Annotated in this window: 48 protein-coding genes (1 of these 48 cut by a window edge); 28 read left to right on the top strand and 20 right to left on the bottom strand. The window is 34.1% G+C overall.

What is annotated here, in order from left to right:
* Nucleotides 1–115 precede the first annotated feature (115 nt).
* Complete coding sequence (locus tag BT156_RS09285) at nucleotides 116–676, top strand: hypothetical protein (protein ID WP_139255445.1); 561 nt, start codon at nucleotides 116–118, stop codon at nucleotides 674–676.
* Nucleotides 677–785: 109 nt separating this feature from the next.
* On the opposite strand, the gene BT156_RS09280 is transcribed toward BT156_RS09285, so the two are convergent.
* On the bottom strand, nucleotides 786–1,313 hold the full coding sequence (locus BT156_RS09280; protein ID WP_072409412.1) for a hypothetical protein: 528 nt from the start codon (nucleotides 1,311–1,313) through the stop codon (nucleotides 786–788).
* A 115-nt stretch (nucleotides 1,314–1,428) separates the two neighbouring features.
* On the opposite strand from BT156_RS09280, the gene mnmA reads away from it, so the two are divergent.
* Nucleotides 1,429–2,616 (top strand): tRNA 2-thiouridine(34) synthase MnmA, encoded by a 1,188-nt coding sequence (gene mnmA, locus BT156_RS09275; RefSeq protein WP_072409410.1) that lies wholly within the window; start codon nucleotides 1,429–1,431, stop codon nucleotides 2,614–2,616.
* 80 nt (nucleotides 2,617–2,696) lie between these two features.
* Nucleotides 2,697–2,903: a hypothetical protein gene (locus BT156_RS09270; RefSeq protein WP_072409408.1), complete on the top strand. Its 207-nt coding sequence runs from the start codon at nucleotides 2,697–2,699 to the stop codon at nucleotides 2,901–2,903.
* Nucleotides 2,904–3,446: 543 nt separating this feature from the next.
* Here BT156_RS09270 and BT156_RS09260 read toward each other — a convergent pair.
* From BT156_RS09260 to BT156_RS09230, 7 genes are all read right to left on the bottom strand, one after another.
* Entirely contained in the window at nucleotides 3,447–4,190 is a 744-nt protein-coding gene (locus tag BT156_RS09260) for a LytR/AlgR family response regulator transcription factor (protein WP_083582325.1), read from the bottom strand.
* 40 nt (nucleotides 4,191–4,230) lie between these two features.
* Nucleotides 4,231–4,506, bottom strand: a complete 276-nt coding sequence (locus BT156_RS09255; RefSeq protein WP_072409406.1) for a 2TM domain-containing protein — start codon at nucleotides 4,504–4,506, stop codon at nucleotides 4,231–4,233.
* Between the two features lie 33 nt (nucleotides 4,507–4,539).
* Nucleotides 4,540–4,833: a 2TM domain-containing protein gene (locus BT156_RS09250; protein WP_072409405.1), complete on the bottom strand. Its 294-nt coding sequence runs from the start codon at nucleotides 4,831–4,833 to the stop codon at nucleotides 4,540–4,542.
* A gap of 121 nt (nucleotides 4,834–4,954) precedes the next feature.
* Nucleotides 4,955–5,257, bottom strand: coding sequence for a 2TM domain-containing protein (locus tag BT156_RS09245; RefSeq protein ID WP_083582324.1), 303 nt, complete (start codon nucleotides 5,255–5,257; stop codon nucleotides 4,955–4,957).
* 11 nt (nucleotides 5,258–5,268) lie between these two features.
* Nucleotides 5,269–6,585 (bottom strand): 2TM domain-containing protein, encoded by a 1,317-nt coding sequence (locus BT156_RS09240; protein ID WP_072409401.1) that lies wholly within the window; start codon nucleotides 6,583–6,585, stop codon nucleotides 5,269–5,271.
* A gap of 138 nt (nucleotides 6,586–6,723) precedes the next feature.
* Nucleotides 6,724–7,377, bottom strand: coding sequence for a hypothetical protein (locus tag BT156_RS09235; RefSeq protein WP_072409399.1), 654 nt, complete (start codon nucleotides 7,375–7,377; stop codon nucleotides 6,724–6,726).
* Nucleotides 7,378–7,471: 94 nt separating this feature from the next.
* Nucleotides 7,472–9,715, bottom strand: a complete 2,244-nt coding sequence (locus BT156_RS09230) for a TonB-dependent receptor (protein ID WP_072409397.1) — start codon at nucleotides 9,713–9,715, stop codon at nucleotides 7,472–7,474.
* Nucleotides 9,716–9,903: 188 nt separating this feature from the next.
* Here BT156_RS09230 and BT156_RS09225 point away from each other — a divergent pair, with 188 nt between their 5' ends.
* Complete coding sequence (locus BT156_RS09225; protein ID WP_072409395.1) at nucleotides 9,904–10,407, top strand: superoxide dismutase family protein; 504 nt, start codon at nucleotides 9,904–9,906, stop codon at nucleotides 10,405–10,407.
* 52 nt (nucleotides 10,408–10,459) lie between these two features.
* Here BT156_RS09225 and BT156_RS09220 read toward each other — a convergent pair whose 3' ends face one another.
* Nucleotides 10,460–12,589 carry a carboxy terminal-processing peptidase gene (locus BT156_RS09220; protein WP_072409393.1) on the bottom strand — a complete coding sequence of 710 codons (2,130 nt, stop codon included), beginning with the start codon at nucleotides 12,587–12,589 and terminating at the stop codon, nucleotides 10,460–10,462.
* Between the two features lie 146 nt (nucleotides 12,590–12,735).
* Between BT156_RS09220 and surE the strand changes: the two genes are divergently transcribed.
* The 3 genes from surE (at nucleotide 12,736) to BT156_RS09205 (ending at nucleotide 15,602) form a co-directional block, all read left to right on the top strand.
* Nucleotides 12,736–13,506 (top strand): 5'/3'-nucleotidase SurE, encoded by a 771-nt coding sequence (gene surE / locus BT156_RS09215; RefSeq protein WP_072409392.1) that lies wholly within the window; start codon nucleotides 12,736–12,738, stop codon nucleotides 13,504–13,506.
* A complete protein-coding gene (locus tag BT156_RS09210; protein WP_072409390.1) occupies nucleotides 13,506–14,171 on the top strand; it encodes a GNAT family N-acetyltransferase in 666 nt (221 codons plus the stop codon). Before surE ends, BT156_RS09210 begins: the two co-directional genes overlap by 1 nt.
* Before the next feature lie 390 nt (nucleotides 14,172–14,561).
* On the top strand, nucleotides 14,562–15,602 hold the full coding sequence (locus tag BT156_RS09205) for a GMP reductase (protein WP_072409388.1): 1,041 nt from the start codon (nucleotides 14,562–14,564) through the stop codon (nucleotides 15,600–15,602).
* A gap of 57 nt (nucleotides 15,603–15,659) precedes the next feature.
* Here BT156_RS09205 and fabG read toward each other — a convergent pair whose 3' ends face one another.
* From fabG to BT156_RS09185, 4 genes are all read right to left on the bottom strand, one after another.
* Nucleotides 15,660–16,403, bottom strand: a complete 744-nt coding sequence (fabG, locus tag BT156_RS09200; protein WP_072409386.1) for a 3-oxoacyl-[acyl-carrier-protein] reductase — start codon at nucleotides 16,401–16,403, stop codon at nucleotides 15,660–15,662.
* A gap of 179 nt (nucleotides 16,404–16,582) precedes the next feature.
* A complete protein-coding gene (locus BT156_RS09195; protein ID WP_072409384.1) occupies nucleotides 16,583–18,019 on the bottom strand; it encodes a WG repeat-containing protein in 1,437 nt (478 codons plus the stop codon).
* 39 nt (nucleotides 18,020–18,058) lie between these two features.
* Nucleotides 18,059–18,733: a 16S rRNA (cytidine(1402)-2'-O)-methyltransferase gene (gene rsmI / locus BT156_RS09190; protein WP_066753992.1), complete on the bottom strand. Its 675-nt coding sequence runs from the start codon at nucleotides 18,731–18,733 to the stop codon at nucleotides 18,059–18,061.
* Between the two features lie 8 nt (nucleotides 18,734–18,741).
* Nucleotides 18,742–20,295 carry a hypothetical protein gene (locus BT156_RS09185; RefSeq protein WP_072409382.1) on the bottom strand — a complete coding sequence of 518 codons (1,554 nt, stop codon included), beginning with the start codon at nucleotides 20,293–20,295 and terminating at the stop codon, nucleotides 18,742–18,744.
* Nucleotides 20,296–20,355: 60 nt separating this feature from the next.
* Between BT156_RS09185 and BT156_RS09180 the strand changes: the two genes are divergently transcribed.
* The 6 genes from BT156_RS09180 to BT156_RS09155 all read left to right on the top strand — a co-directional run bounded on the left by BT156_RS09180 (nucleotide 20,356) and on the right by BT156_RS09155 (nucleotide 29,152).
* Nucleotides 20,356–20,943 (top strand): thymidine kinase, encoded by a 588-nt coding sequence (locus BT156_RS09180; RefSeq protein WP_066753995.1) that lies wholly within the window; start codon nucleotides 20,356–20,358, stop codon nucleotides 20,941–20,943.
* Nucleotides 20,944–21,080: 137 nt separating this feature from the next.
* The gene (locus tag BT156_RS09175) at nucleotides 21,081–23,528 is read left to right on the top strand and encodes a bifunctional UDP-N-acetylmuramoyl-tripeptide:D-alanyl-D-alanine ligase/alanine racemase (RefSeq protein WP_072409380.1); all 2,448 of its coding nucleotides are present in this window, start codon (nucleotides 21,081–21,083) and stop codon (nucleotides 23,526–23,528) included.
* Between the two features lie 2 nt (nucleotides 23,529–23,530).
* Nucleotides 23,531–25,687, top strand: coding sequence for a patatin-like phospholipase family protein (locus BT156_RS09170; RefSeq protein WP_072409378.1), 2,157 nt, complete (start codon nucleotides 23,531–23,533; stop codon nucleotides 25,685–25,687).
* A gap of 4 nt (nucleotides 25,688–25,691) precedes the next feature.
* On the top strand, nucleotides 25,692–26,099 hold the full coding sequence (ybeY, locus tag BT156_RS09165) for an rRNA maturation RNase YbeY (RefSeq protein ID WP_072409376.1): 408 nt from the start codon (nucleotides 25,692–25,694) through the stop codon (nucleotides 26,097–26,099).
* Nucleotides 26,100–26,354: 255 nt separating this feature from the next.
* The gene (gene mnmG, locus BT156_RS09160) at nucleotides 26,355–28,217 is read left to right on the top strand and encodes a tRNA uridine-5-carboxymethylaminomethyl(34) synthesis enzyme MnmG (protein ID WP_072409373.1); all 1,863 of its coding nucleotides are present in this window, start codon (nucleotides 26,355–26,357) and stop codon (nucleotides 28,215–28,217) included.
* A gap of 113 nt (nucleotides 28,218–28,330) precedes the next feature.
* Nucleotides 28,331–29,152, top strand: coding sequence for a class I SAM-dependent methyltransferase (locus tag BT156_RS09155; RefSeq protein ID WP_072409371.1), 822 nt, complete (start codon nucleotides 28,331–28,333; stop codon nucleotides 29,150–29,152).
* Nucleotides 29,153–29,841: 689 nt separating this feature from the next.
* Here BT156_RS09155 and BT156_RS09150 read toward each other — a convergent pair.
* Nucleotides 29,842–31,032 (bottom strand): phosphoglycerate kinase, encoded by a 1,191-nt coding sequence (locus BT156_RS09150; RefSeq protein WP_072409369.1) that lies wholly within the window; start codon nucleotides 31,030–31,032, stop codon nucleotides 29,842–29,844.
* A 556-nt stretch (nucleotides 31,033–31,588) separates the two neighbouring features.
* Between BT156_RS09150 and rpiB the strand changes: the two genes are divergently transcribed.
* From rpiB to tsaB, 9 genes are all read left to right on the top strand, one after another.
* Nucleotides 31,589–32,023, top strand: a complete 435-nt coding sequence (gene rpiB, locus BT156_RS09145) for a ribose 5-phosphate isomerase B (protein WP_066754013.1) — start codon at nucleotides 31,589–31,591, stop codon at nucleotides 32,021–32,023.
* A gap of 344 nt (nucleotides 32,024–32,367) precedes the next feature.
* Entirely contained in the window at nucleotides 32,368–34,521 is a 2,154-nt protein-coding gene (rnr, locus tag BT156_RS09140) for a ribonuclease R (RefSeq protein ID WP_072409367.1), read from the top strand.
* 2 nt (nucleotides 34,522–34,523) lie between these two features.
* Nucleotides 34,524–35,042 (top strand): hypothetical protein, encoded by a 519-nt coding sequence (locus BT156_RS09135; protein WP_072409365.1) that lies wholly within the window; start codon nucleotides 34,524–34,526, stop codon nucleotides 35,040–35,042.
* A gap of 157 nt (nucleotides 35,043–35,199) precedes the next feature.
* The gene (locus BT156_RS09130) at nucleotides 35,200–35,886 is read left to right on the top strand and encodes a LysE family translocator (RefSeq protein ID WP_072409363.1); all 687 of its coding nucleotides are present in this window, start codon (nucleotides 35,200–35,202) and stop codon (nucleotides 35,884–35,886) included.
* Nucleotides 35,883–36,812 carry a S66 peptidase family protein gene (locus tag BT156_RS09125; RefSeq protein WP_072409361.1) on the top strand — a complete coding sequence of 310 codons (930 nt, stop codon included), beginning with the start codon at nucleotides 35,883–35,885 and terminating at the stop codon, nucleotides 36,810–36,812. Before BT156_RS09130 ends, BT156_RS09125 begins: the two co-directional genes overlap by 4 nt.
* Before the next feature lie 41 nt (nucleotides 36,813–36,853).
* The gene (locus BT156_RS09120) at nucleotides 36,854–37,225 is read left to right on the top strand and encodes a YraN family protein (protein ID WP_072409359.1); all 372 of its coding nucleotides are present in this window, start codon (nucleotides 36,854–36,856) and stop codon (nucleotides 37,223–37,225) included.
* Nucleotides 37,226–37,310: 85 nt separating this feature from the next.
* The gene (locus BT156_RS09115) at nucleotides 37,311–38,060 is read left to right on the top strand and encodes an SDR family NAD(P)-dependent oxidoreductase (RefSeq protein ID WP_072409357.1); all 750 of its coding nucleotides are present in this window, start codon (nucleotides 37,311–37,313) and stop codon (nucleotides 38,058–38,060) included.
* A 121-nt stretch (nucleotides 38,061–38,181) separates the two neighbouring features.
* Nucleotides 38,182–38,502: a nuclear transport factor 2 family protein gene (locus BT156_RS09110; protein WP_170857289.1), complete on the top strand. Its 321-nt coding sequence runs from the start codon at nucleotides 38,182–38,184 to the stop codon at nucleotides 38,500–38,502.
* A 100-nt stretch (nucleotides 38,503–38,602) separates the two neighbouring features.
* Complete coding sequence (gene tsaB, locus BT156_RS09105; RefSeq protein ID WP_072409353.1) at nucleotides 38,603–39,286, top strand: tRNA (adenosine(37)-N6)-threonylcarbamoyltransferase complex dimerization subunit type 1 TsaB; 684 nt, start codon at nucleotides 38,603–38,605, stop codon at nucleotides 39,284–39,286.
* Nucleotides 39,287–39,336: 50 nt separating this feature from the next.
* On the opposite strand, the gene porW is transcribed toward tsaB, so the two are convergent.
* The 4 genes from porW to BT156_RS09085 all read right to left on the bottom strand — a co-directional run bounded on the left by porW (nucleotide 39,337) and on the right by BT156_RS09085 (nucleotide 43,878).
* Complete coding sequence (gene porW, locus BT156_RS09100; protein ID WP_170857288.1) at nucleotides 39,337–41,970, bottom strand: type IX secretion system periplasmic lipoprotein PorW/SprE; 2,634 nt, start codon at nucleotides 41,968–41,970, stop codon at nucleotides 39,337–39,339.
* Nucleotides 41,971–42,055: 85 nt separating this feature from the next.
* Nucleotides 42,056–42,610: a Maf family protein gene (locus tag BT156_RS09095; protein ID WP_072409351.1), complete on the bottom strand. Its 555-nt coding sequence runs from the start codon at nucleotides 42,608–42,610 to the stop codon at nucleotides 42,056–42,058.
* A gap of 10 nt (nucleotides 42,611–42,620) precedes the next feature.
* The gene (locus BT156_RS09090; RefSeq protein ID WP_072409348.1) at nucleotides 42,621–43,139 is read right to left on the bottom strand and encodes a KdsC family phosphatase; all 519 of its coding nucleotides are present in this window, start codon (nucleotides 43,137–43,139) and stop codon (nucleotides 42,621–42,623) included.
* Entirely contained in the window at nucleotides 43,129–43,878 is a 750-nt protein-coding gene (locus tag BT156_RS09085) for a Rossmann-like and DUF2520 domain-containing protein (RefSeq protein WP_072409346.1), read from the bottom strand. Before BT156_RS09085 ends, BT156_RS09090 begins: the two co-directional genes overlap by 11 nt.
* A 302-nt stretch (nucleotides 43,879–44,180) precedes the next feature.
* Here BT156_RS09085 and BT156_RS09080 point away from each other — a divergent pair, with 302 nt between their 5' ends.
* From BT156_RS09080 to lepA, 6 genes are all read left to right on the top strand, one after another.
* Nucleotides 44,181–44,732, top strand: a complete 552-nt coding sequence (locus tag BT156_RS09080; protein ID WP_072409344.1) for an RNA polymerase sigma factor — start codon at nucleotides 44,181–44,183, stop codon at nucleotides 44,730–44,732.
* Nucleotides 44,733–44,751: 19 nt separating this feature from the next.
* Nucleotides 44,752–45,288 (top strand): hypothetical protein, encoded by a 537-nt coding sequence (locus tag BT156_RS09075; RefSeq protein ID WP_072409342.1) that lies wholly within the window; start codon nucleotides 44,752–44,754, stop codon nucleotides 45,286–45,288.
* 6 nt (nucleotides 45,289–45,294) lie between these two features.
* A complete protein-coding gene (locus BT156_RS09070; protein WP_072409340.1) occupies nucleotides 45,295–45,804 on the top strand; it encodes a hypothetical protein in 510 nt (169 codons plus the stop codon).
* 101 nt (nucleotides 45,805–45,905) lie between these two features.
* A complete protein-coding gene (locus tag BT156_RS09065; RefSeq protein ID WP_072409338.1) occupies nucleotides 45,906–46,952 on the top strand; it encodes a hypothetical protein in 1,047 nt (348 codons plus the stop codon).
* Nucleotides 46,953–47,021: 69 nt separating this feature from the next.
* On the top strand, nucleotides 47,022–48,038 hold the full coding sequence (locus BT156_RS09060) for a hypothetical protein (RefSeq protein ID WP_072409336.1): 1,017 nt from the start codon (nucleotides 47,022–47,024) through the stop codon (nucleotides 48,036–48,038).
* 82 nt (nucleotides 48,039–48,120) lie between these two features.
* Nucleotides 48,121–49,917 carry a translation elongation factor 4 gene (gene lepA / locus BT156_RS09055; RefSeq protein WP_072409334.1) on the top strand — a complete coding sequence of 599 codons (1,797 nt, stop codon included), beginning with the start codon at nucleotides 48,121–48,123 and terminating at the stop codon, nucleotides 49,915–49,917.
* A 38-nt stretch (nucleotides 49,918–49,955) separates the two neighbouring features.
* On the opposite strand, the gene BT156_RS09050 is transcribed toward lepA, so the two are convergent.
* Together BT156_RS09050 and BT156_RS09045 are read right to left on the bottom strand one after the other, a co-directional pair.
* Complete coding sequence (locus BT156_RS09050) at nucleotides 49,956–50,165, bottom strand: hypothetical protein (protein ID WP_072409332.1); 210 nt, start codon at nucleotides 50,163–50,165, stop codon at nucleotides 49,956–49,958.
* Nucleotides 50,166–50,324: 159 nt separating this feature from the next.
* Nucleotides 50,325–51,547: the 3' portion of a transthyretin-like family protein gene (locus tag BT156_RS09045; protein WP_072409330.1), read on the bottom strand. It continues 643 nt past the right edge of the window; only the last 1,223 of its 1,866 coding nucleotides appear in the window; its start codon lies beyond the right edge, outside the window; it ends in the stop codon at nucleotides 50,325–50,327.

Here is a 51,547-nt window from a genome sequence, read left to right as displayed (position 1 = left end):
GAAATAGAAAGACAAACACGCGGAGACAGGGAAAAAATTCTTACCTGGGCTGTACAGGTTTACGGAGAATACAACAAGCAAACCAATAAAAACTATAAATCTGAAAATTAACATTATGAAAAAGTTACTTTTACTAGCTGTTATGTTCATATCTTATGGTTTATCTGCACAAACCAGTCCTGGAGATTTATATATTCAAAATTATACCCCTCATTATATTGAATATTTTATATGGAGATCAAATTTATCCAATACAGCAGGCGGTTGTGCTCCCACATTAGAACCAAGAGCTGCCACAGGCGGATTGATGAAATTATCCTATTCTACCAATCCGGGATATTCATCTACAGATGCCTTACATCAATTTAATGTAAATACTACATTTTCTGCCAATCCGGCCTTTCCTACAACACCCATAATCGGAGCCTGGATTTTGAATGGTATCAATACTTATACTGCCCCAGCTCCTATCCTTACTACATTCAGTAATGCAACGACTTATCATGGGGTAAAATTCGGGGTGCAAGATATAAACGGAGTAAATATTGGGGGATATTATTCTTTAGGACAAGAATGTGGAGGCCCTATCATTCCTGATTTATCATACAACCCAAATGCCGTTATTGCAGGAAGTTTCTTCTCATTCGGAGGAGCTAATTGGATGATATTATATTAAATTTAAAATAATTAATCGTCTCAATTTAAGAAGCTTTAGTTTTAAAAACAATCCCGAAAAATTATATTTCGGGATTGTTTTTATTATAATATTTAAATGAATTTTTATCTTACAATCCAACTACAAATCCAATATTTGGCACTAAACCACTTGAAAATATACTTGAATTTTCTTTCCACAGAACATTATACATTAATCCAATCTGCATGAAAGAATTATTTCCGATTCTTTGCATATAACCTCCTCCCAGATACAAAGCATCTTCCTGTTCATTCATTTTATAATCGTAATATTTATCTTTATAATTGATAAAGTAATGCTGATAATTAGCACTTAAATAAAAAGTTCTGGCAATATAATAATTCAAAAATGGCCCAACTCCGAACATTGTAGAACTGTAAGCATTTGATTTCTGCCACGAAATACTTCCCAGAACTCCACCTTCAAGATCGTCCGTAAGTCTGTAACCAACTCTTGGAGCCGCTGAAAGATTAAAGTAATTGTTACTGCCAAAACCAAAGCCTATTCCGCCTCCGAAAGTCCACTTGTTATTATTTTGTTCCGTTGTACCTACCGAAACTTGAGAAAATACAGATCCTGAAAGCATCAAAACTAAAGGAATAATAAACTTTTTCATATAAATTGTTTTTATCAATGTTTAAAATTATGGTTTTTTTACGAATTTTTTTAGTTGTATTTTTGCGGCATCAAACTAAGAGCTCCCGTTAAGAGTTTCGTAAAATTGAAATAAAATGAAAATAGTAGTAGGATTATCTGGAGGCGTAGACTCCAGTGTTACAGCATATTTGCTGCAGCAGCAAGGTCATGAAGTGGTGGCTTTGTTTATGAGAAACTGGAACGACGCTTCGGTGACGTTAGAAGATGAATGCCCTTGGATAGAGGACAGTAATGATGCGCTGATGGTTGCCCAGAAGTTGGGGATTCCGTTTCAGGTGATTGATATGAGCGATCTTTACAAGGAAAGAATCGTTGATTATATGTTTGACGAATATCAGAAAGGAAGAACTCCAAACCCTGATGTTTTGTGTAACAGAGAGGTGAAATTTGATGTTTTTATGAAAACAGCGATGTCTTTAGGCGCTGATAAAGTAGCGACGGGGCATTATGCAAGAGTTGATTCTACGGTTGATGAGAACGGAAAAGAGATTTTTCATCTTTTAGCAGGAAAAGACAACAACAAAGACCAATCCTATTTTTTATGTCAATTGAATCAGGATCAATTGTCTAAAGCATTATTTCCTATCGGAGAATTAACAAAACCTGAAGTAAGAGAAATTGCAAAAGAAATCGGATTGGTTACGGCTGATAAAAAAGATTCGCAGGGATTATGTTTTATCGGAAAAGTAAGTCTTCCTCAATTTTTACAGCAACAGTTGGTTCCAAAAGAAGGAGAAATTATAGAAATTTTCAAAGATTCGCCTTTGTTTTCTCAGGAAATACCTGAATTTTCTTCAAAAGAAGAAGAATTAGAATTTTTAAGTCGAAAAATCAATTATAAAAAAGCTGACGGAAAAGTAATAGGAAAGCATCAAGGTGCCCAATTTTTCACGATCGGTCAAAGCAAAGGATTAGGAATTGGCGGACACAAAGAAAGCTGCTTTATCGTATCCAGAGATATGGAAAACAACATTATTTTCGTTGGAGAAGGTCACAGTTTCCCTGGTTTGCATAAAAAAGCCTTGAAAGTTGATAATTCTGAACTACACTGGGTTCGCGAAGATCTAAGACTGAAAAATGGAGTATCTATGGAAGTATTGGCAAGATTCCGTTACAGGCAGGCTTTGCAGAAAGCAACGATTTTCCAGTTTGAAGATGCTTTTTATATGGAATTTGAGGAACCACAATCTGCCATTGCAGAAGGACAATTTGCCTCATGGTATCTAGATGACGAACTTATCGGAAGCGGAGTGATTGCATAAAAAAGAAAATTTTAACTTTTTCTGTAACATATTTTGAGTTGTTATACTTACTTGATAAATAACAATTAAAAATATTAATCATGAAAACTTCATTAAAAAATCAGTATGCTCAGGCAAATCAAGCATTAATCGGAATTGTATCTGCCGTTCTTGGATATAATCTTTATCAGGCGATCGTGCATCCCGAAAAATCACATCTGATAATAAGCATTGTTCTACTAGGAATTACTTGCTATATGTGTAAATACTATGGCTATAAAACAGCCAAAGAGACGGAAGAAAAGTAAATTCCCGGATAAATTATAAGAAGCCCGAAGCCATTTGTTTCGGGTTTATTTTTTGAAATAATTCAAGAATAATTATCTAATCTTTTGCTTTAATTCAGGTAAATTAAAGCAAAAGATAACAATACCTTCTAAAATTAAAATCACAATTAAAAATCCGACTGCCTTTCCTAAAAAAATTCCTCTGATTAATTTTACAATTCCCAAAACGAAAATCGAAAATCGAAAACATAAAGTAAAATGTAGTTTTAGAAATCGTTTCATTAAGTGATTTTAAAAAGAAAACTGAAATATAATAAGCTCCATGAGTCGCATTTTATAAGTACGTGTATTAGTTTTAACCAAGAGCTGATTGCCCTCTTCGAAATTTTTCAGAAAGCAGACCGGAAAACGTTTTTCCCCGATTCAATCAGCTTTCCGATTGACAGCGATGAAATCCCAAAATCTATTGTACAACAGCTTGAAGATACAGAGGCTAACAGGATTGATTACAGGTGATTGGTATTTTGGTGTTTGGCTCCTAGTGTTTGGTGTTTGGCCAAAAAATTAACCAACCAGCCAGTCTTTAAAATCTTTCACGCGGTCGCGGCTTACCGTAATTTCTTCCTTTGGCTGAAAGTCTAATTCCACTTTGTAGTTTGGCGAAGTGTGAATATTTTTAATGTAATCTGAGCTAATAATAAACTGCCTGTTGGCACGGAAAAATTTCTTTTCATCCAAGACATCTTCCAACTCATCCAATGTGAAATCTGAAGGATAGGTACGGTCTTCTGTCTGCAGATAAACGATCTTATTTTCACTGAAAAAACAACTGATCTCACTTGTCTGAACGATCTTCAGATTATATCCAATCTTAACCAAAACCCTGGAAAGTGTTGTCTTATCTTTCTTAATTAACTGCTTAATTTCCTGAGAAGTAACGGAATTACCAGAAGGAAGAAATGATTTAAATTTTTCAATAGCTCCGGCAAGATCCTCTTCTAAAATTGGCTTTAAAAGATAATCGATGCTATTCAGTTTAAAAGCTTTCAATGTATACTGATCAAATGCTGTCGTGTAAATGATAAATCCTTTTGTCGGAACTTTTTCAAAAATATCAAATGATAAACCGTCACCCAAAACGATGTCTGAAAAGATAAGCTGCGGATGCTCATTTTCTGAGAACCATTTCACTCCGTCTTCCACAGATTCAAGACTCGCAACAACCTGTAATTCAGGAAACAGGCTCAACATTCTTTCTATCTTTCTTGCTGCAGGTTTTTCATCTTCAATAATGACAGTTTTGATCATTGATTTTTAGTTTTTAAAATTAAATAAAAGTTCTCAGGTATTAAAAGTTTATTGGTTCTTTTGATTTTCTCATCTCTTTTTCCATCACTTCATTTTCCCATTCAGAATCAAAAATAAATAGTTTTACCGCTTTTACCGTTAAAATAATTCCCCAGATTCCTAAAATAATTGAGCCGTCGAAAAGTGAGAAATCAAACGTTCCTTTTTCAAAAATATCGTCTAAAAAAACGAATCCCGTAATGATTGCGAACCAAAATATACCTTTATAGAATTTTTTTAGTTCTTTTACTCTTTGTTCTGCCTGATTATAATTCATGATATTGATTTTTAAAAAGTTATTATTGTTTAATTAAAGTGTTTTTACGTTTTTTCTGTCTTCATCCATCAATTCTTTGATCTTCTTTTCTTCCCAGTTTTTTCCGATTCCGAAGACGTTGATTCCGTGTGCCGCAAGCCCCATTCCCCAACCTAACATCGGCCAGTAGAACCATAAATGATCCGGAGAAGTTAAAAGATTAAGAACCAGTAAAAAAGGAATCACAAGGCAATAAGAAGTAAGATTTCCGTAGAATCCTTTTAATTCTTTTACTCTTCTTTCTGCTTTTCTGTAAGATAAGTTTTCTTTGTTTTCGAAGGTTTCCATATGATGTTATTTTTAAGTGTTTGTTTTTTTGTTGATTCAAATTTAGGTCAATAAAGAGCCTCGAATCAACTTTATCTTACTGAATGGTAGAAAATGAATACTGAAATGTAAAATTTTGAGCTTAATGTTTCTCTTTGTCCATGAGTTCTTTTATTTTTTTCTCTTCCCAATTACTTCCGAGTAAAAATCCGGGTATAAAGACTCTCATTCCGTAGCCGATAACTCCGATTCCCCAGAATATCGGGAGAGAAAAATATTTCAGACTCCAAATGGTTTGTCCGGGCTCCAATTCTCTGTAATTCAGGAATAAAATAAAAATATTCACAGCAAAATAAATGAAAGTGAAAACATAAAAATTCTTTATTTTTTTTACTCTTCTTTCAGCTTCTTTGTAACGAAGGTCGTTTTGATCCATATTTTCCATAATCTTAGTTTTTATCTTTTATCTTGTTTTTCTAAAATTTCTCTGATCTTTTTTTCTTCCCAGCCTTTCCCGATTGCAAACACGCTCATTCCGTGAGCTGCAAGGCCAATACCCCAGCCCAGCATCGGAAAATAAAACCAAATGTGTTTCGGGTTAGTTATAAGGTTTACAATGATCAAAAACGGAATGATAATGCAGTATGAAATCAAGTTTCCGTAAAAGCTTTTGATCTCTTTTACTCTTTTTTTAGCTCTTTCGTAAGCTTTGTCGCTATCGTCAACTTTTATGCTCGCTTCGTTTGGTTTAGCTAATAATATCGGAAGTTTTACTTTAAAATAATCTTCAGATTTTTCGATAAAAACATTCTTTTTTGTAAGCAGAGAATAACGCTGAACAATATTAGACAAACCGATTCCTGCGCTCTCTTTCATCTGCTCTCGCACCTGAAGATTGTTTTCAATACAAAGTGTATCATTTTCAGAAAAAACTTTGATAATTAGTGGTTTTGAAGAGGTCGCAAAATTATGCTTGATACAGTTTTCCAACAATAATTGCAGCGAAAGCGGAACCACATATCTTCTGTAATCTTCCTTATTTACATCGAAAACAAAATCTACGCTGTCTTCAAATCTGGTTTTTAAGAGATCACAATAGGTTTTTGCAAATTCTATTTCATCTTCTACCGTAACCAATTCTTTATCTTTCTGTTCTAAAACGTACCTGTAAATCTTTGACATTGAAGCAGTAAACTTCTGAGCCTGTCTCGGATTTTCATCAATTAATGAACTTAAAACATTCAGTGAATTGAAAAGAAAATGCGGATCTAACTGGTTTTTTAAACTCTCAAATTGTGCATTGGCAGATTTTGCGATTAGCTTCTGCTCTACAACTTCTTTTTTGGAAGTTTTCTTGAGTTCTTCCATGAAACCTCGCGCATGAAGAAAAGCAGAAATCAACAAGGCAACATTTATCGTAAACCAATTGATGAAATTATATCTTCCTGAAAAATATTCTGCCGTATTAACCGCTTTTTGAATCAGTACAAAATTCACATAATTACAAAAATAGACTAAAATAATATTCGCAATAAGAATCGAAACAATACTTATGACCGCTCTTTTTGTCGTAGCCTCAGACCAAGGGAATTTTTTATTAAGAAAGTCATTAATTAAGCCGTTTCCTGCACCTAAGACGAACGAATACATGAAGGATATCAATACGGTCAGTAAAAAGTTTTCAATCGTTTTTTCATCAGTAAAAGCAATGAAAAAAAATAACGATGTTGCCAGCGATATCCATATTAAGGTGATAAAATTTTTGCGTTTCATGAGTGGGTTTCTTGGCTCAAAATTAGTTTTAATTAAAGGTATTAAAAATTTTTTCTCACCGAACGGTCATTTTCAATAACTGAACTGCACAAAAAAACCTTCCAAGATCTGGAAGGTTTATAATATTTTTAAGTTTTTTTATTTCTTAGTACCCTGGCTTATGAAATACTGAGCCTCTCCTTTTCCCCAGTTTGGATCTAATGCAGATTTTGGTTTGAAAGCATTAAATTTTTCTAAAGCCTGTTTGAAAAGCTCAATACCTTTTGTTTTGCTTCCTCCGTATTGCTCAGGAGTGAAATACATATCCTCAGCCTTAATCAAAGCAATTCTTGGATTGGTTGGGTCTAACTGTTCAGCTATTTTAAGCTCTTCTGCAGCCTTCACACCGTCTGTCATATATCTTTGTTGAGGATTTTCCATCATTCTTAAAGAATATGCCATTTTTTTCAATAAATGGATCTCAGAGTTGTCTTTTCCACCAAGGCTTTCGGCTTGCATCAAATATTTTTCAGCAGCTCCTGAATACGTTAACAATTCATCCTTTTTGCCTGCATTCATCTGCGCTCTCCCTTTCTGGATATAAGAATAAGCAATGTAGTAAACCGGCAGCCATTGGTTTTGGTCTATTCTTGATATTCTTTCGAAATCATTGGCCAATGTCTGAAAATCTTCCGCCGATTTCACTGTTTCCAGCTTGGCAATTTTTTCAGTCATTGATTTTTCGTAAGCTGTCTGACCAAATGCCGTTAAGCCCATAAAAGCTAAAGCAAAACTTAATAGATATTTCTTCATTATTTCTAATTTTTGAGGTTAGTTTATATTTTATTCAAAGATATGTATTTAATCAATATAATTAAATCATTAAAAATACAGATTGTTTAGATTTTTACAAATTATTATTAATCGCATCCTGTGTTTTATCAACTCCAAAGCTAATAAACGCCCCGATAAAGATAAAAGTATTCACCGGAGGAACTACTGCCGAACTTCTTGATCCGTCTGATGAAAAATTATATCCGTAGACATTTTTCGATCCTAAAACATTTGAAACACTCAATACAAAAACGGTGAATGCTTTGGCGTCTTTTTTCCCAAGATTCGGAAGGTAATTAAAGCTTACATTAAGTGCATTATAATCCTTCAATCTTCCTTCGTTTCTTGTATAATTAATCGTTTCGCCGTTCACATCTTTCGTTGCAAAATCATAATAAGGTCGTCCTTTTGCGTAGGTATAAGAAAGATTAACTCCTAATTTCCATTTTGGAATAAATCTTTTCGCAACGGCAGAAAGTGTATGTTCAGACGCAAAATTCGGTTTTAAGCTTACCGGATAATTCATAAAATCTCTTTTTGAATCGAGGAACGAATAACTGATCCAGTAATCAATATTCTCAAATGTTTTTTTATCCCTCCAAAACAGTTCAAGACCTTTTGCATAACCGAATCCGTTGTTGTTATCTGCTTTTTGAACGGGTTGATTTTGATTATCATTAAAACCAAGGTTTGAAACTTTAATCAATTGATCGTATTTTTTATAAAAAGCCTCAAAACGTAAGCTTCTGCCATCTGTCGTTCTCTGAACCTGCAAAATGTAATGTTGAGATTTTTGAAAATCAAGATCTGCCGGGCCGTTAATATATTTACTTTCAGGGTTTTGATAGAAAAGTCCGTACGCGAAAGAGGTTGTCCAGTCTTTAGCCAAACGATACGCCAGTGCGATACGCGGTGCAAAATTCGTTTTGCCAAGGAAAGAAGAATTTTCTGCCCTCACTCCTATTTTTGCAGATAATTGATTGCTGAAACCCAAATCTGTTTCCACAAAAACGGATGAGATAAGATCTTTGTAATGTTTATTTATTTCTTCAAATGTTAGTTTTTCGTCGGTGCTGTTTAATTCAAACCCTCCTCGTAAGGCACTGATTTTGTTTATTTTTCTTTCTAAAACCGCTTTAAGGTTAATATAATTTCCGTCTGTGAGCAACCTCATTTTATCGGCTTCAACTTCATTTGATTCTGTTGAAAAATTAAGATCCGTTCTGTTGAATGAATAAGAAGTTCCTGCATTTAAAAGATATTTCCCGAATTTTTGTTTAAAAGATAAATTGTGATAGGTGTTTTTCCCTTTCAATTTAATTAAAGAAAACTGATTATCATTTTCTAAGCTTTGTGTTTTCACGCCCATACTATTCGTATCGTACATTCCGTAATACTTCAAAAATCCACCTGATTTTGTTTTAATTCTGAAATTAGCATCCGCATTTACTCCCTGAGGAGCATCGATAAAATCTGTATTAAAATTAAGAACTTCCTGCATCAGATTTAAATTTGAATATCCCAAAGTTGCTCCGTAGGAATGATTTTTATCTTCACCCAACTTTTGAAATCCTGCGCTTAAAAAGATCGGAGAGATCCCAAAGTCATAAGAACTCTGATCCGGAAGATCAACACTTTCCAACATTAAAGCACCGGAAAGAGCCTGCCCGTACAACGCAGAATATCCACCGCTCGAAAATACATTTCCTTTAAAAAGAGACGTGTTAAAACGATCTCTTCCTGCAATTCCCGGAACTGAGCTGGAGAAATAGTTATTAATTAAGCTTCCATCCATGAAAATTTTAGATTCTGTTCCTGTACCTCCTCGGATGAACAAACCTTCTGTTTCACCTACTTTCTGAACGCCCGGAAGATAATTTAAAGCTGAAGAAATCTGCCCGTCTGCTCCAGCTGTTGTGTAAATATCAATTGGTGATAATAAAGCGGTGGCTCTTTTCTTATCGCTAGCCTCAATTGAACCCGCAGAAACCACCACAGCATCGATCTCGTTGATCTGTTCCTTTAATTCTGCATTTACAGAAACATCCTGATTATCAATAACAATTGATTTTTCAATATCATTATATTTTGAATGGGTAAAGCTTAATATTTGGCTTCCTTTTTCGGAAGTTTCAAATGTAAAATTACCGTTTGTATCTGTGGTTGCTCCATCGTAAGTGTTTTTCAGCGTGACATTTACATCGCTTACTCCTTTATTTCTAAAGGTAACTTTTCCTGAAATCTTTATCTGAGAATAACCGAAGATAAAAGATAAAAGGGTGATGAGAAATAATAATTTTTGCCCCTGACTTTTCATTAGTCTTAATTTGATCCCAAAATTAATCTGAAAATTTAAATATGCTAATTTTTTTTCCCTGAATGGTAAAATTTACATACTGAATTGTAAAAACAGTCTACTTAACATAAAAAAGAACAAGATTATAAAGCGTTCTAAAAAATGTTCCTAAATTTATAAGATTATAAATCATTTAAAAATCACTTAAAATGAAGGTACAAACATTAGCATTATTGGCGGGCTGTGCATTATTTGCTGTTTCTTGCGGAACTACAAAGATGTACTCTGTAAACGCTAAAAGCGGAACACAAACAGGAGGAACTGCAAAGTTTACTCAAAAAGGAAATGAAGTTGTAATGAAACTTGATGTCACGAATCTTACTCCGGGAATTCACGCGGTACATATTCATGAAAAAGGAGATTGTTCTGCAGCGGACGGAACTTCTACAGGCGGTCACTGGAACCCAGGAAAAGACGATCATGGAAAATGGGGAGCAGAGCATTTCCACATGGGAGATATCGGGAATTTAGCAGCTAATAAAGAGGGAGTTGCTACGCTGACTTTCAAAACTGATAAATGGTGCCTTGGCTGCGCTGATGAATCTAAAAACATCATCGGAAAAGGGATGATCATTCATGCTGCAGCAGATGATTTCCATACTCAGCCTACAGGAAATGCAGGCGGAAGAGTTGGATGTGTAGAAATTAAATAATCACCCTATTGCATAAAAAAGCCCGCTAATTTTAGTTAGCGGGCTTTTTGTTTTATTGTTTTACATTCATATCACCAATGATATTCATTGCTTCCTGAAGGTAAGGATCTTTCTTAAGATTTTTGATCCACATATCAGATTTTTTCTTGAATGCTTCATCTTTTTTCTCTCTTTCAAGTTCGCTTGGGTAAAGTGTGAACTGAAGACCGTTTTCAAATTTCGTCAATGCTTTGAATTTTTCGATCTGAGCTTTTCTTTGCTTCATCAATTCATTAAACTTATTGATATTAAGCGTAATTGTTTCTTCTTTGTCTAATTTCTCTCTCCATTGAGCAGACTCTAACAATAACTGATAGTTGGTGTTTTTAGACATTCTATCGTTGCTAGCTTTTTCTAACGCTTTCACATCGAAATAGTTTAGCTTCTGGAAAGTAGTACTTGGAATTTTATCCCATGCCAATGCATAATCATCATATCTCTCTCCTATTTCAGCATAAGTGAAGAAGTCTTTCATCTGAATATCAGAAACAATACCTTTTCTCTGCGTAGACTCTCCTGTAATTCTGTAGAACTTCTGGATCGTTAATTTTAAAGAACCAAAATCATCTTCTGTATTTAAGAATCTGTTCAGATCAACAAAAGTCTGTACCGTTCCTTTTCCGAAAGACTGCGGAGAACCGATGATCATCGCTCTGCCATAATCCTGCATTGCACCAGCCAAAATCTCAGAAGCCGAAGCTGAAAGTTCGTTTTGCATGATAACAAGAGGGCCTGTCCATATCGGAGCTTCCTGTTTGTTTTTTAATGTCTGAATTTTCCCGTTTCCGTCTTTTACCTGAACATAAGGTCCTGCATTCATGAAAAGTCCCATAATATCACCCACTTCTGTTAAAGATCCACCGCCGTTGTTTCTTAGATCAAGAACAATTCCGTCAATGTTTTGAGCTTTTAGTTTAATGATCTCATTTTTAATATCATCAGAAGCATTTCTTCCTTTAGCATCTTCAAAATCAGCATTAAAACTCGGTAAATTAATGAAACCATATTTCTTACCGTTTGGAGAGTTCACTACAATACTTCTTGCAAAAGTATCTTCAATAGCAACCTCTTCACGGATCATTGTAACCTCTTTTATCGTTCCGTCTTTTTTCTGAACCGTCAAAGTAACCGGAGTTCCTTTTTCACCTCTGATGTATCTTACCGCTTCCTCAGAAAGCATTCCTACAACATTTACGGCATCGTCTTTCGGTTTAGATTTTACTTTTAGGATCTTATCACCTTCTGTAAGCTGTTTAGACTTCCAAGCCGGCGCACCGATTGTAAGGGCTCCAAGATATAAATATCCTTTTTTCTCCTGAATAATAGCTCCGATTCCGATCACTTTTCCTGTGAAAGTCATATCAAATTCTTCCTTATCCTTTGGAGAGTAATAATTGGTGTGTGGGTCAAAAACCTCAGTGTAAGCATTCATGTACACTGTGAACCAGTTCATTTTATTTCTCTTCTTAAACCTTGTGAATGTGTCTTTTACAAGATCTTTTACCTCGTCTGTAGCTTTTACTTTTTTCTGCTCAGGAGTAAGGATCTGAAGTTTAATCGTATCCTGTAATTTGTATTTCTGTACAGAATCTTTTTTCTCTTTTTGAGCTTGTTCTTTGCTGTTTAAAGATTCAATTTCCTGAAGAATATTGTATTTAATGAATTTTTTCCATTCATTATATTGATCCTGTTTAGAAACCGGTGCTTTTTTAAGCTTATTTTCTAAAACCAATGTTTCATCTTCTTCCAAATTGATCGGCTTACTGAAAATATCCTGAGTTAATTTATCAATCTCATCAACCCTTTGGAAAAGTCTGTCCGTAGTCAATTTATAGAACGTAAGATCCCCGATATTCAGATAATCATCAAGCTTTGTTTCGTGCTTGCTGAATTCATCCATATCAGATTGCAGGAAATATCTTTTCCCCGGATCTATCATCTCAAAATATTGTTTGTAAACATCCTTAGAATAAGCATCATTAATAGCTTTCGGGCTGTAATGTAGATAAGAAAGAGTGTTCTTTACGCTCACCATTATCGTCTGCATCTTTTCATCGTCATTTTTAGGTGAGTTGAAACAAAACATTAGACTTGTTAATGGAATTAGGAGTAAAAATTTATTTAGCTTGAAATTTTTCCACATAAATCTGTAATGTATTTTTATTAATTTTTAAAAAAGTATTTTAATTAGTAGTAATTTTTAAATTCCTGTTACAAACTATCAAATTTAATACCTTATTTATAAATATCAGATAGTTTTAAGTATTTTTGTTAAAATTAAAATATTTTATGGAAAGACCACTTATTCTGGTTACTAATGATGACGGAATCACAGCACCTGGTATCAGAAATCTTATCAGTTTTATGAACGAAATCGGAGAAGTTGTTGTTGTAGCACCCAATTCTCCTCAAAGCGGAAAAGGCCACGCAATTACCATTAACTCAACTTTAAGCTTCGAAGAAGTAACGCTTGACGGTCCACAAACAGACTTTTCTTGTAGCGGAACTCCCGTTGACTGCGTGAAAATGGCTCTTGATAAAATCTTAACAAGAAGACCGGATATCGTAGTTTCAGGAATCAATCACGGAGCAAACTCTTCAATTAATGTAATCTATTCCGGGACAATGTCTGCAGCAGTTGAGGCTGGAGTTGAAGGAATCCCTGCGATAGGATTTTCATTACAGGATTTCAGTTGGGAAGCAGATTTTAGTCAGGCTAAAGAATTTATTCAAAATATCGTTAGAAGAACGTTGGAGAACCCAATGCCAAAAGGAATTGTATTAAACGTAAACATTCCGAAACTTCCTAAAGAAGAAATTAAAGGGATCAAAGTCTGCAAACAGGCCAATGCAAAATGGGAAGAAAGCTTTGACGAAAGAGTAAATCCGCACGGAAAAAAATACTACTGGCTGACAGGATATTTCAATAATATGGATGAATCTGAAGATGCCGACGAAACTGCACTGGCTGCCGGCTACATCTCAATTGTACCTGTAAAATTTGATATGACGGCTTATGAATACATCAAAACGTTGGAAGAAGTAATGAAGTTTGATTAATGTACGAGAAATTAGACAATCCTGTATATCATTCACTTAATGAATATCATGAAAAGTTTTGCTTAAACTTTGGAGATTCTAAATTTTATAATCCTGAAGTCGCCGCTTTTGGAGGTTCATTACATATTGCAAAAGAAAAAGACATCACAGAATATGCAAAAATCTGTGATGATTTTCTCGTTTTCGGCCTAAAACCTGATTTGGGAGATTTTAAAACAGAAATGTCCCGGCTTGTCTGCGATCAATATGTTTTAGAAAATACAATTGAGCTTGATTTTACTGAAGAAATTATCGAACTTAAAAATGAAAATCATGATGAATTATTGGCATTTGTCAAGAAGTTTTATCCTCATTATTTCAAAAACAGGACACCCGAATTAGGTCGATATTTTGGAATTTTTAAAGATGATAAACTCGTTGCAGTAACAGGCCAGAGAATGCAGATGCATGACATGACAGAAGTAAGCGCCGTGATCACAGACACAGATTATCTCGGAAAAGGTCTTGCCAAACAATTGGTAGCATTTGTTTCGAATATCATATTTGAAGATGGCAAAACACCTTTTCTGCATGTTGCTGAAAATAATCTCGGAGCAAAAAAATTGTATGAAAAACTCAGTTTTGATTTGAGAGGAAAAATAAATTTATGGGGTGTGAAAAAGTAGTTTTTACACCCTTTTTTATAAATGTTCTTTTGTCTTGAAACAAAAGAACGAAAAGTTCAAGACTTGGAAACTTCTGCTAAAAATTAAAATTTAATCCTAAAATCCCCAAAACTTGCGCGAATTTATTATTTGTTCTTCGATTCAAAATAGGTCTCGCGCTTCAAACAGTGGGAATTTTTTAACGAATTAAATCTTAATTTTCTTAACGCGCCAGTTTCCTATGTCAATTAAATCTCAGTTTTCAAATTCAATATTAAAATCCGCTAGATTTGCTAAATCAGCGAGATAATTTTTAATGAAGTTTATTCTTAAAGAATTTATAAAATCCTTTAAATCCACTGTTTCATTAAATCTTTTTCCTACATTTATTCTTATTAATGTATCCAAATTATGAGAATAGAATACGATATAAAACTGGGTTTTAAGGACGTCATGTTTCGCCCGAAACGTTCTACATTAAAATCCCGTTCGGAAGTTAGCTTAGAAAGAGAATTTACTTTCAAACACACCAAAAAGAAATGGCTGGGAACTCCTATCATCGCTGCCAATATGGACACGGTGGGAACTTTTGAAATGGCGGTAGAATTGGCAAAAGATAAGATCATTACGGCTATTCATAAACATTATTCTGTTGAAGAATGGAGTGTTTTTTTAAATAGTCAGCCCGAAAATATTCATCAATATATTGCATTAAGCACAGGAACCGGAAAAGCTGACGAAGAAAAGCTGAGACAAATCCTCGAAAAGCATCCAAAAATAGAGTTTCTCTGCATTGATGTTGCCAATGGCTATTCCGAGCATTTTGTGGGCTTTGTAAAGAAAGCAAGAGCCAATTTCCCTGATAAAATTATCATTGCCGGAAATGTAGTAACGGGCGAAATGGTTGAAGAACTTCTTCTGGTTGGTGCAGATATCATCAAGGTCGGAATCGGCCCGGGTTCTGTTTGTACTACCCGTGTAAAAACCGGAGTCGGTTATCCTCAACTTTCCGCAATTATTGAATGTTCTGATGCTGCTCACGGTCTTGGAGGTCACATTATTGCTGACGGTGGCTGTAAAGTTCCGGGAGATGTGGCTAAAGCTTTTGGCGGCGGTGCAGATTTTGTAATGCTTGGCGGAATGTTTGCCGGTCATGACGAAAGTGGTGGCGAGATCATTGAAGAAAACGGTAAAAAATACCGCACATTCTACGGAATGAGCTCAAAAACAGCAATGGACAAACATTCAGGTGGCGTTGCTGAATACAGAGCTTCTGAAGGAAAAACGGTGAAAGTTGCTTACAAAGGTCCGGTTTCGGAGACGGTGAAAGATATTTTGGGAGGTGTACGTTCTACATGTACTTATGTTGGAGCTTCTAAATTGAAGGAATTATCAAAAAGAACAACTTTTATTAGAGTTCAGGAGCAGGAAAATCAGATTTTTAAAGATTAACTGAAAAATAAAAGCCGTTCAAATTGAACGGCTTCATTATATTGTATTTCTATTTTATTAAGTCAACATTCCGCCGTCAACATTCAGAACCTGACCTGTAACATATGCAGACATCTCGCTTCCGAAGAATACACAAGCGTTTGCAATATCTTCAGGCTGTCCTCCTCTCTTCAAAGGAATTCCTTCTCTCCAGGCCTCTACTACTTTTATATCCAAAGCACCTGTCATTTCAGTTTCAATGAAACCAGGAGCAACAGCGTTGCAACGGATATTTCTTGAGCCTAATTCAAGGGCAACAGATTTTGTAAATCCGATAACTCCTGCCTTAGATGCTGCGTAATTTGCCTGCCCAGCATTTCCTTTTACACCCACTACAGAAGTCATATTGATGATAGATCCTGATTTTGCCTTCATCATCGGCTTAATAACAGCCTTTGTAAGGTTGAATACTGAATCTAAATTTACCTTGATAATTGTGTCCCAGTCGTCTTTAGACATTCTCATTAAAAGATTATCTCTTGTGATTCCTGCGTTGTTGATCAAAATATCGATTTGACCAAACTCAGCCATTACTTCATCTACTAATTTTTGAGCCGCATCGTAGTCTGATGCATCAGATTGGTAACCTTTAATTTGAGTTACAGAACTTAAAGTCGCTTCTAATTCCTTAGCTTTATCTACAGAACCGGCGTAAGTGAATGCTACTTTTGCCCCCTGTTGAGCAAACATTTCTGCAATTCCTCTTCCGATTCCTCTTGTAGCTCCGGTAATAAGTGCTACTTTTCCTTCTAATAGTTTCATATTTTCTGACAATTATTTATCCTTTAATGAATTAGCTCATTGTGTTTTGGCTAATTTAATATATTTAATTTTATCGAAATTAAATGGTGCGCAAAGATATTATAATTTGTTATTTAATGCATTTTAAACCATTATTTTAATAAAAAATTATGAATGTTTTTTGTCATGTAAAAATATTATTAAAATAAGACTTTGTTTTCTGAAGATGTAAAATCTATAAATTCTGATTCTTTTCCTCTTGTAAGCTTAATTTTCTTTCTGTCTACCGAATATTTATCGTAAACAACCTCTTTTAAAGGTTCATTTTTAAGATTAGTAACCCCGAATTTATTTCCTTTTTGTACAACAACTTCATCTCCGGAAAAAAACGTGAAAATATCGTCATATACGAATGGTATGATCTCATTTCCTGCTTCATCAAGCATTCCGTAAAGGTTTTCTTTGTTCTTGCAGATAATCGCCGGATAAAACTGAAATCGTTTTATAGAAGTTATATTTTTAAGCTCGGTATAAGATTTATCTTTTGGTAAAAATTTATAAAAAGTATCTTCTTTTTTTACAATTAAATTATCAAAAAAGACCTTTTCTATCTGATAACCATCATCTAAAATACTGTTTAAGTTTTTATCTAAAAGTTTCTCTTCCCCGTCTTTACTTACATAAAGATAATTTTCATCTTTAATTTTGAAAGCTTCAACAACATCATATTCTTTAGGAAAAATGATTTCTCCGTTGGTTTTAAGAACAGCTATTTTAGGATTTCTGTCGTCTTTTAAGGTCTTAAACATCCCATTAAACAAATGGTTTACATAATGAAAATCAGTAGGATAAACCTTCTTTTCTGCTTTAGAAAAAATGCTTACGTTATTATCGTGAATCAGATAAATATATTCTCTGCCAACAAAAGCCTGCTCATAGATTTCATCTGCCAGGACGTTTTCATTCTCATCTACGATTCCGTATTTATTTTTGATGACATCTTTTGTAATTAAGAAAGGAAAGCCGTTGATATCTTCAATATAATGATCAGAAAAAGTACTTACTGTTTTTCCGTTATTATCAAGGACTTCACCACTTTTAGCACCTGTCGTAAGATATACCTTACCTTTATAAAAACGGAGATTTTCCTTAAACTCTCTATCCGAAACCTGCTGACCTTCAAAATCATAGATAAACCAGCCATTGTCTTTTTTTACAAAGAATCTGTTTTCGCTGGCGAATTGTATCTCATCATAAAAAGGAATGATCTGTTTTCCGTTGTAATCATAAACACAGTCTTTTCCGTCTTTAGAATAGATCATTCTGTCTTTATTTTCCCACGTCCTGAACTTGAAATTATCAAGAGCAATCAACTGATCGCCTTTTGCATCAATTAAAGCTGTTTTTCCTTTAGAAATGGCATCTTTGGTCTTTAAAATGAATCTATTTTTAGACAAACGTGAAATTTCACTCTTAAAAGGATAATCAAAAGAAATAGAGCCCGACGAATCTACAATCCCGGATTTTCCGGTATGCGGATCGGAAATTATTCCGTAGCCTTTTGTGTAAAAGCGGACCTCTTTTCCTAGTTCTTTTGACAACAAGATCTGCTTGTACTGATCGGTCTGCTGTGCCATACAAACCGATGAAAACAATATTAAAGTTAGCTTTTTCAATTAAATAGAATTATTGACAATAAGAACGATCTCTCCTTTTAAAGTTTTGCTTTTGGAGAATTCAATTAACTCATTAATTGTCCCACGTTTAGTTTCTTCGAATTTTTTGGAAATTTCACGGCTTAAACTTGCTTTCGTGTTTTCTCCAAAGAACTCTTTTATCTGTTCAAGTGTTGTATTTATTTTGTGCGGACTTTCGTATAAAACGATCGTTTTTTTCTCCTCTGCAAGTTGTTTAAGCTTGGTCTGTCTTCCTTTTTTTTGAGGGAGAAAACCTGCAAATAAAAACTCATTATTCGGAAGTCCTGAAACCACCAAAGCCGGAACAAAAGCTGTTGCTCCGGGCAGACAGATCATCTCAATGTTATTGTCTGATCCGGCTTTGCTTAATAAATAACCCGGATCCGAGATTCCGGGAGTTCCTGCATCGGTAATAATGGCGATATTCTGACCGCTTTTAAGGTCATTAATTACCTTTTCCGTTGCCTGATGCTCATTATGTAAGTGATAGGATTTTAAAGGTTTAGAGATCTCGTAATGCTTTAAAAGTATTCCGGAAGTTCTCGTGTCTTCACATAAAATATAATCTACCTCTTTCAGTACTTTTACCGCTCTGAAAGTCATGTCTTCTAAGTTCCCGACGGGTGTGGGAACAAAATAAAGGATTCCGCTCAAAATTTAGTTTATAAAAATTTATTTTCTACCAATATCCACAGTCTTTGTGCATATTCATCTACCTTGCTCCATTTTCTGTCGTAATAAAGATCGCTCAGATATTCTTTTGCTTCTTCTAATGTTCTGAATCTGTTGAGTACTCCAATTACCTCGTTCAGTTCAGACTGGCTTCCTCCAAATAATGTTTTTGTGAAAGCAATTCTGTCGTTTAGATCTAATTTAAACTCAGGTTTTGCCTTTTCCGCCTCCATTAAGTTGGTCGGAATATTCGTTTTCAGAATACTTCCTGTATCTTCTTTCACAACCGGAACCTTTTTTTCCAGAGGATTTTCTGTCTGCAAATGGTCATCATCAAATAAAGACTGAACTGCCTTTAACCCTTTAATATTGGCCAATCTTATCTTTTTCTCCTGATTATAAGCCTCTAAGTTTTCAAAACTTTCATCAGAAGCCAGTTTTTCTTTTTCGAATTCGGGAAGTGGCTTGTCTATATTTACGATCTTTCTTCTGTCTATGTCCTCCGCAGTTACTTCTTGCTCATGCTTTTCTTCATTCTGAGCGTCATTTTTTATTTCGCTGAGAATATTTTCAACATTAGACGTTTCGTTTACCATTTCACCTTGTTCGATCGTTACATTTGACGTAATGAATTGTTCTTCATTTTCTTCAATCAGTATTTCCTCGTCTTCTAAGTCTTCACTTCCGAAAATATTTGGAATAACTTCAACTTTTTCCTCTTTTTTAGATTCAAAACTATCCTGGATTTTCTCTTCTTCATCAAAATTATTCAATTCATTTCCTCGATTGTCGGAAATTTCATTTTCAAATTCATCAATTTCATTTAATTGATTATTAAAAATCACTTCCGCTTCCGTAATGGGCTGACTGAATATTTCTTCACTAATATCTTCATCCGTTTCAGGTTCTGCATCCGCAAGAATTCTTTCTTCATCAATGAAGCTTAAAATATTACCCTGATAATCTGAAGGTTGTTCTTCATCAATTTCATTAAGCTGATGATTAAAAATAACCTCCTCTTTCGTTAAATCTGCGTCAATACAATTTTCTTCATTCTTCGGTTCAGTATTTTCTTCAACAAGATTTACAATATTTTCATGATATTCATTTTCAGCGATTTCGTTCAGCTGATTATTGAAAATTGCTTCTTCTTCAGTCTCTTCTGGTTGAATATTTTCTGTATCAACAAGACCTGCAGCGTTTTGGCTGTATGAAGATTCATTATCATTTTCGTCAATTTCATTAAATTCATTATTGAAAATAGCTTCTTCTTCTGTAACCTCATTATTTGATTCCTGAGACTCAAAATTTTGGTTAATGAAAGAAATATTCTGCTGATTTTCTGAATTTTGAACAGAATTATCGGTAATAAAATACTCGATATTCTTTTCTACCAATCGTAAGAACGATATCCTGTTCGCAAGCTCATCTACAAGATCTTGCTTGGAAAGTAGTTCGTCCACATTGTTGATTTTCTCCAAAATATCAATGATATTCTTGGATTCAAAAAAAATCTTTTCCTTTAAATCTTGGATGTTCTGCATATGAGAATCTTGTTAAAATTGCTTACTTTTGATGTTAAAAATATACGGCTAATTTAACAAATGTTTTTAGAAAATACAATTAATCATTCCAAACAAAGTGGTTGGATGGAAGTTATTTGTGGCTCAATGTTTTCCGGAAAAACCGAAGAGTTGATCCGGAGACTCAGAAGAGCTGAAATGGCGGGGCAAAATGTGGAGATTTTTAAACCAAAAACGGATACCAGATATTCTGATGAAGACGTTGTTTCTCATAATCAGAATAAAATCCGCAGCACCGCAGTGGAAAGTCCTAGTGAGATTCTCTTATTGGGATCAAATTGTGATGTTGTAGGAATTGATGAAGCACAGTTTTTTGATGAAAGCATCGTAGAAATAGCTAATCAACTGGCAAATAGCGGAATACGAGTGGTAATCGCAGGCTTGGATATGGACTTTTTAGGACGTCCTTTCGGGCCGATGCCTAATTTGATGGCCACTGCAGAATACGTAACGAAAGTGCATGCTATTTGCAAGAGAACGGGTAACCTTGCCAATTATTCCATGAGAATTTCTCAGGGAAATAATCTTGTGGAGCTCGGTGAAACAGAAAGTTATGAAGCAGTAAGCCGTCGTGTCTTTATTGAAGAAGTACTTTCTAAGAAAAAATAAGATTAAATTTAAGTCTAAATTAATTCTAGATTTAATAAAAAATATTTTGGTTAAATGAAATACTGGAAAATTTTATCCAGTCATCCAATTAATCAACAAAACAGTCAACACGAAATACAAAGCAGAAGGGGGCACCAATGAATTATACAGTACAACAAATTGCAGAAATCACCAATTCACAGATTATTGGAGATAAAAATTTAATTGTCAAAACGATAGCTTTTGACAGCAGGATCATTTATTCAACAAAAAATGCCGCCTTTATTGCAATTAATACCCAAAAAAATTCAGGAGAAAAGTTTATTGAAGCGGCAATTGACAGAGGAATTACTATTATAATTTCTGAACATCAATTTCCGCAGTTTGAAAATGTAACTTGGATTATTGTTGAAAATGCTATTGATTTTCTTCAAAAATTAGCAAAATATCATTTTGAAAATTCCAATTTGCAATCCATAGGAATTACGGGAAGTAATGGAAAAACTATTTTAAAAGAATGGTTGTATCAATGTCTTTGGAATGAATTTCCGACAGTGAAAAGTCCAAAAAGTTTTAATTCTCAGATTGGGCTTCCACTTTCTTTGCTTCAAATCAACGAGTCTCACAAATTGGGAATTTTTGAAGTAGGAATTTCTAAGCCCAACGAGATGCAGAAACTGGAAAATATTTTCCATCCGCAAATCGGTTTGCTTACCCATATCGGAACTGCCCACGCTGCCAATTTTGAATCTGAGGAAGAATTAATTGATGAAAAAATTAAGCTTTTCAAAGATTCCGAAACTGTTATTTACAATGGCGATAATGAATTGGTAGGCAAAAAAATAAAAGAACTATATTCAAGTAAAAAATTAATATCCTACGGTTTCAAAGATCATAACAAGGTTTTCATTAAAAATAATATTTCTAAAGACGAAAATATTGTTGTGGAATATTTTGGTGAGGAAATAAGTTTTCCGGCCAACCAAAGAGATGAAGCGACTTTAACGAATGCTTTGGCGCTGATTACAGTTCTAAAAGAGTTACACATCGAAAATCAAAAGATCGTCGAAAAAATCAACGCTTTGAAGGCTGTTGAAATGCGACTTGAAGCGATTGAAGGAATTAAGAACAATATTGTTATCAATGATTCTTTCAACCTAGATCTCGATTCTCTGAAAACCGCTTTGCAATTTTTAAATGAATACAATAAAACTAAAAAATCTTTAGTTTTAACGGATATAGTAGGTGTAAATTCTAATTCTCAGGAATTGTATGAAGAAGTTTCTGAACTTGTGAACGAACAAAAATTTGACTCCGTTTTCCTGATCGGAGATGAAATTTCAAAGTTTAGTGATTTATTTAAATCTAAAACTTCTACTTTCATTAATACTCAGGAATTAATTGACAGTAAATATCTTACAGAACTTGAAAATCAGATCATTTTATTAAAAGGGGCAAGAAAATTTGAGATCGAAAAACTGAAAGATCTTGTTGAACTCAGAAAACATGATACTGTTTTAGAAGTAAATCTAAATGCAATTCTTCATAACATTAATTACCATAAATCTTTGCTAAAACCAGAAACCAAAATGATGGCAATGGTAAAAGCAAATTCTTATGGATTAGGAAGTTATGAAATTTCAGAATTTTTACAACATCATCATATCGATTATCTTGGTGTGGCCTATGCTGATGAAGGTGTTGAGCTTCGTAAAAAAGGAATCACCACCCCTATCGTTGTGATGAATCCTGAGCAACACAGTTATGATGCGATTATTGAATACAATTTAGAGCCGGAAATTTATAGTTTCAGGGTTTTGGATCTGTTTTATGAAGCAGTTCAGAAATCGGGTTATGATAAAAAATTCCCTATTCATATTAAATTGGAAACAGGAATGCATCGTCTTGGCTTTAAAGATTTTGAACTGGATCAATTAAGCGAAACTTTAAATGAAAGAAACTTAAAAGTTCAAAGTATTTTCAGTCATTTATCGTCTTCAGATGTACCGGAAGAGAAAGAGTTTACCTTAAAACAATTAGATATATTTGAAAAAAATTCAAGTTATTTTATTGAAAAATTAGGGTACTCACCGCTCAGACATATTTTAAATTCTTCTGGAATAACGAGTTATACCAATCACCAATATGATATGGTGCGGATTGGAATAGGAATGTTAGGAGAATCACCAAGTAGTGAAATACAGAAACAATTACAGTCTGTTGTGAGTTTTAAAACTGTTATCTCTCAAATTTCTATGGTAGAAAAGGGAGAATCAGTAGGTTACAGCCGAAAATATAAAACAGATCACTTAACTAAAATAGCCACAATTCCTGTAGGATATGCAGACGGGATTCCGAGATTGATAGGAAATGAAATAGGAAAAGTAGGGATCAATAAAACATTAGCCCCAATTGTAGGAAGTATATGCATGGATATGATGATGCTGAATGTAGACAATATTCCCAATGTAAAGGAAGGCGACACTGTAACGGTCTTCAATTCAAAACCAAGTTTAAAAGAATTTGCAGAATACTGCAAAACCATCACATACGAAGTATTAACCTCTATTTCGCCCCGGGTGAAACGGATTTATATAAAAGATTAATTATGAGAAAACTCCTGATTCTCTTATTTGTATTCCAATTACTTTTGATACAATCTCAGGTAAAAAAGAATTTAGTGATTCCTAAAAACCCAAGAATAGGACTTTCCCTTGCCGGTGGAGGTGCCAAAGGTTTTTCTCATGTCGGGGTACTTAAAGTATTGGATTCTTTAGGAGTAAAAGTCGATTATATTGCCGGAACCAGTATGGGTGCAATCGTAGGAGGTTTGTACGCTTCAGGATATTCCGGAAAGGAAATTGAGAAAATTGTAATGGATACAGATTTCTATTCTTTAATCATGGATCCGAAATCCAGACAGGAAAGCACCTTCTTCAATAAATCGGTAGATAAATATCTTTTATCAATTCCTTTAAAAAACGGAAAAATTACACTTCCCTCTTCCATAAGCTCAGGACAGAAAAATGTTTATTTACTGAAAGAGCTTTTCAAAAATGTTTCTACGATTGATGATTTTTCAAAACTTCCGATTCCTTTCATGTGCGTTGCCACAAACCTTGAAAGCGGAAATATGCAGATCTTCGAGAAAGGAGATTTGGTACAGTCAATCATGGCGAGTTCTGCGTTTCCATCTTTAATGGATCCCGTAAAAATTGGTGATAGTATTTACATTGACGGAGCCATGACGGTAAACTATCCTTCAAAGCCGTTAAAGGACAAAGGAATCGATATCGTCATCGGTGTGGACCTTAACCAGGATCTATCCACAAGGGAGGATTTAAACAGCATTATAGCGATCCTAAATCAGGTAATTGACATGAATATCCATAAAGATACCAAACGTCAATACAAATACACAGATATCAATATTAAACCCAATCTAAAAGGCATGACTGCCACAAGCTACGACGAAAAGAAAAAAATTCTCGATAGCGGTTATGTGGAAGGTTTAAAATATACAGAAATATTAGATAAGCTTCCCAAGCGGTCCTTCGACAGACTGAGACAACGCGTAAATCCTATTTACTCGAACGTCTACAAAATCGATAGTATTGCCATAGACGGAGGAAGAATTTTCGGAAAAAATTATGTTTTAGGAAAAATGGGGCTACGCCTCCCCTCTCTCCAAACCTATGGAAGCATTAATAAAAAAATAGATAAACTTGTAGCCACAAACAATTACAAATTTATTAATTACGATATCATTTCGGAAAACGATGCAAGCTATCTCAAACTTTATGTAACAGAAGATGATGCAAGACACTTTGTAAAATTCGGTCTTCATTATGATGAAATTTTCAAAACAGGATTGCTCTTAAATTATTCTGCCAAACGTCTCCTCTTTAAAAATTCAAATCTTTCTTTAGATGTTGTGGTAGGAGACAAACCAAGATACTATTTAAACTACTTTATAGATAACGGATATATTCCGGGATTCGGACTTTATTCTTCAGGAATGAGTTTTGATCTGAAAAACGTAGATAATTACAATATAGACAAATGGGAATGGTTAAGAAATGAAGCCTACATACAATCTGTATGGAGAGACAAATTTGCTATTGGAGGCGGTATTAGCCATGATTATTTCGACGCTGAAGCCAATGGTACAAATAAAAGAATAAGCCGTTTTTTAAACCCTTACGTGTTTTTAAAAAGCGATACTCAAAACGACAAAGATTTTCCAACAAAAGGAATCTATATTTCTGCAGAAGGAAAGGTAATTGATTTAATGAAATCAGAAGTAGAGAAAAGACTGGTTCAGATAAAAGCTGATATCAGAATTAATATTCCTCTTACAAAACAATTCTCTTATCGTTTGAATCTTTATGGTGGAGTTACTCTTGGAGAAAATCTTCCTCAGTTCTATCAATACAGATTGGGAGGAATTTTCGAACAAAATATGGTTAACTTCAAAAGCTTTGGAGGCTTCTACTTCGCACAGCTTAATTCTAATAATGTTGTGCTGGTTTCAAATGATCTTCAGTTTAAATTCAACAAGAACTATTTTTTCAGCGGTAATTTTTCTTTCGCAAATCTTTCCGACGATATAACTTTTGAAGATGCCGTAAAACTTAATTACAGTTCTCTGGGAGTTTCCGCAGGATATAAATCTCCATTCGGACAAATAAGGCTTAATTTCAGCCACTCACTTAAAAATAATCAAAAAGGTATATTCAGTGTTATTTTAGGACACTGGTTTTAAAACAATGATACAATTCTTTTACGAAAACTTACAAGAATCTGTAAGTACAGACTACACAAAATGGCTGGAAGATATTATTCTTTCAGAAGGAAAAAAGCTTGGCGATATTAATTATATCTTCTGTGATGACGAGTATTTATTAAAAGTAAATCAGGATTATTTACTGCATGATTACTATACAGATATCATCACTTTCGATTACGTGAAAGGCAAAACAATAAGCGGAGAGATTTTCGTATCTTTGCAGCGCATTTCAGACAACGCTTCCACTCTATCCAAAGAATACGAAGAAGAGCTTCGAAGAGTTTTGGCTCACGGCATTCTTCACCTTTCAGGATATAAAGACAAAACTGAGGAAGAAGAACAGTTAATGCGAAGTAAAGAAGATTTTTATTTAGCAAAGTATTCTTAACAGATTTAGAAATCAAGAGATTCAGGAATTACTTAATTTCACAATCTCTCAATATCTTAATTTTTTAGAAGCTTATTCCCGCTTTCCGCACTCGCTTTTTTTCTTTTTCAAAGAAAAAAGAGCTCAAACAAATGCTGCAATCGGGGCTATATAACACAAGATAAAGGCTCTTTTAGACCTTATCCTGAAACTATGTTTCACGTGGAACATTTATAAAAAAGATTAAAATTTAAGGCTTAAAACAAGCAATATAAAATGATATCAGAAATATACGATGTAATCGTAGTTGGTGCCGGTCACGCAGGATGTGAAGCAGCAGCTGCAGCAGCCAACTTAGGTTCCAAAACTCTGCTTGTTACAATGAACATGCAGACGATAGGACAAATGAGTTGCAACCCTGCAATGGGAGGTATTGCAAAAGGACAGATCGTAAGAGAGATCGATGCAATGGGAGGTTATTCAGGAATTATAGCAGACAAATCTGCTATCCAGTTCAAAATGCTTAACCTGTCAAAAGGTCCTGCAATGTGGTCCCCCAGAACACAGAATGACAGAATGCTTTTCGCAGAAGAATGGCGTTTAGCATTAGAAAATACACCTAATCTTGATTTCTTTCAGGATATGGTTAAGAGCTTAATTATTGAAAATGGCAGAGCTGTTGGAGTTGTAACTTCATTAGGAATTGAGATAAAATCCAAATCAGTCGTTCTAACAAACGGTACATTTCTTAACGGATTAATCCATGTTGGAGATAAGCAATTAGGCGGAGGAAGAATGGGTGAACCAAGAGCTTTTGGAATCACAGAACAATTGGTTTCTTTAGGTTTCGAAGCCGGAAGGATGAAGACCGGTACCCCACCCCGCGTAGACGGAAGAAGCTTAGATTATTCCAAAATGGAAGAACAAAAAGGAGATGAAAATCCACAAAAATTCAGCTATTTAGATACCCCTAAGTTAACCAAACAATTAAGTTGTCATATCGTTTATACCAACGAAAAGGTACATGAAATTTTACGTGAAGGTTTCGACAGAAGCCCAATGTTCAATGGTACAATTCAGAGTTTAGGACCAAGATATTGTCCAAGTATTGAAGATAAGATCAACCGTTTTGCAGAGAGAACAAGACATCAGCTATTCGTAGAACCTGAAGGTTGGAGAACGGTTGAGATCTATGTAAACGGATTTAGTTCTTCTCTTCCCGAAGATGTACAGATCAAAGCAATGAAACATATTCCGGGATTTGAGAATGTAAAAGTATTCCGTCCGGGCTATGCTATTGAATATGATTACTTCCCTCCTACTCAATTAAAGCATACTTTAGAAACAAAACTGGTAGAAAATTTATACTTTGCAGGTCAGATCAACGGTACTACAGGCTATGAAGAAGCCGCCGGTCAAGGCTTAATTGCAGGCATAAATGCTCACAACAAAGTACATGATAAGGAAGACTTCATTCTTAACAGAGATGAGGCTTATATCGGTGTTTTAATCGATGATTTGATCACAAAAGGGACAGAAGAACCTTACAGAATGTTCACTTCAAGAGCTGAATACAGACTTCTTTTAAGACAGGATAATGCAGATATCAGACTAACTGAAAAGGCATATAAACTAGGTCTTGCGAAAGAAGACAGATTAATAAGAGTTAATGAGAAAATAGCTAAAAGTGAGCAACTTGAAGCCTTTTTACGAGAAACTTCTTTAAAGCCTGGCATTATAAATCCTATCCTAGAAAGCATAGAAAGCAACCCTGTAGACCAAGCTTACAGAGCTGCTCAATTCCTTACAAGACCTAATATTACATTAGAAAAACTGGATAATATTGATGTTATTAAAGAATTTACGTCTCAATTTGATGATGAAGTAAGAGAGCAGGCAGAGGTAAATATCAAGTATAAAGGCTATATAGAAAAGGAAAAAGAGAACGTTGCCAAGCTCAATCGTTTGGAAAATGTAAAGATTCCTGAAGACTTTGATTACATAAAAATATCAAGCCTTTCTGCAGAAGCAAAACAAAAAATGACCAAGGTAAGACCAAAAACTCTTGCTCAGGCAGGAAGAATTAGCGGAGTATCACCTGCTGATGTCAATGTTTTAATGGTCTATTTAGGACGATAATCAAGAAATGTTTCACGTGAAACATTTATAAAATACAAGCAAAAATTAAGATATTGATGAGCTCATTTTAGCTTTAAAATATCTTAATTTTTAATTTAAAAGAAGTTATTTAAATGAAAATTAAAGATCATTTTCTTTCTCAGGAAGTATTTGAAATTAAAGAAACAGAAACAAAAGGAGTCTTCAAGACCTCCCCTATTCCATCTAATATTTCAAAATATTATGAAAGTGAAGACTATATTTCTCACCATCAGGATTCCGGAACTTTAAAAGAAAAGCTATATAAATTTCTACAATCTTTCAATCTGCAATATAAAAAAACGATCCTTATTGATAGAATTAATAAAGGTTCTAAAGTATTAGACTATGGATGCGGCGCAGGAGAATTTGTAAAATATATAGAAAATGATTTTGAAACTCTAGGTTTTGAACCGGATGCAGATGCCAGAAAAGCTGCTCAAAGTAAAATTTCAAAGGCTAAAATTTTAGATAATATTAATCTTATTGAAGATGGAAGTTTAGATGCAATTACTTTATGGCATGTATTCGAGCACGTGGAAAATCAGGATGAAATGCTGGAGATCTTTAATAAAAAATTAAAAGAAAAAGGATTATTAATTATCGCAGTTCCCAACCCTACTTCTTACGATGCGAAACATTATAAAGAATATTGGGCAGCGTATGATGTACCGAGACACATCTATCATTTTTCAAAAACCGGAATGGAAAATTTAATTTCAAAGAAACCCAACTGGAAAATGAGAAAAATAAAACCTTTGGTTTTAGATTCTTATTACATCTCTATGTTGAGCGAAAAATATAAGAAATCACCTCTTTTTTGGCTAAAAGCAACCATCTACGGAACGATTTCCAACGTAAAAGCACTTTTTTCTAACGAATTTTCAAGTTTGATATACATTATCGAAAAAAAGTAGAAAATCGATTTTTAAGGTGTTTATAGAGGTCAATTTTCATCAATTTCGATTAAAAAAAGCAAAACTCAGGATATTTTCCTGAGTTTTTATTTTTACAGCTCCTCTCCTACTCTGAAATTTTTCTCTGAAATTTTTTTGAAAAGAGAAAATCTTGGAAAATTCCAATTATTTCAATTAAAATTGTTGGTAAAATATTAGTAACCCTATAAATGAATTTAAATTTTAAAGAATTAGACAATTAAAAAATAAAATTTCATAGTACCTTAAAATAGAATTCTGTAAAAATTTAGCCTACACCCTTAGTTTGAGCATTCAAATTTAGAGTGCAGTCAAAATATTTTATCCAATAATTCTCAATCACACTCCACTCTACTCTTCCGTAAGAATTACATCTAGGAAAATAAAATTTAAATTATAATTTCTAGGGAAGAACAACTTGGACAGAAATCCACTTGGAAAGAGAAAAAGTAAGTTTCAAAAAAGTAAATTCTTTCAAAAACATATGTTTTTAAGACTTAATTTAAAATAATGTCCAAATACCTTAAAGATTCTAGTTTGTAAATTTAAACTATAATTCTGAAAGCCAATTTTTTGTCATTTTTATAAAACTCCAATTTTTAAGAATTTCGAGAAAACAAAAAAGTCTGCCGATACATTCAGCAGACTTTAAAATATATTTTTTTTAATTTTTAATTATTTATCGTAGCAACACCAGGAAGTTCCAAGCCTTCCAAACTTTCAAGCATTGCTCCACCTCCGGTAGAAACATAGCTTACTTTATCTGCATAACCGAATTGTTTTACAAAAGCAACACTGTCTCCTCCTCCAACTAAGGAGAAAGCTCCAAGTTTTGTAGCTTCAGCAATACTATCTCCAAGAGCTACAGTTCCTGCAGAGAAGTTTGACATTTCAAAAACTCCGATCGGGCCATTCCATAAAATTGTTCTTGAGTTTAAAAGAACATCATTGAACTGATCTCTGGATTTTGGTCCTGCATCCAATCCCATCCATCCTTCAGGAATTTCGTAAATATCAACTTCTTTTCTTTCTGCATCGTTACTGAAACTTTCAGCAATGATCGTATCAGACGGAAGATATACTTTTACATTATGCTCTTTAGCTTTTCCTAAAATTTCTAGAGCAAGAGGTAATTTATCTTCCTCAACCAAAGAAGTTCCGATTTTACCTCCAAGAGCCTTAATAAAAGTAAATGCCATTCCTCCTCCAATGATCAAATTATCAATTGCGGGAAGAATATTTTCTATAATGGTAATTTTAGTTGAAACCTTTGATCCACCAAGTATAGCTGTAACAGGCTTTTCACCACTTTTTAAAACTTTATCTATAGCTTTTAGTTCATTAGCCATTAATAAACCGAAGAATTTAGTTGAAGAAAAATAGTTTGCTATGACAGCTGTAGAAGCATGAGCTCTGTGCGCAGTACCAAAAGCATCATTCACATACGCATCTCCCAACTTAGAAAGTTGCTCTGCAAAACCTTCATCACCTTTTTCTTCTTCATTATGAAAACGTAGATTCTCCAACAATAAGATTTCCCCCGGTTTAAGATCTGCAGCAGCCTGCTTAGCTTTCTCTCCAATAGACTCTTCCACAAATTTTACTTCTCTGCCAAGTACAGTAGAGACTTCGTTAAGAATATGTTTTAGAGAAAACTCATCTTTAACTTCACCTTTGGGTCTTCCGAGGTGTGTCATCAAAATTACAGAACCTCCGTCGCTAAGAATTTTCTCAACTGTAGGTTTTACAGCTACGATCCTCGTATTGTCTGTAACTTTAAGCTGATCATCCTGCGGAACATTAAAATCTACCCTTACCAGAGCCTTCTTATCTTTAAAATTGAAATCGTTGATTGTTTTCATAAATTTCTTTTGAATTTTCGTTTCACAAATGTAAGATTTTAAAATTTTTGAAAAGCTCCAACCGGACAAAAGTTTTCAGAAAAGTTATTCGCAGAACCATCACTCACCTATCAACAATATTTTCTTCTTTATAAAAAAAAGAATGATAGTTGTTGTTGAGTGTTGTTAGTTTAGGGGATAAGTTTTTTTGAAATACTTTATAACACTTAATTTTTACGCTACTAACATTTTATTTACATTATAATCTATTGTAAATCTGATTTTTCGATTCGTTACTAACAAATATGGATAACTTTTCCCCAATTCCGATTATTAATAACTGATTTATGGAAAAGTTGAAGAAATCTCTGAGTAAACTTTTTGAAAAAAAGTGTTAAAATTTTTGGAGCCAATTTTCATTACGACTTTTTTTAATGTTACGAAACATTTACTTCAGATGTTTTTTCAACACTTACCCACAAGCCTTTTCACAATTAATCCCCAAAAATTCAAGAGTTATCCACATTATACTTACATTTGTGTGGAAATATGTCTAAAAAAGTTTAATTCAAAAATTATGAAAAGAAAAATTGCTATTGCTGCAGACCACGCTGGCTTCGAGTATAAGGAGATTGTTAAGAACTATTTATCAGAAAACTTTGATGTTCAGGATTTTGGAACGTTTTCCACAGACAGTGTGGATTATCCTGACTTTGTACACCCTGCAGCGACCTCTGTTGAAAATGGAGAAAACGAGCTGGGTATTCTTCTATGCGGAAGCGGAAACGGTGTTCAGATCACGGCGAACAAACATCAGAAAATTCGTTGCGCTCTTTGTTGGATGCCCGAAATTGCAAGTTTGGCAAGACAGCATAATGATGCGAATATGATTTCAATTCCTGCAAGATTTATATCAAAAGAAGTAGCTATAGAAATAGTAAATAAATTTCTTTCTACAGATTTTGAAGGTGGCAGACACCAAGGCAGAGTTGACAAAATAGCATTTTGCTAAACATATAAAGGCTTGTAAATCAAATTGCAAGCCTTATTTATTTTTTATTTTGTATATTTGCGTGTTAAATAGAGAACACATTCCATACTTACTTCTCAAAACCTATATAATATTTAACAGATATTTAATAGAAGGTTTTTCTCCCCTCTTCTCCATATTTGTATTAAATTTATACAAAACAAAAATCCAACTATAAAAAAGGAAGGAAAATTGATGTAGTTGTTTAAACTAAACAAAAAAAACAAAATCATCTTATATAATAAGTTTTTAGATGATTTTAAAGTAAAAAGTGGTTTTAATAATGAATTTTAAAACCAAAAGTAATTAATAAAGAAAATTAAAAAATGCCAAAAAAGAAAAAATATATAAGTCAAAAAAATGATCATAAGCTTATGGAGATCGGAAGATTGATAGTACGCTTCATGACAGAAAATTCTACGAAGATCTATAATTATAAACAGATATCAGACGGGATTGATCATAAAAATCCAAGACAGAGAGAGCTTGTGATTCAGGCTTTACATAAACTTCAGGCTTCTGAAAGAATTAAGGAAACTGAAAAAGGAAAATACGTATTAAACCTGAATATTGCAGGAACTTTAACCGGAACTATTGATTTTAACCAATCAGGAAATGCTTATGTAAAGGTTGAAGGCCTGGAAGATGACGTCTTCATTCACTCGAAAAACGTGAAAGATGCGCTACAGGGCGATAAAGTTTTAATCGTCACCTATACTTATAAAGGAAAGAAACTGGAAGGTTCTGTTTTAGAGGTTTTGGAAAGAAACAGAACAGAATTTGTAGGAACTTTACAGGTTGTTACGCATAAAGATTTCGGATTTGTTGTTTGTGATAAAAAATCGATCAATACCGATATTTTTATTCCAAAAGGAAAATTCGGAGGTGCTCAGGATGGTGATAAAGTTGTTGTAAAAATGACAGAATGGAGACCTGGAGATAAAAATCCTGAAGGTGAAATTATCCAAGTTTTAGGAGCTCCTGGAGAACATGAAACTGAGATCCACTCTATTCTTGCAGAATACGGCTTACCTTACGAATTCCCTGAAGAAGTGGAAAAAGATGCCGATAAAATAGACAGACGAATTACAGAAGAAGAAGTTGCTAAACGTTGGGATATGAGAGGTATTACAACCTTTACCATTGACCCGAAAGATGCAAAAGATTTTGATGATGCCTTGTCTATCAGAAAATTAGATAACGGAAACTGGGAAATCGGGGTGCACATTGCAGACGTTTCTCATTACGTAACTCCGGGAACTATTTTGGATGATGAAGCCTATCAAAGAGCTACATCGGTATATTTAGTTGACCGAGTTGTTCCGATGTTACCGGAAGTTTTAAGTAACGATGTTTGTTCACTTAGACCAAACGAAGATAAATTTACGTTCTCTGCAGTTTTTGAATTAAATGACGGCGCAGAAATCCAGAAACAATGGTTTGGTAGAACAGTAATTCATTCCGACAGAAGGTTTACGTACGAGGAAGCTCAGGAAAGAATTGAAAATAAAGAAGGAGATTATACAGAAGAGATTTTAGTTCTTGATAATTTAGCAAAAATCATGCGTGCAGAACGTATCAGACAAGGTGCAATCACGTTTGACAGAAGCGAAGTAAGATTCAATCTTGATGAAAATAATCAGCCGATCGGAGTTTACTTTAAAGTAAGTAAAGACTCTAATCATTTGATTGAAGAATTCATGCTTTTAGCAAATAAAAAAGTTTCAGAATTCGTTTCATTAACTAAAAAAGGATCGCCTACCAATAATACATTTATTTACAGGATTCACGATGACCCGGATCCTGCAAAATTAGAAGCTTTAAGAGATTTTGTTTCTACTTTCGGATATAAAATGGATTTGGCTAATACCAAAAAAGTTGCTGAATCTTTAAACCAATTACTAAGTGATGTAAAAGGAAAAGGCGAAGAAAATATGGTGGAAACATTAGCGATGCGAAGTATGAGTAAAGCAGTTTATTCTACAGATCCTATCGGCCACTATGGTTTGGGCTTTGACTATTATTCTCACTTCACTTCTCCTATCCGTCGTTACCCGGATTTGATTGCTCACCGTCTTCTTCAGCACTATTTGGATGGTGGAAAATCTACCAATAGAGAAGAAGTTGAAGAGAAAGCAAAATATTGCAGTTCAAGAGAAAGATTGGCCGCAGATGCTGAAAGAGATTCTATCAAATTCATGCAGGTGAAATTTATGGAAAAACACTTGGGAGAAACTTTCAATGGTGTAATTTCCGGTGTTGCAGAATTTGGTTTCTGGGTAGAAATTCCTGAAAACGGTGCTGAAGGATTGATCAAATTAAGAGATCTTATGGATGATTCTTATACATATGATAAAGCTACCCACGCTGTTTACGGATCAAGAACAGGGAAAAGATATCAGCTGGGAGATCAAGTTCAAATAAAAGTGGTTAAAGCTAATTTGATTCAAAAACAATTGGACTTTAAGATTGTTGATTAGTAATGACTAAAATAGATAAATGTATAGTTTTTAGTATTCTTAATTTTATCTTACTTATTACAATTATATTTGAAACTGTTCTTAATTTTTATTGGTTTGTAACAACTATTATTTTACTGTACGTAATAAGCCATATCTTAATTAAGAAAAATATCATAAAAGTAGGAACTTTAGGTAGAAATTATTTTTTTGGAGTTACTATTCCAATGATAATTAATGTATTTTTTCTTATTAATTATTTGACAGGAATGAATCCTACAAAGGAAACATACTGTTATAGAAATATGATTGCAGAAGTTGGTGGAAGAAATAGCCATGAAAGAGGTAAAACTACCTATATCTATCTAAATAACAATGCTTATGAATATTCTTACATGACAAGAAGTTTTTTTATTGATTATAAAAGAATGTTATTTAAAAACCAAATTATCTATACTTTTGAGAGAGGAATTTTTGGATTAAAAATTAGAAAAGATTATCAATTTATTTACAACGAAAATTGTTCGGACGAAGAAAATTGATTAAACAAATATCAAAACATATTATAAAAGGCTACAAATTTTGTAGTCTTTTTTGTTTCGTAAAAGCTTCTAAATTGAGTTTCAAACCCTAAAAGAATTGGATTTTATCGACAAATAGAAATATAATTTTTAAATTTGGAAGAGAAACAATTTTTAAATGTTTGAATTAGTACTTTCTGCTGTTATTCTGGGATTCATGTTGAGTCTTGTTTTTATAGGACCAATATTTTTCTTGTTAATAGAAACCAGCTTCTCTAGAGGGCCTAAACATGCCTTGGCCTTAGATGTAGGAGTAATTACAGCAGATTTGTTGTGCATTATTGCGGCGTATTATGCGAGCGCAGACCTCGTGAGTTTAATAGACAAGCATCCGGGATTTTATAGAATCACCTCCATCCTTATCTTCGTATACGGAATCGTCATGATGGTCACAAAAACCAAAATGCACATGCCGGGTGAAGAAAAGATCATCAGCCAGAATTATTTTAAAACCTTTATGAATGGTTTTTTCTTTAATCTTTTAAATGTTGGAGTTATCCTTTTCTGGCTGGTTACCGTAATTTCGGTGAGAAAAGAATATCCTGATACGGGTAATTTCATTCTTTATATTGGTTTGGTGATCGGAACCTATTTATGTATTGATCTTGCTAAAATCTTTTTGGCAAAGCAATTCCATGATAAGTTAACACAAAAATTAGCCAATCAGATCAGAAGAATCGTTGGCGGAATCCTTATACTTTTCAGTTTCTTTATCTTTTTGCAGAGCTTTAAAAAATTCAACCAATTTGATAAGCGATTAGAAGAAGCAGAAAAAACTGAAGTGAAATATAAAAAAAGCAAATGAAAAAAATAATCTTTCCAAAATCCCTTAAAAAAGGCGATAAAATAGCTGTTATTTCCCCTGCCGGAGCTGTAGATGTATCTCAACTCGAAAAGGGAATTAAAATGATTAAAAATAAAGGTTTTGTACCTGTTTTAGGCGAACATCTTTATACTAAATTCTCAAACGGATACAATTATGCCGGAACAGAAAAGGAAAGAATAAAAGATATCAATTGGGCTTTAAATGACAAAGAGACTTCCGCAGTCTGGGCTTCCAGAGGCGGATACGGTTGTCAGCATCTTATTCAGCATCTTAAGCTTAACAAATTTATAGAAAATCCGAAATGGTATATCGGTTATTCTGACAATACCGTGATCCAAAGTTATTTATTGAAGAAAGGCTTTGCTTCCATTCATGGACAGACTATGAAGACTTCAAGTTTCGGAGTTACAGATGAAAGTTATGATCTGATTTTTGATGTTTTAAAAGGAAAAGCTCCAAAATATATCATAAAACCGAATCAATTTAATAAAAAAGGAAATACTAAGGGAGAATTGGTTGGAGGGAATTTAGCCCTTATTTATGCCCTTCTAGGAACTAAATATTCATTTGAATTTAAGGATAAAATTTTATTCATTGAAGATATCGGCGAAAATTTTTATGCTCTTGACCGAATGATCATGAGTTTAGAATTGGCCGGAGTTTTTACTAAAATTTCAGGGATGATTGTTGGAGGAATGACCAACATGGGAGATGAAAAGGAGAATGCACAATATGAAAATAGCTTCGATGAATTCGCCTATAAATTAATCTCAGAAAGACTTTCAAAATATAAATTTCCTATTGCTTTCGGTTTCCCGAACGGTCATATTAAAGATAACAGACCTTTGATTATTGGTAGTGAAGTTAAGTTAAAGGTTGATGATAAAATAATGGTTGAGTTTTAAAAACTAGTAATTCTACAACTCTCAAATCCTCAAACGAAGGCATGGCAAACCACAACGATCTCGGAAAAAAGGCAGAAGACTTAGCTGTAGAATTTCTACAAAAGAACGGTTACAAAATTCTAATAAGAAACTTTCGTTACCAAAAAGCAGAGATTGATATTATCACCGAAAAAGATAGTTTAATAATTATTGTAGAAGTGAAAGCTCGTTCAACAGATGCTTTTAATCTCCCGCAAGAAGCCGTTAATAAAAGAAAGATATCATTAATTGTTTCTGCGGCCAATTATTATCTGGAAGAATTTAATAAGAATCAGGAAGTAAGATTTGATATCATTTCAGTTCTTCCCGATGAAAAGGGAAAGCTTGTTATAGAGCATATAATTGATGCTTTTGAAGCATTTGATGCTAATTAGTATAACTATGTATCAATCTAGTAGTTTACCAATGATTGTTACATTGATAAATTTTTAGACTGTTACATTTAAAATTGAAAATTTTATGAAAACAATACTCATCACAGGGGCAACCTCCGGAATAGGAAAATCTACAGCAGAACTTTTTGCAAAACAAGGAAACAGAGTCATCATTTGTGGAAGGAGAACAGAGGTCTTAGAATCTCTAAAAACTGAGCTTTCTCAATATACCGAAATATTTAGTTTGAAATTTGATGTAAGAAATCTTGAAGAAGTTGAGAACGCTATCAACTCTCTTCCGGAAGAATGGAAGAATATCGATGTTCTCATCAATAATGCAGGAAACGCTCATGGTCTTGAACCTCTTTCGGCAGGCAATACAAGCGATTGGGATTCTATGATCGATGGAAATGTAAAAGGTCTTTTGTATGTTTCTAAAATGATCATTCCGACAATGAAAGAAAGAAATTCCGGACATATCGTAAATATAAGTTCTGTTGCAGCTAGGCAAACGTATGCCAACGGAGTTGTGTATTGCGCTACCAAAAAAGCAGTTGATGTAATTTCCGAAGGAATGAGAATAGAATTAACTGAATTTGGAATTAAGGTTACGAATATTCAACCGGGAGCAGTAGAAACTGACTTTTCTTTAGTTAGATTTAAAGGAGACAGTGAAAAAGCTTCCACGGTGTATGCTGGATATGAAGCCCTAAAAGCTGAAGATATTGCCGACGCGATCGCTTATTGTGTCAACGCTCCAAAGCATGTGAGTGTTTCTGATATGACAATTTATCCAACCGCTCAGGCAGAGCCGAGAACGATTTACAGAAAATAAGGTGAGAAAATTAGCATTCTGTCTCCTACTTTTTTCATTCACTTTTTGGAGTTGTCAGAGTTTTAAAACAAGTCAAAAAGATGCAAAATTATTTGAAAGGATTTCGCTTTTAGATCAATACATGCAGAATAATGATCAGAGAATAATCGATGTCTTATGTTCCGATGTTTCTTTCGGTCATTCAAACGGCTGGACTCAGAATTTTGAAGATTTTAAAAAAGATTTTTCAAGTAAAAAAGTAATTTATAAAGAAATCAGTCAGATTGAAATTTCTGAGATAAAGAAATACAAGAATTTCACGAGTATCAGAAGAAAAATCCAAGTATCAGGTTTATACAAAGATCAAAGTTTTGAGATGAAACTGGCTTTATTGGAAATTTGGATGAAAAAGAATTCTGTCTGGAAACTCTGGAGCCGCCAGAGTATCGAAATAAAGCCATAAATTTGCAGAATAAAAATAATTCCGAACATTTACGCTTGCTAGGAATCTAAATTGTTCCTTACTAGATCGATAAAATAACGGATAGATTTAATTATTAAAAATGAAAATTTTATACCTAGAAACCTCTTCCAAAAACTGTTCTGTAGCGATTTCAGACGATGATAAGTTATTGTGCGTTTGCGAAGAAGTTTCAGATAATTATAAGCAGTCCGAAAGTCTGCACACTTTTGTAGAATGGGCTTTGGAGGGAGCAGGAATTTCCATGAAAGATATTCAGGCAGTGTCTTTAGGAAAAGGTCCTGGTTCTTACACCGGATTAAGAATTGGCGCTTCTTCAGCAAAAGGTTTTTGTTATGGATTAAAGATTCCGTTGGTTGCAGTTAATTCTCTTGAGACGATGATAGAGCCTTTTTTAGACCAAAACTATGATTATATCATTCCCTTGATCGATGCAAGAAGAATGGAGGTTTATACAGCCGTTTATGAAGGTAAAACAGGAGAAGAACTATCTCAGACCGAAGCAAAAATCTTAGATGAAACTTCTTTTGAAGAATTTAAAGATAAAAAAGTATTGTTTGTAGGAGACGGAGCAAAGAAAGCACAGGAAATTTTACAGCTTCCGAATGCTGATTTTAATGATAGCATCTACCCTTCTGCACAATATTTAATAAAGAAGACCTTAGAAAAAATTGAGAATAAAGAGTTTGAGGATATTGCCTATTTCGAGCCGTTTTATTTGAAAGATTTTCATGGAGTGAAGAAAAAGAAACCTTCAGATTCATAATAAAAAAATCAGAAAATAAAAAAGCGAAGAATAATCTTCGCTTTTTTATTTTATTTTGGTTTTGCCGGAGCCTGAGTTGTTGGTTTCTGACCCGGCGTATTGCCAGGTTGAGTTGGCGGCGGAGTAGTTTCATCTAAAAGCATGGCGGCAGAATTTGCGGCTGGTGAAGGTTGTATTGGTGTAGCTTTTTGAGCTTGCACATTGTTCTGATTATTTACTGATCCGGGATTGTTATTAATCGTTTGAGAGTTTGGCTGCATTGGTACAGATCCCGGCTTTTGAAGTGTATTTCCTTTATTATCAGTTTCCTGGAAAGAAAGGTCGCTTTTCAGATAATTAAGCATTTCCTTAGCCTTGATTCCCTCTGGAGTTTTGCCATAATTTAAAGCAATTTGTTCCAATTGAAGGATCATTACCTCTTTTCCACTGGATTTTCCGGTATTAAATGCATTTAATAAAGAGAATTTAGGCACTAGAGCATCTTTCGGATATTTCTGAATAGCTGCTTCTATGACTGCTTTACTTTCCGCAAACTTCTCGGTTTCAAATAAGGCATAGGCTTTTTTATATTCATTCTGAACATCTTCGGAAGATTTTACAAAAGTACTGTTCTTAGGATTTCTGGCAAACTCTGCATACGAAGTATAAGGATAATCTTTTAATAAAATTGACTTCGCTCTTTCTGCAATCTGAGGATTTTTCTCATAATTCATGTTAAAGATCTCATATAAAGCCTGTAACATTACTTTTTCTTCAGGTTTTACATCTACCAGATCATATAATGTTTTTGTAGCCAATGGTGTATTGGTAAAATAATTCTGATACATGATACCCAAACCTAATGAAGCGGTGTCCCTGTCCTTTTTAAGCTGATCTAGTTTAGCTACATCAGTCGGAATCTGTTCAATATAGAAAGATGGCTCAAAACGTCTGGGATTAGGTGCTGAAGTAACGCCCAACGCCTCGTTTTTCATATCATCGATCGTTGCCATTTTCTTAGAATAACGCCAGTTGTCGACAAGCGCTCTGTCTCCCCAAACTTGTTTAAATGTTGAAGATCCTTTAGAGACAGTTCCGGTATTGCTGAAATAAAAACCTTTTGAACTAGTACCGAAATCTTCGAAAGAATTGGAACTGTTGGCGAATATAGAATTAGCACTGTAATCTCCTGTATCAAAGCCTTTTGCTCTTTCTGCACGTCTTCTTTCCAGCTCTTCCTTTTCTTCTTTTAATTTTAATTTAGCAATATGTTTAGAGAAAAAATCTGTTTTTTGGGCTTCAGACATCTTGGCTAAAGAAAGAATACTGTCATTTTTCTTGATCAGATAATAGTTTTTTGATATTTTCTTGATGTTGATAGACTGTTCCTGCAACAGCACTTTTGAAGGCTCATAAGTCATCGCAACAAGCGCAGAATCATAATAACTTCCGGCTCCGATATAATCATTCTTATCAAGATAATCCTTCCCTATTTCATAGTAAGCTAAACCACGAACCTGCTGATCTGAAACTTTTTCTTTTAAAGATTTCTTGAAAAGATCCTGAGCTTCCTGCTTTTTACCTGCTTTGTTGGCCATTAAACCCAATGCATAATAAAATTCGTTCTTTCTGGAACCGTAAGTTCCTTTTTTACTGATATCTTCTAAATATTTTCTTGCTCCCTCATAATCACCTTTGCCGTTAAAAGTTTTGGCAATTTCAATCTGGGATTTAACCTCAAATTCAAAATCATTGGCGTATTTGTAGGCAGCCATGAAGCTTTCTCTAGCTTTTTCATTTTGATTTAAACCTTCCAACACCTGACCTCTTAAGAAAGCAATTCTACTTTTCAGTTTTCGGTTGGTATTCACTTCGAAAGCATTATCAAGTTCTTTTGCAGCTTCTTCTTTTTTTCCGGCATCCAGAAGACTTTCTGCAGAGTAAATACTTGATATTTTTTTATATTCTTTACTAATATCTTCAGTTTTCAATTGAGCGAAAATTTCCTGAGCTTTATGATAATCTTTTATCTGAGCGTACGCCGCTGCTTGATAAACTTTAGCCAAAGGAATCCTTTTATCGTTCTTCATGTGAGTGAAAACGTAGTTCAGGGCATCCAGAGCTTCCACAGATTTGTTCTGATAAATTCTTGATTGCGCAAGAATGATGTAGGCATCAAATATTTTCTTATTTTTTTCTTCTCCGTTTTTGATCACAGAATATTTGTTGATCGCTTTTAAAGCTTTGGCTTCGGCAATTTCCAAAACAGAGGCTCCTTTATTTTCCGGTTGACCATTTTGTTCCTGCTGACTGTTTGGATTGCCACCATTAAGTCCGCCCGGCATACCCGGAGGTGCACCTGGAGGAGCTCCCGGCGCTCTTCCTGCAGCATTTCTGCTGGGAGAATTATTTACTTCCGCAATTTTCATAGTATTTTCAGCGAAAGCAGAAGACTGTCCGAGATCACTTCCCAAAGGTTGATCTTCGTAGGTAAGAATAGGAATATAAGGCGCATAAAAATTATCTTTATGTGCTTTGTCTCTACTCGTAAATTCACTGTTTAACGCATCTTTTGCATTAAATAGTGTATTGTAATATGTGGAAAACCCTTTCATGAACTTCGATCGCTGCTCGGGTCTCTTGGGTTTTGATCCGCAAGAGAGAACGATGCAAGCCACTAAAAGGAATAAAATGTTCTTTTTCATTATTCAATATAACTAGCCAATTTACTTTTTATTATCAAAAGATTGATGATTTTGTAAAAATAATAAAATTTTATATTGAAAATATTTATATTTCTTTCAAAATTTTGTAAACCAAATGAGTAGGAAGCCCCATAATGGTATAAAAACTGCCGGACAGATTTTTAATTTTTGCCATTCCAAGCCATTCCTGGATGCCGTAGCTTCCTGCTTTATCGAAAGGTTTATAATTTTTAATGTAAAAATCTATTTCATCATCCGAAATTTCATCAAGTTCTACATCTGCAACATCAGTCTCTGTAATGGTTTTATTGATTGTTTTAATCGTAATTCCCGTATAAACCTGATGTGTTTTTCCAGATAATTGCTGCAGCATTTTTTTTGCTTCAGCTTCATCTTTTGGCTTTCCAAGAATTTGGTTATCAATGGCTACAACGGTATCAGATGTCAATAAAACTTCATCGTCCACAAGATTTCTGAATGCATTTGCTTTTAATTCAGACAAATAAGCCGCCGCCTCTCCTATTTCAATACTTTCTGATAAAATCTCTTCACAATCTATTTTTACAACCTCAAAATCGAATCCTAAATTGGTTAAAAGTTCTTTTCTCCTTGGAGATTGTGATGCTAATAGTAACTTCATTTTCAGTTAATTATATAGATTGAGTGTTGTCTTCATGCCAATTTCCCTGAACTTTCATTACCTGCTCAATGACATCGCGTACTGCTCCGCTTCCACCCTGTTTTGGTGAAATATAATCGGAAATTCCTTTTACTTCAGGAACCGCATTTTCTGGACAGGTTGCAATAGCCGACGTTTCCATCATATGAATATCAGGAAGATCGTCTCCCATTGTCAGAATTTCTTCGTTTTTAAGATTATATTTTGATTTAAATTCCTCAAAATCAACCATTTTATCGTGAGATTTTGGATAGTAATCCTGAATTCCAAGATAATTGATTCTGTGTTTTACCATTTCATCATTTCCACCAGTAATTACTCCAATTAAATAATTGTTTTTTAAGGCTTTAACAACTGCATAACCATCTAAGACATTCATAACTCTCGACATATTTCCTCCGGGCATCAGATAAACGCTTCCATCTGTGAATACGCCGTCTACATCAAATACAAATGCTTTTATATCTTTTAATTTCTCTTTATAGCTCATACATTTTTTTAATAGAATGATTCATTGTTTTATAGATCTCCAGACTTTCGTCTTTCAATAATTGTTCATGCAATTGCAAAATACGGGCATCATTTCTTACGGCGGGTCCGGTTTGGGCTGATTTAGGTTCTATTTCATGGATTTTTTGAACGGTTTCATCAATCAGCGGTAAAAAATAATCAAATGGAATCTCCTGAGAATCTGAAATTTCTTTGGCTCTTGAAAAAAGATGATTCACAAAATTGCAGGCAAAAACGGCCGTCAAATGAATATATTTTCTCTTTTCATGAGTACTTTCCATTACGTTTTTTGAAATTTTTGAAGCGATTTCAAAAAGAATTTTCTTGTCCTCTTCATTTTCAGTTTCTATGAAAAAAGGAATTTTTTCATAATTCAATTCTTTAGATTTAGAAAAAGTCTGTAAAGGATAAAAGCTTGATTTTCTGTACTCTCCTGCTAAGATTTCTTTGGGTAATGATCCTGAAGTATGCACTACCAAGCAATCTTTTTTAGTGATTAATTTAGAAACATTTTCTACAGAACCGTCACTTACACAAATAATATACAGATCTGCATCTTCCAGTTTTTCTGTGGAATAAGGAACTTTTAATTCTTCAGAAATTTTATTTAAATCTTTTTCGTTTCTTCCAAAAACCTGAGCTAATGGAATGTTATTCAGAACAAAAGCTTTTGCCAGATGATAGGCTACATTTCCGGAACCGATAATTACAATTTGCATAAAACAAAGATAATATTTTAAGATGAGTTTAAAAAGGGAGTTGGTTTTGGGAAATTAGAAGTTTTTTAAATCAATTAATTAAATATTTTTCGCTCGCAAAAGCGTTCACACTCAGCAGAGGATAAAACGAGCGATCATGGCTGAATGAAATGCCTTTGCAAACGAAAAAATATGCTCGTAAAAGTAAACCCTAGCGACCTTTGCGTTTAAAATATTCAAATGAATCTATTTTTTGGACTTAAAATTGAATAGGTAATTTAACTTTCCATTATTTTTGTAATCCAAAACAATGAAAGCATCTTATGAAGATTAAGGACGCGGAAATTATTACGCTGATGCAAAACCCACGAACTCAGGAGAAAGGAGTTCGCGCGTTGATGGATGCTTATCAAAGTAGATTGTATTGGCATATAAGAAGAATCATTGTGGATGGTGACCTTGCGCAGGATACGTTGCAGGAAACATTCATTAAAGCATATCAGAATTTTCATCAGTTCAAAAATGATAGTCAGTTGTACACCTGGCTGTACAGGATCGCGACCAACGAAGCATTACAGCAGGTAAACAAGTTAAAGAAAATGCAGAAGACTGATGAAGATCCGGAATATTATATGCAGAATCTTGTTGCAGACAATGTATCAAGTGATGCAGAAGAGATACAAATATTGCTACAGAATGCTATACAAAGCCTGCCCGAAAAGCAGAAACTGGTATTTATGATGCGGTATTATGATGATTTACCTTACGAAGAGATATCTAAAATTGTAGATATGTCGGTAGGTACTTTGAAAACAAATTATCACTATGCCAAGCAGAAAATAGAAGAGTATATAAAAGAAAATTACGAGAAATAATTTTTGAGACGCAAAAGACATGAAAGAGTTCGATATAGAAAAATTAGAACGTAAAAACATTTACAAGGTTCCTGATAATTTGTTTGAAAATATTCAGGAAAAAGTAATAAATGATGTAAAAAATACCAAAAAAGCACCTATCTTTAAACTGAATTGGGCTTATGCGGCAGCTGCATCGTTAGCATTGATCTTTGGAGCTACTTTTGTTTTTAATCAAAATGATGATTCGGCAAAAGATGCAGGAAATTCCGGAGCAAAGTATGTTGCGGATACTCAGGCGCCAAAATCAGAAAGCGAGATCGCTTATGAAACTTTAAAATCGGATTTAACTTCTGTTGAAAAAAACAATCAAACAATTGTAAATCAAAACAGTAGGAACTTAGTTTCACAAGATATAGAAACAAAAAAGGGAACGGCTACACCAAAAACAGTGAAGCCGGCTTCTAAGAAAACGGAAACTCAAATGAATGAATATTTAGATTCGTTTTCTAATTCTGAAATTTCAGAATTAGCAAGCAATTCGACTCAGGATGTTTATTTGGATTTATATAATTAAAGAAAGATGAAAAAGATATTATTTACACTTTTTATTATTTATGGTTTTGGCTTAAATGCCCAAAAAACGGATTATGACTGGAAAAAAATGGACCCTAAACAAAGAAAAGAGGTAATAAATAATCTTTCTCCAGAAGAAAGAAAAGCTCTTCTTGCCAAGTTTAGGAATAATATGGTGATGGATAATCTTGATATTGAAGCAAGTGATAAAGCAGAATTTACACAGCTTTACAACGAATATCTTGATAACCAGAAACAAATAAAAAGCCAGTTTAATTCTAATTTTAACCCGGAAACTTTATCTGATGATGAAGCAAAAGCAAAGTTGCAGCAGAGTTTTGAAGTGGGACAAAAATTATTAGATAATAGAAAAAGATACGCAGATAAAATGCAGGAAGTTATTCCTTGCCAGAAAGTCTTGAAGCTGTTTCAATCTGAAGGTATGATGAGAGATAAAATGAATGAAAGAAGACCTCACGGAAACAATAATGCTGGAGGCCAAAGGCAATCACCATAATAGTTTATTTTTTTAATGTTGGACGACTCTTACAAATCTTTTTTTGTGAGAGTCGTTTAATTTTTAAACTAATTCATATTTTTGAGTAAATCTTTTATCACATGAAAAAAATCTTACAGTTCACACTTGTTTTCATTTCTATTCTCGGGTTTTCGCAGGCTCAGGAAATTATTAAGGAAAGAGGAAATCTATCAAATCCAAAAGGAAATATTTACAAATCTCTTGAAGTAATTGATCAGAGAGAAGATAAAAAGATAGGAGAGATGCCTTTTGGTGACGCTAAAGAAATGAAAGAGATTGTTTTTCCTGCTACCATTAATAATTTTCTAAGTCAATGGTATACAGATAGTAATCATAAAGGAGGAAAGCATGAGATGGTTTTAATTTTAAAAAGATTAAAAACGGCACTTGGAGAAACTGTAGGCAAAGAAACAGAAGCTGATATTGATTTTTCGGCACAAACTTTCCTTAAAGAAGGAGATAATTACAGATTTTTGTATAAGAAAGATACGGTTTATAGTTTTAAGAATAAAAATATATCTGATGTTGTTGTAAAGAATATTCCGGTTATTATTGCAATGTTTATGAAGAAAACATATACAATGAAACCTGCGGAAAATACTGTTATAATGAATGACCTTGCAGATTACGAATCGTATGTAAAGAACAATTCTGAAGCGTATAAAAACGGACAGTTAAAAGATGGAGTTTATCTAAGCAATACTGCATTTTTAAATCAAACTCCGGAAATTGGAAATTATGTTCTTGAGAAAAATGATAAAGGAAATGTTTTAAGAGCTGTAAAAGAAGAGAACGGTAAAAAAGATAAGATCTCAGCGAGTGAAATGTTTGCTTATGTAGAAAACGGAAAAGCTTACAAGAAAACATACTCAGGATTTTTAGAATTAAATAAAAATGAAAAAGGATTTTACATCGTCAGTAACAGAGGATATATTTTACCTGTCCGAAATTCTGCCGTTTTTGTGAGTGTTGGTGGTGGCGCTGGCGGAGGAATGTACGGCGGTGTTGCAATTGGGCTTGTTGGTATTTTTGAGCGAGGTTTAAGGCAAAATAAGGAGAGAAAAGGAGAGATGTTTGAGATTTATATTGATCCTTTAACCGGAGAATATGATTTTTCGAATGAATAAAATAATGACTCTTACGTTTTGTGAGAGTCTTTTATTTTAAACTAATTCTTACTTTTGCGGAAAATATATATGATGAAACACATTCTATTGTTCCTTTTATTTTCAGGGACAGTATTTGCCCAGAAAACCCAATTCATACAACTTACACAAAGTATAAAGGATAAAAACAAAATTGCAAAATCACTTACCTTAATTGATAGGAGGGATGATAAAACTATCGGAACGGTTTCTCACAGAAAAGAGCCTTATGAGCTAAAGTTTGAAGATGAAAATTTGGAAAATCTTTTTCAAAAGTGGTTTTTGGAGGATAATAAAACGCCCGGAAATACAGAATTTTTGCTGATATTGGAAGAATTGAAAGCTGGTGATGAACAAAAAGGAAAATCAATCATAGGAAAGCTCAAGCTTAAAATGGCAACATTTATTAAAAGAAATGACAAATATTATTTCGTTAAACGAGCTAATATTATGAAAGATTATGAACCTAAAGATCATGCCTATATTACAAGAGCAATTGCATACAAAATCTCACTAGAGATAAGTTCATTGATTAAAGATTCCTACTCTGAGCCCATAACAAATTTTCCAATTTCTGAAGGAGAGCTGAATGATTATGAGAAAGTAATCTCAGGAAAATTCAAATTATTTAATTCTGAAAAGCTTACAGATGGAGTTTACACAGATTACAGGTCTTTTTCTAAGCAAGAGCCAAATAGTGATTATTCAGTAAAGAAAAACAGCAAAGGTGTAGTAACCGGGGTTTCAAATAAAAACGGCTATGATACGTTCACGAATGATGTTTTTGCGATCGTAGACAATGGTATGGCTTATCGTTCAACTCCCTTTAGGTTGATAGAAATGGTAAAAGAAGATAATAAATTTTATATTTTATCTTCAAAGGAAGAATTGTTTCCTACAAATAACGCCGGAGCGGCTATTACCGGAGCACTTATTGGAGGCATCATTGGAGGTGTAATAGGAGCAGTAATAGATGCTTCTTCAAACAAAAAGAACATAGAAAAAGCGGGTCTTTCGAAAATTGAAATTGATCCTTTAACCGGAGAATATGATTTTTCGAATGAATAATTAAAATTAATTACACACTAAAAATTTAAGAGAGAGGAATTGTCTCTCTTTTTTTTATCTTTGCAAATTACAAGGTTCTTAAATGAAAAACATACGAAATTTTTGCATAATCGCTCATATTGACCACGGTAAAAGTACTTTGGCGGATAGGCTATTGGAATATACCAATACTGTTACTCAGAGAGAGTTGCAGTCTCAGACACTGGATGATATGGATTTGGAGAAAGAACGTGGGATCACGATAAAGTCTCACGCCATCCAAATGGATTATGAATATAAAGGAGAAAAATATATTTTAAATCTAATTGATACACCGGGACACGTAGATTTCTCTTACGAGGTTTCCCGTTCTATTGCAGCCTGTGAAGGTGCGCTTCTTATTGTTGATGCTGCGCAAAGTATTCAGGCACAAACGATTAGTAACCTTTATTTAGCGCTGGAAAATGACTTGGAAATTATTCCGATTCTTAATAAAATAGATCTTCCATCTGCAAATCCGGAAGAAGTTACCGACGAGATTATGGGACTTTTAGGATGTAAATATGAAGACGTTCTTAGAGTTTCAGGAAAAACGGGAGAAGGAGTTCATGATTTGCTTGAGCATATTGTGAACAAAATTCCGGCTCCGGTTGGAGATCCGGATGCACCGCTTCAGGCGTTGATTTTTGACTCTGTTTACAATCCATTCAGAGGAATTGAAGCCTATTTCAAAATAGTAAACGGAAGTATTTCTAAAAACGAAAAGATTAAATTTTTCGCAACTGGAAAAGAATATGGTGCGGATGAAGTTGGTACTTTAAAATTAAAGCAGGTTCCTAAAAAAACAATTCATTGTGGTGATGTAGGTTACATTATTTCCGGAATTAAAGATGCCAGAGAAGTAAAAGTAGGGGATACCATTACCTCTTTTGTAAATCCTGCAGCAGCAGCGATTGATGGATTTGAGGAAGTAAAGCCTATGGTTTTTGCGGGTATTTATCCTATCGAATCTGAAGATTTTGAAGAATTAAGATTTTCACTGGAAAAATTAAGACTAAATGATGCTTCTTTGGTTTTCGAACCGGAAAGTTCAGCAGCGCTTGGTTTTGGTTTCCGTTGCGGATTCTTAGGAATGCTTCACATGGAAATCGTTCAGGAACGTTTAGACAGAGAGTTTAACATGGATGTTATCACGACGGTTCCCAACGTTTCATACCACGGATATTCGAAAAAAGATCCTGATACAGCAATATTAATCAATAACCCTTCTGAAATGATTGACCCCAATCTTTTAGACAGAGTTGAAGAGCCTTATATTAAAGCTTCTATCATTACAAAATCTGATTTTGTAGGTTCTGTAATGACACTTTGTATTGAAAAAAGAGGTGAAATTGTAAATCAAAGTTATTTAACGGCAGACAGAGTTGAATTAACATTCAATATGCCTTTGGCTGAGGTTGTTTTTGACTTTTATGACCGTTTAAAATCAATTTCTAAAGGTTATGCATCTTTCGATTACTCACCAATCGGAATGCGTGCTTCTAAATTGGTAAAAATGGATATCCTGATCAATGGAGATATGGTTGATGCTTTATCATCATTGATTCACGACAGTAATGCGTATTACATCGGTAAGAGAATGTGTGAAAAGCTTCGTGAACTGATTCCTAGACAGCAGTTTGATATTGCAGTTCAGGCAGCATTGGGAGCCAAAGTTATCGCAAGAGAAACCATTAAAGCATTAAGAAAAGACGTTACCGCAAAATGTTACGGAGGAGATATTTCCAGAAAGAGAAAACTCCTTGAGAAACAGAAAGAAGGTAAAAAGAAAATGAAGCAGATTGGTAGAGTAGAAGTACCGCAATCTGCGTTCATGGCAGTTTTAAAACTAAACGATTAATATAAAAAGACCGATACATTATATCGGTCTTTTTATTTTCAAAAATTTCTTTGCTTCTCTACCAAGTTTCCCTGGATGACTAAAGCACCGAGTCCGAGGATCACTTCAGCAATTCCTAGAATTCTCACAAGATTTGGACCGCAAACGATGCATTCCGGCTCCGGGATAGGTTTTTTCCCGACAATGATGATCAAAACTCCGCCAATAATAATGATGATTACTATAATGACTTTTAATAATGTTTTCATGATGGTATAAATTAGCTTTTTATGCCTACTTTTTAAGGTTTTCAGCTTTACCTATTGTTTTATTTTGAAACTATTTTATAAGCAAGAGATGGGTAAATCACAATCCTATGTTCGGTTTTACAGAATATAAGAGGATAAAATACCCATCATTACTATTTTTTAAACTTTACAGAAGGATACAAAATCATAGTATGAACCAAGATTACTGTCTCCGGTAGTCAGCAATGCCGTAGCTGAAATAGAAACGGTATAAGCACAGGCTAATAAATCAGCTACTGTATCTGTAGGAGGTGTAAATACCAATTGAGTAGACCCAAATGTTTCCGGTGCTGGCATAAGAGCGACAGCATTAAATCCAAAACTTTGTCCGGGTTTGTGGGGGCCTACGATAGAAAGGCTTACATTGCCGAGATTCTCATTTCTTGCTCCATATTTTATGTGCAGATCTGTTGTTATTTTACTACATCCGCTGCTGCCGGAAATAATTTCTTCAAGATCCACTGATAATGCTATATATTGATTATCAACTGTTGTATGAGCCCAACTTCCGTATTTATTGACATTTTGATATAAAACATTATAAACAGCAATAGGCTTAGACGTTCCTGCCACAATTTCTGTAGCTGAATTACTTATTTGTCTTTGTCTCATACGAATGGCAAAATATCTGTTTGAGGTATGAGGTCTTGCCGCAGATACCGTTGCATTTCCTATTCCTGAGGTTGGCATTGCCATATCTATTGAAGTTACTCCTGTAAGTTTTTCAGTATTCAGTTTCAAGATTTCTGCATCTACGTGAGGCGCAAAATTAGAATCTTGTGGCACCTGTATCCAGTTTCCGTTGAAAGTGACGGTTTTTTCTGTACCGGTTCCATTAATGAAATAAGGTTCATAAGCAATCGGGTTGGAAGGATCACCTGTAAATGTCCATAAATAACCGATCACCGTTTTATCAATCATATTGGGAACGATAGGATTCCATCCTGCAGGATTTAAGGCATCCGCAGGATTTGCTACTTCCTGATATTCAAAAAGATATTCCATCGGCTGGGTATTGATCTTCTTACTGATTGTACCCACAAGATTTACTGAAGAGAAAAAAGCATAATTTCCTAAAGTTTTTCCTGTTGCAGAATTAATACCAGCCTGAATCGGAATGTGTTGAGTAAGGCCAAAATGAGTAAATGAAGGGGGAACAGAAGAATCTACAGGAATAAGTTCTTTCGAGCAAAGTTTTACACATAAGCAATAGCCTACATTATTGCGTCGATTGGCTTTTGTTTCTAATGCAAACCTTTGTCCGCCGTATTCCAATTGAAAATAGACATCAGGACCACTCGCAAACGGAAGCGCAACATCTGTTTCTATATTAATGATCGGAG

The organism is Chryseobacterium limigenitum, from assembly GCF_900114875.1.
Lineage (GTDB): Bacteria > Bacteroidota > Bacteroidia > Flavobacteriales > Weeksellaceae > Chryseobacterium > Chryseobacterium limigenitum.
The sequence above is the reverse complement of the archived record's forward strand: the minus strand, read 5'-3'. Positions and strand labels throughout refer to the sequence as shown.

What these genes read in the sequence shown, in the direction of transcription:
- BT156_RS09285 (WP_139255445.1), top strand. Translation starts at nt 116, where the DNA reads ATGAAAAAGTTACTTTTACTAGCTGTTATGTTCATATCTTATGGTTTA.
- BT156_RS09280 (WP_072409412.1), bottom strand. Translation starts at nt 1,313, where the DNA reads ATGAAAAAGTTTATTATTCCTTTAGTTTTGATGCTTTCAGGATCTGTA.
- mnmA (WP_072409410.1), top strand. Translation starts at nt 1,429, where the DNA reads ATGAAAATAGTAGTAGGATTATCTGGAGGCGTAGACTCCAGTGTTACA.
- BT156_RS09270 (WP_072409408.1), top strand. Translation starts at nt 2,697, where the DNA reads ATGAAAACTTCATTAAAAAATCAGTATGCTCAGGCAAATCAAGCATTA.
- BT156_RS09260 (WP_083582325.1), bottom strand. Translation starts at nt 4,190, where the DNA reads ATGATCAAAACTGTCATTATTGAAGATGAAAAACCTGCAGCAAGAAAG.
- BT156_RS09255 (WP_072409406.1), bottom strand. Translation starts at nt 4,506, where the DNA reads ATGAATTATAATCAGGCAGAACAAAGAGTAAAAGAACTAAAAAAATTC.
- BT156_RS09250 (WP_072409405.1), bottom strand. Translation starts at nt 4,833, where the DNA reads ATGGAAACCTTCGAAAACAAAGAAAACTTATCTTACAGAAAAGCAGAA.
- BT156_RS09245 (WP_083582324.1), bottom strand. Translation starts at nt 5,257, where the DNA reads ATGGAAAATATGGATCAAAACGACCTTCGTTACAAAGAAGCTGAAAGA.
- BT156_RS09240 (WP_072409401.1), bottom strand. Translation starts at nt 6,585, where the DNA reads ATGAAACGCAAAAATTTTATCACCTTAATATGGATATCGCTGGCAACA.
- BT156_RS09235 (WP_072409399.1), bottom strand. Translation starts at nt 7,377, where the DNA reads ATGAAGAAATATCTATTAAGTTTTGCTTTAGCTTTTATGGGCTTAACG.
- BT156_RS09230 (WP_072409397.1), bottom strand. Translation starts at nt 9,715, where the DNA reads ATGAAAAGTCAGGGGCAAAAATTATTATTTCTCATCACCCTTTTATCT.
- BT156_RS09225 (WP_072409395.1), top strand. Translation starts at nt 9,904, where the DNA reads ATGAAGGTACAAACATTAGCATTATTGGCGGGCTGTGCATTATTTGCT.
- BT156_RS09220 (WP_072409393.1), bottom strand. Translation starts at nt 12,589, where the DNA reads ATGTGGAAAAATTTCAAGCTAAATAAATTTTTACTCCTAATTCCATTA.
- surE (WP_072409392.1), top strand. Translation starts at nt 12,736, where the DNA reads ATGGAAAGACCACTTATTCTGGTTACTAATGATGACGGAATCACAGCA.
- BT156_RS09210 (WP_072409390.1), top strand. Translation starts at nt 13,506, where the DNA reads ATGTACGAGAAATTAGACAATCCTGTATATCATTCACTTAATGAATAT.
- BT156_RS09205 (WP_072409388.1), top strand. Translation starts at nt 14,562, where the DNA reads ATGAGAATAGAATACGATATAAAACTGGGTTTTAAGGACGTCATGTTT.
- fabG (WP_072409386.1), bottom strand. Translation starts at nt 16,403, where the DNA reads ATGAAACTATTAGAAGGAAAAGTAGCACTTATTACCGGAGCTACAAGA.
- BT156_RS09195 (WP_072409384.1), bottom strand. Translation starts at nt 18,019, where the DNA reads ATGGCACAGCAGACCGATCAGTACAAGCAGATCTTGTTGTCAAAAGAA.
- BT156_RS09185 (WP_072409382.1), bottom strand. Translation starts at nt 20,295, where the DNA reads ATGCAGAACATCCAAGATTTAAAGGAAAAGATTTTTTTTGAATCCAAG.
- BT156_RS09180 (WP_066753995.1), top strand. Translation starts at nt 20,356, where the DNA reads ATGTTTTTAGAAAATACAATTAATCATTCCAAACAAAGTGGTTGGATG.
- BT156_RS09175 (WP_072409380.1), top strand. Translation starts at nt 21,081, where the DNA reads ATGAATTATACAGTACAACAAATTGCAGAAATCACCAATTCACAGATT.
- BT156_RS09170 (WP_072409378.1), top strand. Translation starts at nt 23,531, where the DNA reads ATGAGAAAACTCCTGATTCTCTTATTTGTATTCCAATTACTTTTGATA.
- ybeY (WP_072409376.1), top strand. Translation starts at nt 25,692, where the DNA reads ATGATACAATTCTTTTACGAAAACTTACAAGAATCTGTAAGTACAGAC.
- mnmG (WP_072409373.1), top strand. Translation starts at nt 26,355, where the DNA reads ATGATATCAGAAATATACGATGTAATCGTAGTTGGTGCCGGTCACGCA.
- BT156_RS09155 (WP_072409371.1), top strand. Translation starts at nt 28,331, where the DNA reads ATGAAAATTAAAGATCATTTTCTTTCTCAGGAAGTATTTGAAATTAAA.
- BT156_RS09150 (WP_072409369.1), bottom strand. Translation starts at nt 31,032, where the DNA reads ATGAAAACAATCAACGATTTCAATTTTAAAGATAAGAAGGCTCTGGTA.
- rpiB (WP_066754013.1), top strand. Translation starts at nt 31,589, where the DNA reads ATGAAAAGAAAAATTGCTATTGCTGCAGACCACGCTGGCTTCGAGTAT.
- rnr (WP_072409367.1), top strand. Translation starts at nt 32,368, where the DNA reads ATGCCAAAAAAGAAAAAATATATAAGTCAAAAAAATGATCATAAGCTT.
- BT156_RS09135 (WP_072409365.1), top strand. Translation starts at nt 34,524, where the DNA reads ATGACTAAAATAGATAAATGTATAGTTTTTAGTATTCTTAATTTTATC.
- BT156_RS09130 (WP_072409363.1), top strand. Translation starts at nt 35,200, where the DNA reads ATGTTTGAATTAGTACTTTCTGCTGTTATTCTGGGATTCATGTTGAGT.
- BT156_RS09125 (WP_072409361.1), top strand. Translation starts at nt 35,883, where the DNA reads ATGAAAAAAATAATCTTTCCAAAATCCCTTAAAAAAGGCGATAAAATA.
- BT156_RS09120 (WP_072409359.1), top strand. Translation starts at nt 36,854, where the DNA reads ATGGCAAACCACAACGATCTCGGAAAAAAGGCAGAAGACTTAGCTGTA.
- BT156_RS09115 (WP_072409357.1), top strand. Translation starts at nt 37,311, where the DNA reads ATGAAAACAATACTCATCACAGGGGCAACCTCCGGAATAGGAAAATCT.
- BT156_RS09110 (WP_170857289.1), top strand. Translation starts at nt 38,182, where the DNA reads ATGCAGAATAATGATCAGAGAATAATCGATGTCTTATGTTCCGATGTT.
- tsaB (WP_072409353.1), top strand. Translation starts at nt 38,603, where the DNA reads ATGAAAATTTTATACCTAGAAACCTCTTCCAAAAACTGTTCTGTAGCG.
- porW (WP_170857288.1), bottom strand. Translation starts at nt 41,970, where the DNA reads ATGAAAAAGAACATTTTATTCCTTTTAGTGGCTTGCATCGTTCTCTCT.
- BT156_RS09095 (WP_072409351.1), bottom strand. Translation starts at nt 42,610, where the DNA reads ATGAAGTTACTATTAGCATCACAATCTCCAAGGAGAAAAGAACTTTTA.
- BT156_RS09090 (WP_072409348.1), bottom strand. Translation starts at nt 43,139, where the DNA reads ATGAGCTATAAAGAGAAATTAAAAGATATAAAAGCATTTGTATTTGAT.
- BT156_RS09085 (WP_072409346.1), bottom strand. Translation starts at nt 43,878, where the DNA reads ATGCAAATTGTAATTATCGGTTCCGGAAATGTAGCCTATCATCTGGCA.
- BT156_RS09080 (WP_072409344.1), top strand. Translation starts at nt 44,181, where the DNA reads ATGAAGATTAAGGACGCGGAAATTATTACGCTGATGCAAAACCCACGA.
- BT156_RS09075 (WP_072409342.1), top strand. Translation starts at nt 44,752, where the DNA reads ATGAAAGAGTTCGATATAGAAAAATTAGAACGTAAAAACATTTACAAG.
- BT156_RS09070 (WP_072409340.1), top strand. Translation starts at nt 45,295, where the DNA reads ATGAAAAAGATATTATTTACACTTTTTATTATTTATGGTTTTGGCTTA.
- BT156_RS09065 (WP_072409338.1), top strand. Translation starts at nt 45,906, where the DNA reads ATGAAAAAAATCTTACAGTTCACACTTGTTTTCATTTCTATTCTCGGG.
- BT156_RS09060 (WP_072409336.1), top strand. Translation starts at nt 47,022, where the DNA reads ATGATGAAACACATTCTATTGTTCCTTTTATTTTCAGGGACAGTATTT.
- lepA (WP_072409334.1), top strand. Translation starts at nt 48,121, where the DNA reads ATGAAAAACATACGAAATTTTTGCATAATCGCTCATATTGACCACGGT.
- BT156_RS09050 (WP_072409332.1), bottom strand. Translation starts at nt 50,165, where the DNA reads ATGAAAACATTATTAAAAGTCATTATAGTAATCATCATTATTATTGGC.